This window comes from Frisingicoccus caecimuris (assembly GCF_004340975.1).
Taxonomy (GTDB): domain Bacteria; phylum Bacillota; class Clostridia; order Lachnospirales; family Lachnospiraceae; genus Frisingicoccus; species Frisingicoccus caecimuris.
Map to the genome: position 1 here is coordinate 228858 of NZ_SLXA01000002.1, position 57671 is coordinate 286528.

Below are 57671 nucleotides of genomic sequence, written 5' to 3' on the forward strand. Positions count from 1 at the left end.
CTTTATGTCTTTATATCTCCGATTTGGGAATCCCCTTTTATAGTGAGCATTCAACGCCTGAATCATATGGGTATCCATCGGAAATGCCTGCAGATGATGAAGGGCAAAAAGGCAGATACAGTCCGCAACCTTCTCGCCCACGCCAAACAATTTCAGCAGTTCTTCCCTGGCCTTTTTATAGGACATGCGCCGCACCGCCTCCAGATCAATCTCTCCGGAAACAACACTTCTGGCCGCCCGAACCACATACTTGCTGCGATAGCCCAGATTACAGGCTTTTAAAGCGTCTTCATCCAGCCCGGCCAGCGCTTCCGGTTTCGGAAAACCATAATAAAGTCTTCCCCGGCCGTCTGTCCGCTCTTCTCCATAAGCCTCACAGATGTTCTGGATACACCTGCGAATCCGAACGATATTATTCTGCTGAGAAATCAAAAACGTGACGATCATTTCCCACAAATCCTGACGAAGAATTCGTATTCCCGCGCCAAAGGACGCCGCATCCGCCAGATATGTATCCCTTGGATTAATCCGTCCAATACAGTCGGCGTAATCCCTTTCCAGATCAAAATAATCCTTCCAAAAATGTTCAAATGTCTCTTCATCACAATAAAATGTGTTCACATTTCCCTGCTGTTCAATTTCCAGATACCTGTCCCCGGCAATGAGACTGTATCTGTTTTCTTCTCCATCTTCCTGTTTCATACGGAAGCATTGACCCGACAGGCAAATCTGCTCAAGGCTAAAATTATCTATCTGTTTCCTAACCATCGAAGGTATCACCTATTCTCCTATTTTTTTCAGCCATCCGGCTACACAAACCTGAACCAGTGACGCCGCCGCCGCTATATAAAAGACATACTGCGGCCCCCAGGTCTGCCATAGGATGCCGAGTCCACCGGACAATACCACGGCAATGACATGGTCCACACTTAATCCAAAAGATAAATTTTCCATAACATCTGCCGGATCATCGGCTAACTGCTTCATTAAAAATGTATGTACTGTATTGAAATGGTCCGTCAGATTAATCAAAATGTATACAAGGTAGGCAACAAATAAAGGTGCCCCCACCGTTCCAAGGGTCTCACCTGCAATGTTTCCGGCCACCCATCCTGAAAATGCAAAAATCGAAGCGATGCCGCAGCCTTCCAGTACAAGGGCCTTTTTCACACCATACCGATCCAGAAATCGTCCGATCAACGGTGCAAAAAGGCTTCCGGCAAAATGGGCGGCGATACCGAGCAGCGCCAGGGTATCCGCTCCTTTCGCCAGCAGTTCAATAATGATCCACGGTCCAAACACGATCCGCACCCGCTTCTGGCAGCCATAGACGGCCGTGACCACATAGTAAGGCAGATATTTCTTTTTAAATGAATGTTTTTCTTTTTGTCCTGAAGCCTGCTTATGCCGCTGTGGCACATTCAGTTCCGGACATTCTTTCTTCAATTTCAGAATAAATCCGGCGCCCACAGCCGCAATGACCAGCGCCAGGCAAAATGAAGGAATCATCCCCTGACCAAACCAGAAGATGCCGACACGAAAGCCGATAAACACCGCTAAAGACGTCATCATAGAAGCAAAAAGCATCCGCCCTTTCAGTTTTCCTAAAAAGGTCCCCGTCTTTCCCTCTTTAGACAGATCAATCGCAATACTGTCCCTCAGCGGCATCATCATATGCTCTCCAAGGGAAGCAATGAACAAAAAAATCATCATTATTCCGTAAGAGGGCGAAAGTAGTCCAAGAACCAGCAGGCCAAGGCAGGATAAGCCATAGGCGATAAAGGCCATAGACACATTTCCCATACTGCCAAGCAGTGAAATGACAACTACACACAGGACTCCCGGCATTTCCCGTGGAATCTCCAAAAATCCCCGCTGGACTGAATCCACCTGATAGACTTCCTTAAAGTAATTTGAAAAAACCGAAGAACTCAATCCCTGAGCCACTGTCAATAAAATAATCGCTGCCAAAAATAGCCGCTTTGCTTTATCTCTCGTCATAACAACTCTCCCTCTAAATCAGATCGAAATATCGGCAGGCATTCCATATGCCATCTTTTGTAACCGAAGTCGTCACATAATCGGCTTCCGACTTGACATCCTCCGAACCATTTCCCATGGCCACACCAACCCCCGCAGCCCGAATCATTCCAATATCATTTGCACTGTCTCCAAAGGCAAAGGTATCCCCGATATCCATATCCAGCATTTCACACACTCTGGCAATTCCGGTCCCTTTGTGAAATCCCTTGGGAACGAATTCGGTCACCGGTATATCATGAATCATATAATCATAATAAGCATCTAACTCGGCGTAACATTTTTCCTGATCCGCATCCTCCGTTGCACAGGACAGCTTGGATATCTCCCAACGTCCCCATTCTCCACCGATTGTTAACAGACGGGAGCCGAGTTCTGCTTTCAATTTTTTTCCATAGTTATCTTTAGCAAATTCACTGTCATCCATGTAAAGATATTCTCTGCCTTCCAATATTGGACGCATGCCATACTTTCTTACTGTATGAATAGTATGCGCCACCAACTCCTCATCCAGCTTTTTATAAAAAACCGTTTTGTCTCCGTACTCAATCATCGTCCCGCATCCAGAGACCACGCCGTCAAAACCAATTTCAAACAGTCTTGGATTCTGAATATATGCCCGGCTCCGCCCACTGCACAAAAAAGTCAAATGTCCGTTCTTGCGCAGCCGATAAAGTGCCTGTACGGTACTTTCCGGGATTTTGCTATTCCAGTCCCACAATGTCCCGTCAATATCAAAAAATAAGGCTTTTCTTACGGCCATTCCTGCCACCTCCATGTATGATCATTCCCGTTCGCCTTCATTAGCTTCTTCCATCGTGAAGGGTTCCCCTTCCAGTTCTTTCTCAAAAGTCACCTGAAGCACCGCCTGAGGCCAGTTCAATGAAACTTTTGCATGCCGTTCCTTTTTTGCAGCTTCTTCTTCAATGATCTGAAGCAGTTCCGTCAACACTTCTTTTGTCAGATAACCGCCCCTCCAGTGGAAAATCAACATTTTTCCTTTCTTTACGGCCTGAGCCGAACGTTTTCGCACATCCTCCATCTTTGTAAAGGATATTTTCTTCTCTTTATAGTAAAAATGGTCTCCGTCTTCACATGAAGGGATCTTCCACACCAGCATTTCATGATCCCGGAAAATCTGTTTATCGCTGAGATTAAAATAATCATAACGAAGGCGTTCACCGCCGCCAAGTGTATTATCAAATGTGACATCCAAATGATAATACTTACCGCCGATGCGCACCACATTCCAGGTATGGCGATATTTAATCCCCTTTTCCGGGTTCGCTTCCGAAAGGGCGACAATACACCACATTCCCAATGCATCACAGAGTATTTTCACCGATTTTGCAATGCCCTCGCAGACGCCGACCCCCTGCCCCAACGGCCCGATGATTTCATGGGAATAGGGCTTTTTCAGCTTGTCATAACGAACATTCTGGCAGATAAAATCATGGATATACTGTTCTTTCTCCGCCTCGCTGAGCTTTAAAGCCGGCCGTGCCAGCTTCTCGACTCTGGACTTCATCGCCTTCTGATGGGCCCTGATTTTATTTTTATCAAACAAATACTCGGGAAAAATCTCTGCATTCCCCGAATCCGGATAATACCGGTATTTAAACTTCACCGTATAAAAAATCTCCGGACAATCCAGCCGCAGCATAAAATAAATATCCGACAGCTCCCTGCCTTCCAGAAGGGGAACCTGAAAACTGGGTGCCAGAGCCTGCAGCCCGTTTTTCATCGCATGGTAAACCGCCTGCTGCACTTTATTCAGTTGATTATAATAATAGGATTCACCTGCCATAACCATCACTTCCATATCTATTTTCCCGATTTTATTTTCAATCCCATAAACAGATTTAATAACAGCCATAACACAACGCTGAGATTTTCCAGTGTAATAATGGGCACATCCACCAATATGAACCCTAACGCATTACGGATAATCTCCAATGACTCATAAATTGCGGGAAGTCCAAAAATCAGCGCCAACATAAACCCTCCGACCGCAAGAAAAGCTTCAAAACGCTCAGCCTTTTCTTTCTCTTCCTCCTTTAAAATACTGTCAATTGCAGAACGCTTATCCCGGGTAATTTCAGCTTTCAGATAATGAGGCATCCGCGCTTCAAAAGCCGCCGTCTGTTCACTGACACTGCCATAACAGCCTTCCTGCAATTCACTGATAAATATGAGATTCCTGTTGTACTCCTTTTGGATTTCCGCCAACTCCTTTGGTTTGAAAACTTTTTTATAAAAGTTATTCAAATCATTCATCTTTTTCAGCATGATAATGAGCAGCGCAAATTCCGCATTGACATGCACATCTCTGGCCAGGCCGCTGCATATCCGATAATGATCATCCGCTTCGATGTCTTTCACTCCCGTCCGGATTTTATATTGTTCCGTCACCATATCTAACAATCCCTGATCAATGTATGACAAGCAGCCGCCCGTAGTCTTGGTCAGATAATTCATGCCATGTCCACCCCAACTGTTTTTTTGTATATATTCCCAGGCATCTCGATAATAAGATGTATCCTTTCTTTTCGGGACAGGCGCTGCAATAATGCGGTATAAATCCTCCTGAACATCCTTGGAAACATTATTGAGCTGTTTGGGTATTCCATCGAAGTCAATCAGAATGATATGACGGATACCACTGCCATATTTAATAAAATCAATATGGGTATCTTCATGTAGCGAATTCAAATAAGCTTCCGCAATATTTGAAAAGGATGTCTCCGAGGCATAATTTTTATTTTTCCATTTATTGATCACATTTGATATAAACAAATCAATGTTATTATTCTGCAGCGGTGCCGGAGAAGTGTTGATCAATGGAAGTTCCAGTTTCAGAAAACCCATATGATTTTCAAATATGTATAACAGAGCATGGAGCCACACGGTCTCTTTGCTGTTTAATTCTATTTTAAAAGGCAGCAGGATCAATCGGTCCTGAGCAGATGTGAAGCCTGATCCGTATATCTGGAAAGACGCTTCCTGCTCTTCACGCAAACGATCAAGTCTCTGCCCCAGGGCTTTCAACTCTGTACTCACAAGATGGATTTTAACGGATGTATCTGTCATCTCCAATTCCAGTTGAAGATCGTCCCCTTCCAGTTGAAAAGGCGGTGCGGTCATTTCGTTGTACCGGCTGAACGCTTTCGTATCCATCTTTATATCCGGCTCCTGAAGCAACTCACCCGGCATTTCCCTGACGGATCTGGAAAGAGAATATCCAAGAGAATCCATGATTTTATTCTGATATTCTTCTGAGAAAAAAACGGTGCTTTGTCGTACAGCTTCACACAGAGCCTCAAAATCCAAATCGGTTTCAAATTTAAGAGGATAATAGCAATGGATTTCTCCGTATTTTATCTTTTCAATTCCTGAGCCTGATTTTTGTGCCATACCTGTTTTCTCCGTTCTATCCTACAATAATGCAAAGATGACAGGCATCCCTCCTGAATGCCTGTCACATTTTCCTTTATACGCCTAACGCTTTACAAAATACTCTTCATACCAGACAAGGAAGGTATAGATGGTCCAGACCTTCCGCCAGTTATCCGAATTTCCGCCGACATAATCGTCAAAGATGGCATTGATCTCATCCAGATCAAAAAACTGAGCCGCCATCTCGCTGTGGAATTTTGCCTGCACATCCTGATTATACCGTTCATCAGCCATCCAGATACGAATCGGCACGATGAAGCCTAACTTCTTCCGGAAAGCGATTTCTTCCGGAAGGACCTTCGCTGCCGCCGTACGGAAAGCCACCTTATTCTGTTCATCATTGACTTTATATCTGGAAGGCATACGGGATGCAATATCAAAAATCCTCCGGTCCGTCAATGGCATACGAATCTCCAGCCCCGCCGCCGTACTCATTTTATCAACATTTAAATAAATGTCTCCCTCCAGCCAAATCTGGATATCCACGTCGGACATTTTTGCCAGCGGGTCAAGTCCTTCTGTCTCTTCATAAATCCGCTCCACCAATTCAATCGGCAGGACATCCGGATCATATTTTTTAAGAATACGTTTCTTTTCATCCTCTTTCATAATGTTGGTATTGCCAACATAAAAAGTCTTCAGATTTTCTCCGTAACGTTCCGCATTGCGATACATATTATAGCCGCCAAAGAATTCATCGGCGCCTTCACCGGAATAACAGAGCTTTGTATGCTCAGCCGTCGCTCTGCAGGCGATGGCAAAGGCAATGGCAGAAGCGTCGCCTAAAGGCTGCTCCATATGGTACATGACATACGGAACGATTTCAAAATATTCTTCTGGTGTGATCAGGCATCTGGAATTCTCCCGGCCGAGAATTTCCGCTGTCTGCCGGGCCAGTCCGGACTCGTCAAAACGCGCCTCCTCATAGCCGCAGGAATCGGTCATCTTCACATCCGACATAGCTAATACATAAGAAGAATCTACGCCGCCGGATAAAAAGGATTCGGCTGTCTCATCGTCCGATTTAACCTCCGGCATGATCTCCTGAAGAGTCGAATGAATCTCATCTGCCCAGTCCTCCAGGGATTTACTTTCATCCGGATGAAATTCCGGCATCCAATAACGTTCTATTTTAAGCTTTCCGTCCTGCCAGATAAGATAACGGCCCGGCATAAGCTTTTTAACCCCGCGGAAAAATGTATTTTCTCCGGCCACATAGGTCAGGCTCAAATATAACTGAAGCATTTCTTCATTCAGTTTTTTTACAAACCCCGGTTGTTCCATAATCTTACGAATCGTTGTTCCATAGAGAAGATGGCCTTCCTCTGTCTCATAATAGTAAAATGGCTTTGTTCCAAACAGGTCTCTCAGGCAAAAGAGTTTCTGATCTTCCTCATCCCACAATGCAAATGCAAACATCCCATGCATATGGCTGGCCATATCATATCCCCATGTTTCATAGGCTTTGACCAGAATCTGTTCTTCACGTTCCTCTCTTGACAGAGTTTTATCGATTCCAAGCTCTCCGCAGAGCGCTTCCCAGTTTCGAATATGTCCTCTGTATTCTCTGACATTTATCATTTGAATAACCTCTCTTATACGATATATTACCTGATTATTATAAACTAAAGTTTGCAGGATAACAATCCCTTCATCTACATTGGGCATTGATATCTTGGCTTTCCTTTACTCCTTTTGCCATATTCGATGGCCGCTTCCGGACATCCGCAGATACTTTCCGCAGCCGATACAGGCGTTTGTCGTGTAAAACTTCTTTGCATGAACAAATGCAGGATAGAAAATCCGATTGACTAATGATGTACTGAATTTTCCTACCGCACTGACTTTATTTTCCGGCATGACCACTTCGGCACATCCCATATAATGAAAACCTTTTTTCATACACAGATTTTTAATGTACTCCCCTGCATTTCCAATGCTTTCCCCACAGGTCATAACAAATTTAGAATTTCATCTCCGGTCTCCCCGGAAATCCGCTTTGCTACAAATTCACTGTTACCTGTTCCTGAAAAATAAAGAATCATAGGTTAACCTCCGATTTATACCTTATCGCGCGAAGCGCGCCCATGCGGATCATCTGACATACGGTATGCCCGAATGAGTATATAATATCCGATTCCCACTGCATCTGCCAAAAGCCAGCCAATCGGAATGGATGCCCATATTCCCGTCACACCGATGGATGGAACGGCCGACAGAGTGTATGCCAACAGTACCCGGGTTCCCAGTGAACATATGGTGAGTACCAGGGACATTCCCGGTTTTTCAATCGCCCGATAATAACCGTACAGCAAAAACAGTATACCGATTCCCAGATAAAATACTGCCTCAATCCGAAGATAGCTCACACCGACATCTATGACAGCTCCGGAATTTTTATCCACAAACAGCTTCATCAGGTCTCTGGCAAATACACATACAAAAGAACTAATCACCACACAAAAAGCGATAACGCCCTGAACCGATTTCTTAATTCCCTGCCAAATCCGTTCTCTCTTGCCAGCGCCATAATTTTGCGCCACAAAGGTAGAAAAGGCATTGCCAAAATCCTGCACCGGCATATAGGCAATGGTATCAATCTTTACAGCCACGGCAAAAGCAGCCATCACAGTCTCACCGAAACTGTTGACAAGTCCCTGTACCATCAAAATTCCAAAATTCATCACCGACTGCTGCAGACAAGTCAAAAAGGACAATTGAAATATGCTGTGCAGTATCTGACCATCCCACCGCATATGCGCTTTGGTCGGCCGCAGTTCCCGGCATTTTACAAAGCAATAGATGAAAAGACCTATACCGGATATATACTGGGAAATAACCGTAGCCACCGCTGCCCCCATGATGCCCCAATGAAAAACAACCACAAACAATGTGTCCAAAACCACATTCAGTACGACCGAAACGCCTAAAAACAAAAGGGGCACCAATGAATTCCCTATAGCTCGCAGGAGATTTGCAAAATAATTATATAGAAAGACAGCAAAAATCCCGCCAAAAACGTAGACCAGATACTCCCGCATGGACGGCCAGATTTTTTCCGGCACCTGGAGAACTTTAATAATCCAGTCAACCCCGGCAAAAACAAATATATTTAACAGAACTGCCGTCAGTCCAATAAGCAGGAATGAAAGAAAAATCCCCGTTTTCAGCCTGTCCGCATCGTCTCTGCCGAACTGAATGGCAAAATAGGCACTGCTGCCGATACAGAGTCCCAATAAAATCGACGTCAAAAACGTCATTAATGTATAAGAGGCTCCCACAGCTGCCAGTGCATCCGCTCCAAGGAATCGGCCAACGATCAAAGTGTCTACCAGATTGTAAAACTGCTGCAGCACATTTCCAAACATAAGGGGCAATGCAAATAATAAAATCTTTCTCGTTATATTTCCAATCGTCAAATCCTGTGTCATTCTGTTTCTTCCTTCACTCCTTCATTTTTCGGGGGCATCCTGTATTCCATAATCTCCGGGCAGGCGCGCACTGTCAGTCTTTGCGCGTTAAAGTTTTCATTCCCCAAATAAACAGTCCCAGAAATATCAGTGAATCGATCAGAAGTAATGTTGTCACATGCGTTGCAATATCGTGAACATACAGTACAGTAAACACTTCCACTGATAATATGACAAAGCAGAAAAAATTTGTCAAATAATCTGTGATCATTTCACCATAACACCATGTATATATCTGCAGTTTGTTCCGCAAATAAGGTCTGAATAATAAACGAATAACAATGCAGGCCAATGGATAGGCAAATATGAATATTTTACCAACTGCCGAACTGACCTCACCGCCGTTCCACTGAATAGGAATCTGATTCGGCAAAATGGGCCAGACAATCAACGCTGCCGCCAGACAGGCCGCCGTCAGAATTGCCCATACCAGAAAGCCGCCCCACATATAGAGAAAGCCCACCGTATCCAACCTGAAAATTTTCGGATTAGATTGCCAGTATGTTTCCAATTCCGGCACAAATGCTTCCACATCTAAATTTTCATAGCTTATTTTGCTATCGGCCAACATGCTCTGACAAATGATTTTCGCCTTCTCCAGATTCACCACCTGCTCGTCCAGCTTGTACATTTGTTCGCCAATGACGTCCCTCAAAGAAATCTCTTTCAAAATAATCCTGTGGATAGTTTCAATAGAAATGCCCAATGTTCGCAGATAGGCAATCTTCTTAATATCCTCCACATCCTTCTCCGTATACTCTCTATAGCCATTGCTTTCATTTCTAATAGGCTGAATCAACTTTTCCTTTTCATAAAACCGAATATTGGAACGGGCCAGTCCGGTTTTCTCTTCGACTTCTTTAATCGTCATTTCATCACCTTCTATCTTTTTACTTAGAATATAAGGCGTAAACAAGGTTTACAGTCAAGTTTATTTCAAACGTTATGTTTTTATCCCTGCCTATTTATTCTATCACACCTCTTAAAGATGTGCTACAATAGAAAAGCAACTTAAATTCTCGGGAAGTCAAAACGAATTACAGAATTTTTACAGGAGAGTTACATTATGCCAAATATCATAGAAATCACGGATTTTGAGGCGCCGGAACTGGATGTTTATGCCCGCCTTAATGAAAATCAATTACTGAACCGACACGAACCGGAAAAAGGACTCTTTATCGCCGAAAGCCCGAAAGTGATTGAACGGGCACTGGATGCGGGCTGTGTTCCGGTTTCCCTTTTATTGGAAAGAAAACATATTGAAGGACAGGCCCGTGACATTGTCGCCCGATGCGGTGACATTCCGGTCTATACTTCGGAATTCGAAGTTTTAACGAGGCTGACTGGTTTCAAGCTGACACGAGGCGTTCTGTGCGCTATGCGCCGCCCGCCCTTACCCTGTGTTGAAGACGTATGTAACGGCGCCCGCCGGATTGCCATCCTTGAAAATGTCATGAATCCCACCAATATCGGCGCTATTTTCCGCTCCGCGGCAGCTCTGAATATTGATGCCGTTCTGCTTACTCCGGCCAGCAGTAATCCACTGTACCGAAGGGCTATCCGGGTCAGCATGGGCACTGTCTTTCAAATACCATGGACCTATCTTGGCAGTGAAAACGAAGAATGGCCCCGGACAAGCGTCCGGTTTCTCCAAAAGCTCGGCTTTAAAACAGCCGCCATGGCCTTAAATGACAATTCCATCCCCATCGATGATCCCCGGCTCAAGGCTGAAGAAAAGCTGGCCATTATCCTCGGCACCGAGGGTGACGGTCTGGCATCATCCACCATTGCCGACTGCGATTATACCGTGCGTATCCCCATGTCCCATGGCGTGGATTCCCTAAACGTAGCCGCCGCCAGCGCAGTGGCCTTCTGGGAACTTGGCAGATAGGAAAAAATCTCAATTATTTCCGATTTAAAACGCTTTAATGGCCACTTTTATTACATTATCTCGTCGATTTTCAAACAAGTCATAAGCCTCCGCAATACGTTCAAGCGGATATGTATGGGTAATCAACGGTGTTGTATCAATCTGTCCCCCTTCGATCAACCGGAGTATTTCTTCACAGTCACAGCCATCGACTCCTCCTGTTTTAAAGGTCAGATTTTTTCCATACATATCCGGTAACGGCAGGCTTTGGGCTTCATCGTACAAAGCCACTACGGTTACAATGGCATTTGGTCTTGCACACTTCCAGGCCATCTGGAAAGTATCTTTTGCTCCGGCCACCTCCAATACCACATCTGCTCCACCGTGATCACTGTTGTCCTTCACGGACTGCATCAGATTTTCTGGTCCGACAACGCTCACATTCGGATAATGTTTTTCCACAAATTCTCTTCGAACAGGGTCCGTTTCGCATACAATAATCCGTTTTGGCTGTTTCAGCATGACGCACATTAACGTACAAATCCCTGTAGGTCCGGCGCCGATGATCAGTACCGTATCTTCCTGCCTGATCTCAGATATCCGGGCCGCCCAGAATCCCGTGGCAAGAATATCCCCCACAAACAATGCCTGCTCATCTGTCACAGCGTACGGAATCCGATTTAATCCCTGATCTGCATGGGGCACACGCACATATTCCGCCTGTCCGCCGTCTATTCGGCATCCCAGGGCCCAACCGCCATCCGGGTCCGTACAGTTATTCACATACCCGTTCTTGCAAAAGAAACATTCTCCACAAAAGGTTTCCACATTTACGGTGACACGATCTCCCGGCTTTACCCTTTTGACCCCATTCCCTACGCTCTCCACAACGCCAACCATCTCATGCCCCACTGTCACCCCGGGAACCGCCCTCGGCACCGAGCCGTGTTTGATATGCAGATCACTTGTACAGATGCTGGCCAGCGTCACCTTTACAATCGCATCCTTTGCATCCTGGAGCCTCGGCTTTGGCTTCTCCTGCAATTCAAATTTTCCATTTTCAACATATGTATAAGCCAACATGGTATCACATCCTTTTAATTTCTTCATTGACAAGTACAATTAATTATACGGTGGAATAATAGGAATAGCAATCTTTTTCAACGTTTCAGTCGTCTGCTGTCTCCGCCTGTCGGCAGGAATATTTTTTAATATGGGATTATTGAACCCCTTTATGGTATACGATATAATAAATTCCACACATCGATGAACGATTGCCCACAGAACATGAACTGAATGAAAAGGAGTGATTCTTCTAATGCGTTTAAGACAATATCAACCATCCGATTGCAAAATACTTGCAGAATTGTTTTATGACACCATCCACAAAATCAATATAAAAGACTATTCCGTTCAACAGGTCAATGCCTGGGCAGATGGAAATATTGACTTGAAGAAATGGAATGATTCGTTCTTATCCCACCATACAGTTATCGCCGAAATAAATACTGTCATTGTCGGTTTTGGCGATATTGATAAAACAGGCTATTTAGACCGCTTATATGTCCACCACAATTATCAACGCCTTGGAATTGCAGCTGCGCTGTGCGATGAATTAGAATGTTCTGTAAGCACTCCAAAAATTTTTACACACGCTTCCATTACTGCCCGGGGTTTTTTTGAAAAAAGGGGATATAAAGTCATCAACAAACAGCAGGTTCAACGACATAATGTCTTTCTCACAAATTATGTAATGGAATATCGGCGTCTGCCTTAAATTCTCCCGACACAGTCGAATCAAATCTACCAGTTGCCATAGATCTGCCGCTATTGTCCAAACCCATTCGTATCCAGATAAGATTGCTTCACAATAGTGATCGGCTCCCTTGACGGTTACCAGCCTAATGTGCAGCTCATTTCATGCCATTCTTCGCCGCCCCAGGTTGAATTGGCAATTCCACGGTCTGTAAATCCCATTTTTTGATACATCTTTACTTTTGACTTCAAACAGGTGAGGAAAATCTCTCGTCGGCCTTTTTCCCGCTCTCTTCTTAAATACTGATACACAAGTTCGCTTCCAAGCCCCTGTCTGCGATATTCAGGCAAGACATCCAGACCAAGCAGCATAATATTCCTGCCTCCCGGGTTATGCAGGCTGGCATCTGTAAAAAATTCATCCCTGAAATAATATTCGTCCGTAGCAATCCCATTTAAAAATCCGGCTATCTTTCCCGTTTCCTTATCAATCGCCACTAAAAACAATTCTGGCGCCGCTGCGATGCGCTCGATCATATTTCTCTCTGAACAAGCTTCATTTGGCGGAAAACAAATCTGCTCAATATCTGCTGCCTGTCCTTTTTCACTTTGTCTTATATTTCTAAATTCAAACCTCGATTTTTTATCCATATCCATGCAACCTTTCACTCTTGATTAGACAATATCCTTTTACATTCTTAATTATATTTATCTGGATAAAGCATTGTTATTTACATCTTTTTACACAAATAGCGGTATATAATCGCAGCGAATATATACTCTGCAACTGCAACACCGGCAAGAATACATACGATCAAAGTACCTGCACGTAATAGTGTGGCAATAAATGAAGCAATAAAACACGCCACCATAGTAATCGCCCATGATATGTATCCCGCACGATTACGAAGCTGTATCTTTCTTTCATCCTTTAAATTAATTTCCTGTTGGCGTATTTTTTTGCGATATACCTCTATATTTTCTGGTCTTGTATTGTGATAATACCTCACGAACTGCAAAATGGTACTAAAAATCAATGCAAACCCCATGGCAAAAATTATTGAGGAATAATAATCTTCTTGAATAGTAATTCCAATAATTGCTAAAGCTATACCAATAATGATATAAATTGCCAATATGATTTTATCACTCTTCTTCATGCTCCTTCTCCTCGTAAATAAATATTTCTTCGATACTCATGCCAAAATATCTGGCAAGTTTAAAAGCTAACAAAATGGACGGATTGTATCTTCCATTCTCCAAAGAACCAATGGTCTGTCTTGAAACCTCCATAGCAGACGCCAATTCTTCTTGCTTAATTCCCCTTTCCTTCCTTAATTCTTCTAATCTGTTTTTCATTGATACTTCTCCCATACCCTTTCTATGTACGGAAAGCTAGCTTTCCTTATCTTAAGTATACATGATTATAAGAAAATGTCAAGTTAACTTTCCATAAAAGGCAAAAAAATACCCTTACAGGTGCTTCCCAATCCGCCTTGTTGAGATGTTTATTAAACTTCCTCTGTGATTACATTATATAAAGGGAAGGGAATTTCTTCGTAGTTTACGAATAGATAGAGAAAAAGTCCTTTGAGAAGAAGATTATTCCTCTCTCAAAGGACTCGGCAAACCGCCGTTTTTGGGGGATTAAATATAAAATCCTCTACGTCAATCAAACTTTTCTGTCGGCACTTCGGACAATAAAGTAGAAAGTTTTTTAACTCCGCATCCGCCCGTAATTGTAATCTTGTTTTATTTCCGCAAACAGGGCAACGCAACCATTCTGAAATCACATTTTCCATATCCATTATCTCCCTGTCATTCTCAATTTTAATGCTGTTTTTTCGGGAGTGTCTTTGTGAGAATAAAAGAATAGACAATAGTAATTGCAAACAGTACAAACTGAAAAATAATACGCTTTTCTACCGTCAATCCTGCCTCGTTTGCGAAAATACTCGTGATGTTAATTGCGGAGTGGGTAATAATGCAGGGTAACAAACTACCGCCACGATCATAAAGAATGACAAACAGAAAACCAATCGCAATCGCTCCTGTAACTTGGAATAGGTTTTCTGCTATTCCTGCACCACTGCCATTAACCAAGTTTAGCAAATGTCCCAAACCAAATGTCACACTTGAAATGATAATCGCCGTTTTTATATTGTCTTTTGCAATCGCCTTGAACAGCAATCCTCTAAAAACCACTTCTTCCACAAAGCCAACGCAGAACATACAGATGATATAGCAGATTGTTTCAACCAACGTGAAGTTGACAGCCACTCCATTCCAAAAATTTCTCGTCATTAAAACAACCAAAGGAAGATAGTAAAGAAAATACCGAGCCGGAACGGGAGATTTGCATAGCCCGTACTGTTGCGACAAGCGATTTTTTGTAATAAAGCGCAGAAGAATAACGGCTTGCAAAACACAAAAAACGGCACTCGCAGAGTAATTAACACCAATAACCTGATTGAGTGGATTTGCCAAAGATTGCAACACACAATAGGTTCCTATACAGACCAGCGCAAAGGCCATCTCGCTTTTCTTATATAATTTTGTCATTCCATTTCCTCCTGTATGGCTAATATCGCACCTGCATATACTCGCCTCAAATGCGTCGCTATTAGTTTTTCATCATATTCTAATGAATTGTTGACAATGATACTGGCATATCCATGAACAAACAGGGCAAGCGTTATAAAAACCTCTTTTGTTTGCTCTATGCTCAAGTCCATAGTTTCCTGCATGGTAGAAATTATGGGTATGAGTTCCTCGGAGTTTACCATTTCAAGAAGGCTATTTTCAACGGCAAAACCAGATTGAAAAAGAAAGCGAAACAAATGCGGTTCTTCAACTGCAAAGCGGATATAGTTCAGTCCAATCCCTAACATGATGTCGTCCGAGTTTACATTCATCAGATATTCTGTGTGATACACGTCCGTCTTTGCATAGGCGGACTTTTTCAATTCTTCAATTGTTGCAAAATGGTACATAACAGGCTGTGTGGAACAGTTCAGTTTCTTCGCAACAGTCCTTGCATTGATATTTTCTACTCCTGTTTCACGGGCTACCTCAAAAGCAGCGTCAATAACCATATCTTTTGTGACTTTTACCTTTGGTGGCATGAGTACCTCCCTTTACAAAAAAATATTCATGTTATATAACATTAATTATATATGTACATTCAATGAATGTCAATAGGGCCAACTTGAAACGATCTCAAATAGAAATAAGAACAGGGCGAAGATACTTTTTTACGGTATCTTCGCCCTTTATCTTAGGTCTTGATATGTAACGCTTTTGGGTGTGTTTTCGCTGTTATATTGGGCGTTTTAAGCTCTGATTTCGGGTGGGTAATGTTTTTTTATATTACCTGCCCGATTTTTGCCCTTATAGGCGTTACATCTTATTTCGCCTGTCTTTTCTTGCTGAACAGAGCAATTCCAATAAACGCCATTGCAGAAGCAAGCATCAGAGTAATCCAAAGAACAAAGTTGCTGCTGTCGCCTGTTTGCGGTACATCTGTACCTGTTTCAGGATTTTTCTCGCCATCGTCCTTGCCATCAGGAGTTGTAGTCGTGTTGTCATCGCCATTATCCGGGTCGGGAGAAGTTACGGAAGCCGCCTTAATTTCAAATTCGGTACTTGCCTCTCCGTCAGCAGAAACGATAGTCAAAGTATGCTTACCTACTGTTAAGGTATTGATATAGTCGGCTTTCATAGTCACTTTCGTTGAACCGGAAACTGCTGTATAGTTTGCAGAATCAATTTCATTGCCGTCAACCTCAACTCTGAGGAATTTATCAAAATCAGCATTGGAGGTAAATGTTACATCGTTGCCTTTTGTAATCTGCTGACCTGTTCCCTGAATGATATTATAGGACGCATTTCCCGGTGCCGGAATTTCAACAGTATCCAATATATATCCGCAAACGGTACACTCTTTGTGCTTGCTGCCTTTTTCTGTTGCTGTTGCGGGCCTGTCAATTATCCAGTCACTTGCTGTATGAGCAGCCTCTGCTGTTCTCACATCTGCTTTCGTCTGTGTAGTGAAAGCAGTATTTGTAAATATTGCCGTATAGGTTGTCAGTTCAGGTAAGGTGCAGGTCTTATTCTGCGTTACTTGTGAAGAACTGTCAACGATTTCGGTTTCCTTATGGTTTGCATCATTACTGCATACTCGCTCGGCGGTGCAGGTAGTATTATCTGCCGACCATGTATATTGGGGAATACCCCAACTGTGACCTGCCGCTGAGCCGGAGATAAACGTAGCCGCTCCAGCTTTGCCGCAGACACAGGATTTGTAGTATGTTGCAGGACTGCTACAGTCTGCAGCACTCGCCAAGTATGCTTCAAAAGCAACTTCCTGATCATAGGTGTGTTCCGCATAACCGCTCTTTCCGCTATTTTCTGTAACCGGACAACCGTCCGTGCTGCACTCGTGCCAGTGATGAGTATTGTTATACGTATAGGTTGATTCCCAATAATGAGTATGTGTCGCTTCAATCTTCACACCGTCTGTGAAGCAGGTCTCATTTATAGAAACCACACCACTATTGACCGTTACATCCCCGCCGTTTTGATTTACAATCGTACCGCCGGTAACGGTAACGGTGCCACCATTTCCTGTCTGAATACCGCAAACAGGGCTATTCAAAGTAATATTACCGCCAGTAATGATAATAGGAGAATCGCTATTGCTACCAATTGCCGGTCCTTTAGCCGCAATAGCGGTTACCGTACCTCCGTTAATCGTGATACTTTTAAAGTTTTCACCAATAGCACCGTTATCACTCGCAGTATTTGTCGAAGTGGCGTTGACACTACCACCGTTTATGATTAGGCTACCGCCTTGCATTTGCAGTCCGGCTTCCCACTGCTCACCTGTGGCATTAAATGTTCCCGTACCGTTTTCCTGCCCCCAAATAATCAAGGTATCTTTAGCACTTGCTGTACCGGTCATTAGAGAGGTGAGTGTTGCACCGTCTGCCAAAATCAGGTTTACTGTACCGATAAATTTTCTATACTGTCCAATCGTGGCGGATTCCGTCACAATATACCAGGTTTCCTGTCCGCTAATACCGATATTTTCATCTATCATGCCGGATAGAACAGTTGCTTCAACCGGAGTCTGTGCAACGCCGCCGGCATCCACATAAGGGAATCTTTGGGATAAAGCCAAATGCAACGTACTACCTTTTTGTATGCTGTAATCCTGCAAAGTGTTACCATCTTCAAGTTGTTTTCCAGCAAAAATCAATCTCTGCTGATCTGGTGGTATTCCCTCTTTATCTTGAATTTTAGCCTTTATATCCTCTATTCTGTCTGTCGGCTCAACCTCAAGGGTAATATGTTTTCCAGTTAAAGTTTTTACAAATATCTGCATCGCAAGCACCGGCTCGCCTTGCGGTCCAGCCAGTGCTTCTCGCACAGCATTGTACCGGTCTAAATTCAGCCGATAGTGCTCCTCTGTGGGAATGGTACCAATGGCATTAGAAATCCCTTGCATGGTTTCATCCATAGCGTCCGCATTCTCAACAGATAGGGTTTCGGGGTCTGGTAAGCCATCAATCAGCGCATTAACTTCCTCAACTTTAGCAGTCAAAATTGCTGCACATTGAGTGCAAGTAGACTGAGGTTCATTGTGGATTTCGCACATTTCTACAGGCTCTGTTTCGCCATCCACTGCAAACGCTGTCGTCGGCATTAGTCCTATCATAAGGCAGACTGCCAATAATAAACTTAAAAATCTTTTTTTCATAATATCGCTTCTTCCCTCGTTTTCCGATAATTGTTTATTCTCATTCATTGATGAGCAAAAAGAAACAGGCGCATCTTGTCCTCATGCAAACCACGGGTGAAAAACGCCTAATATATTCTTTGTATAGCAGAAAAGGACAGCGCTATGCTCTGTCTGTCTGAATTGTACCGCTGATTCTCATATTGTCAAGTCCTTTTTAGAATATTTCTATGAATTATCTGCGTTATATTTACGCATAAATATATAAATATAAGTATCAATTTTCTTTCATATTACGAAAAAAAGATGTAAAAATCTTTTTACAATGCCCTAAAAATAGGAATTTACCAACTCTACAAACACCTATTTGTATTCCTGTTTGTTTAAGAACCAGATAATTATATATGGCATTTTAGGAAACCTTTCTCTGATGTCATCATCAGAAACTCCCCCAATCGCTCTTACTAACTCTTTACTCCACAATTAAATCTTCTAAAAATCAGCTTCCCTCTAATGGCACGATCATCTCATACATCACCGTGTGCTGTTCATCCACATCCATATTCAGATGATAATGCCCGCAGTACCATCGTGTGTACTGTAATTTTTCCTCCAACTTATCAAAATAATCTGTGAGTATATCTTCCTCATATAATTTGACAGAATTTCCTCCACCCAAATGTCTTTCCAATTTATCTTGCAACTTTGAAGACAGACAATGTGAGATCACATAGTCAACCTTGTAATGCACCTTTTCAAGATTTCTTATTCCTTCCTGCATCTCTTCCTCTGTCGGCAGTTCCTGCTCCCACCAGGAGATTCTTTTTACGCGGTAAGGTAGTCCTGCTTTATTCGCAGCAACACGTCTTTCTGTATAATCAGAATCATCAATATCCAGAATTCCACCTTGTACATCGTGGCTGGAAGCTCCGCCAAATGTAAAGAACTTCTTCCCTTCTATTTGGAAAACCTGGCCACGTTCCAGATAGATAATCTTATCGCGAAGGATATGTCTTACTTTGCCACCATGCCATTCTTCCAGATCGTATTCCTCTATCATGTCATAGTTCTCGTGATTCCCTGCCACCCAGAGAATCTGAAATGGTAACCTCGACATCCAATCAAGATTATATTTCAGCGTCTTGTCATTCTTACTCCAGAGCAAACCAAAATCACCACAGATAATTACCATATCGTTTTCTGTCAGTTCAAAGGGCAGTCGATTACGTTGCTTCTTAGTAAAACGTCTAAAATCTGCATGTGTATCGCCTGTAATATAAATCATATTTTACTTCACCTCTTTATCATTTTCCCATTATAAAAATGACTTCCCGCAATTGATATAATATTGGTTCTAAAACAAATGTTGGGGCGGAATTAAAAATTAATTCCGCCCCAACATTTGTTTTAGAACCAATAGCTATACCATACAAAAGGCCATTTTTATTTATCAAGGCTTTTCATCGTCGGGATTTCCAGTTCACCTGATTTATAAGTCTGCATTAGCCTGTATAACCTCACTTTATCGCCATATCCAATGCTTTCTGATTTCATAACCCTACTTAAGCCTTTGCCGACCTTGTTCCGATTGGCTTAACTTTTGGCTTATGTGGCTTAAAGCGCCGGGGACGTGATGTTTTGCTGTGGGCTTTTCTTAAAATACAAATCCAACCCCGCAAACTCGTCCTTTTTCAGTTCTTTCGTAACATCAGCATAGATATTCAGCGTGGTTGAAATATCGGCGTGTCCCAGCGCATCCTGAATGACCTTGATATTAACTCCGGCTTCACACATCCGGGTCGTGAATGTGTGCCGCAGGGAATGACAGCTAAAATGCGGCAGTAACACCGGCTCCGCTTCTTCCCTCAAAAGCACTTCATCATTGCAATCCCGAATAATGCGGCGGATTGCTTTATTCAAGGTACCCTGATGCTGTGTAGCGCCGAAACGGTTCACAAAGATAAAATCCGTGTAGCCGTCAATCGTCACCGCACAATGAATATCGTTCGCTTCCTGATACTCTCGTTCTTGGATAAATGCGTCCCGCACAAAGTCCAGCATCGTCACCTGCCGTGTACCGGCTTTTGTCTTGGGCGTATTCACATTGAAGTAGCAGCCCTTTTTCCCCTCGGTTTCCCGGTGGTCATAATAGACAAGCGTATGGTTTACATCAACCAGACCTTCTTCTAAATCAATATCGCACCAGCGCAGCCCGGTCACTTCCCCTACCCGCAGCCCGGTTCCTACCATCACGGCAATAATCGGATACCAATGATTATAGGTGTGATTCCTTTGAAGAAAATCCAGAAGAAGTTCCTGCTCCGGTTTCGTCAATCCTCTGCGCTTCTCCGTCTTGAAAATGTGGGATTGCTTCAATTCTTTCAGCACATTGTCAGAGGGATTGACACGAAGATACGCATCGTCCACCGCCATATCCAACACCTGATGCAGTACGGTATGCACACTGTCAATCGTGGATACCTGCAAACCTCGTTCATCAGCCAGCGTATTGTAGAACCGTTTCGCATCCGATTTTTTCAAGGAAGATACTCTTGTCTTTCCAAAATCAGGACGCACAAACATATTATACATATACTGGTAGTTCTGAAACGTATTGTCTTTCAGTCCACGCTTCAACTGCCGCCACATATCAAACACATCGTTGACCGTCACATAGCGGGCTTCTGCCTTAATGCCGTCGCATTTATCTTTCTGGATTTCTTCTTCTTTCTCACGAAGCAATTCCAGCGTTTTGGCATAAACCCTGCGCCGTGTTCCGCTCCTGTCAGTCCAGCGATATTCATAGGTTCCGTTGGGGCGCTGTCCTTCTCCTGTCCGAAGAACGATTCTGTCTTTGTCTTTTCTTTTAGTCTGTCCTTTTCCTGCCATATTCGGCTCCTTTCTGCACAAACAGGAAAAGGCAATACCCTGATTATATTGTATCAGAGTATCGCCCCTTTGTGAAGTACCGTTTTTACCCAAAAAGTACCGTTCCGTATTTCCTGTATTTGTGCTGTAATATCTATGTCAATTCAGTTCGCATTGTCAGATAGAGTACATCTTTTCTGTGTATTCGTCCAGCTTCTTTCTCTTAATCAGCCGCTTGGAACCAATCCACAAAACAAATTGGCATTGTTCATTATCTGACAACTTCCTGAGCTTATTGATACCAATGCCTGAATAAGCCGCAGCTTCTTCCAGCGTCAGATTGCTCTTTTCCCAAATAGGGATTTCTTTCATAGGCATTTACCTCCATCATTAAAATATGCCCGACAAGGGAATGTCAGGCGGGTGTGCGGCGCAGGCTGTCTCCATGTCAACCAAACCGTGTCAACCGGCAGAAAAGACTTTGAAAACAATCCGCAGGCGCTCTATGATTACTTTTTACTTTTTCTTTGATTTCTTGGTTGACATGGTTGTCAAAGGGGAGAAATGCCCCAAATATCAGGCTTTTCCCCGTCAACCGGCGGTATTTTCAGAATGGCAGTTCCATCTGCCGGGCTTCTTCCTCCGTGATCTCCCGAAAACCGCCCCCCGGCGGGGCTTGGTTGACACGCTCCCAGCCCTTTTGTGAACCGTATTTCTTATACCGCTTTGGGCTTTTGTAGGCTGTCCAGCCCTGTATGCTGCCGTTTGCAATGCCGGTATTCATAATCTCGCAGATTGCCCGTGTCTCCCAGTCTGCCGGGGCGTTTAGGTTCCCCAGCGCTTCCTCATAAAGCTGCTTGGAGCATACCCGCTCGCCGGTGTAGTCCTCCAGATAGGCGTAGATCATGCCCGCCTGCGTGTCCTCCTGCATAAAATCCTGCTGGTGGGCGTTCAGGTAGAGGTTCATTTCCGCACTAAATGACAGCTTGTAGTTCCCGCTGCGGTAAACCGTCATGGCTTCCGCCCACATCTGGTCGATATATGCCCTCGCCTCAGCTTCGTCGTCCAGTATGTGAACCTCCGCCCGTTCCGGGTACACCGTCACGGGGAGAAAGCGCCGGTTGCCGGTGCGGTCACGGGGCAGAAAGTCCTGCCGGTTGGTCGTCCCTCCGAACACGCATTGCCGCAGCCGGTCTGCCGGGTGTGTCTCATACGGCACTTTGTAGGTTTCTTTCTGTCGGCTTAAAAATGACTTGATTTCCTCAATGCTCTTGGCGTTGGCTGTGGCAATCATCTCCGACATCTCGATAATCCAATGACCTTGCAGCTTGCGATACACGTTTTCGTCGTCCAGCTTCTTCAAATCGTCTGAAAACCATTCGTCCCTGCCTGCCAGCAGCCGGAAAAAGGTGGATTTCCCGGCTCCCTGACCGCCGACCAGACAGAGCATGACCTCAAACTTGCTCCCCGGCCTGAATACCCGCTGGATGGCTCCCGTCAGGAACAGTTTCAGGGCTTCATAGGTGTATTCGTCCGTATCGGCTCCCAGAAAGTGATGCAGGGCGTAACGGATGCGCTCTGTGCCGTCCCATTGCAGGCTGTCCAGGTAATCCTTGATCGGGTGGTACCTGTTTTCGTTGGCAACGATCTTGATGGCGTTCTGCACCTTTTTCTCGCTGGTAAGCCCGTAGTTTTCTTCCAGATACAAAAGCAGGTAGTTCATATCCATGTCGGTCAGCGTTTCGCTGGTGCGCTCCCAGCCCAGCGGCTTCACAATATCGACCTGCTCCGTCAAAAGGTTCAGGCGCAGCGTCCCACGAAACAGCGGGTCACGCTGGAACACCGTCAGGCAGTTTCGGATGCTGTTTTTCACGCTGCCTTTCTGCGTCCCCTCCAATGTCTCCCGGATTTCCGCCGGGGTCTGCGCCGGTTCCATTGCGTCCATCGCCCTTTTGACCGCTTCCTGCGTTTCCGGCGGCAAGCTCTGAAATTCGCTGTTCAAGCCGCATCACCTCCCTTCCCTGTGCGGCGACCAGCGCCGTTTTTTCTTCCATTTCTCCGTATAGCAAAATATCCAAAAGGTACTCCGTGTAGCTTATCCTCTGCAACGCTTCCACGAAAAGGGGATGCCAGACGGCATCCTGCGGCTGTGGGGCGTATGCTGTTTTCCAATGTTCCAGCAGGCGCAGATAATCGCATAGCACCCGGAAACAATACCGTTCCGTTTCCTGAAATCTCTGCTCCGCTGACTTTTGCTGGGGCGGCGGCCTGCACCGTTTCCTGTCCGGCAGGGTTTTATCGTCATAAACGATTGAAAAGTCCTCCGCAAGCCTGACCGCCGCTTCCCGTTTCCCCAGTCCATGCAGCGAAGCGGCAAAGTCGATCACGTCCCCGGAAGCCCCGCAGCCGAAGCAGTAAAAACGGCTGTCCACTTTCATGCTGGGCGTGCGGTCATTGTGGAACGGACAGCAGGCCATGCCTTTTCTCCCCACCCGGATTCCATAGAATGAAGCAGCCTGCTGGGTGGTGACAGACTGTTTCACCGCTTCAAATACAATAAACTTCCCCGGTGCAAGCACTCAAACGCCACATGGGCGTTTGCCTCCTGCTCCGCAGGAGCGGGGTATTAGCCCCAACCTCGCTACGCTCGGTGCTAGTTTGTACGCCCCAAGGGGCGGGGAATGTACCCACTCTCATTCAAATGCTCCCTCCAATCAATTTTCTGTTTTATAGCTCCATATCCCGCTTTTTCTTTTGCGGCTCCTGCGCCGGTTCCCGCCGCTGCAATACCCGGTCAACGTGGTACTGTACCCGGCGGATTTTCATCAAATCCTCCCGCAGCGGCTTGTATTGTGGAGACAGTTCGGTGTATTCCCGTTGCAGCCGGTCATACTCCTGTTTCCATGCGTTTAAGGGAACCGGCTTCCCGCCTAAGTTCTCTTTCAAAATCCTGCGGGCGGTGTAGAACAGCCGCAGGTCTGCGTCATGGGCGGTTTCAAATTTCTCCCGCTGCTTTTTCCACTTAATACTGTTCAGTTCGTCATAGACCGGCTTTAGCCGCTTGTAGTTCTCGCCCTGCCGTATCAGTTCCTGCAATTCTTTCATCCTGGCGGATTTTGCTTTCATGCTACTGCTCAATGCGTCAAACTCTGCCCTGACCGCAGACAGGCAGCTTTCCAGCTCGTCCAGCGAAAGGATTTTGTTCTCTATCAGGTAATTGACGATTTCCGAAAATTCTTTCAGATTTCTACCTCTGGCTTTCTGGCTGTACGCCCCGGCGTTCCTGTCCTCATAGTAGGCAATCAGCAGGTCGACAAGACTCGGCGTCTTTGGCTTGGAAAGTTCTTCCCTAACCTCCGCAATCCAGCCGAACAAAGAGTTGATTTTCTTCTTAATGTCCAGCATGAACCGGTTGGTCGCCCGAATCCAGCGGTTCAGTTCTCCCTTGTCGGTGCGGATGCCCTTTGCTTCCATCTTTCGGACAGTCGGCCCCTCATGGACGGCGGGAATCAGGTCAAGCCCCTGCCGCACATAGGAGCGGTGGTCGATACGCACGTCCAACCCCTTTTCCTCAAATCTTTCATTCACCATCCGGCACCACGCTTCCCGCCATGCTTCCAGCGTTTCCGGCCTGCCCCAGTCGGTAGTGGGAACGGCGTTGAACAGGGGCTTGCCGTCCTGATCCAGCACCGGCTTTCCATCATCGTCAAGGAGATATTCCCGGCGCTGCTTCTGTCCCCATGTGCCGTCCGGCTCGATGGGGCGCATGATCGTCATTACATGGAAATGCGGGTTGGGGATGCCGCCGTCCTCCTTGTCCGGGTCATGGATGGCAAGGTCGGCTACCATGCCTTTGCTGACAAAGTTCCGCCGCACAAATTCCCTTGCCATCTCGATATTTTCTTCTAGCGAAAACTCATTCTGCAAGGCAATGTCAAAGCTGTACGCAAGCTGCGCTTTCGGGTGCTTCTCCACCATCTCCACCGTGTTCCACAAGGTCGCCCGGTCTTGGTACTCCAGCGGCGCATGAGGCGGCAGGAGAATTTCAGAACAGATCACGCCGCCCTTTCGGGTGTAGTCGTTATCTTCTCCGTAGTAATCGCTGTAAAGCCGTTCCCCGGCCCGGTAGGCTGCGGCGGCAACGGCGCTCTGCCCGGCGCTGCGTTTGATCTGATCGACAGAAAAATGATACAGCGCGATAGTCAGTCACCGTCCTTTTCGCTGGCGAGCGGCTGGCTTTGCCGCTCAACAAACAGACGCACCATGTTCTGAACCGGCTGCCACTCGGAAATGCGTTCCATCAGGGAATAAAATTCCTGCTCGGTCAGTATCTTCACTTCCGGCATGACGCTCTCAACCGCCGCCCCACGGGTAATGAGCCGGTGGTTCCGCTGCTTGCGGGAGCCGCTTTCCAGATAGGCTTTCCGGTTTTCCAGACGGCGCAGCTTCCGCTTCTCCTGTTCCAGCCTGGCGGTGCCATCCTCGTATTCTTTTTGCAATTCTTCTAAAGATTTGTCCATGTTCTCCGTTTCGCCCCTTCGGCGGGAACGCTTGGAGAGATACTTCGGACACTCGATCACAACTGCCCGGCAGCTCTGTTTGCAGGGGTGGCGGCACTTCCGGCACAATTCATTATAAGTGACACGGTTCCGCTCATTTAAGAAGAACGCCAGCTCCAACCGGCACTTCTTGCTCATTCTCGGCATTTTCTGGCTCCTTTCCCCGTTTCCATGCGGTGTACGCAATTAGACAGATTTGGTGTAGTATTTCGGTATCATTTTCAAGGATTTTCCCCTCTGTATGCCCCTTAAAACAGAGCTGCAGTAGTCCAGACAGGGGAAGATACCGTATGCTCATTTGTTGTCTTTCGGTAGCGTTTCAGTACCCTTTTCCATCCAGTCAAAAAACGCTTTCTTGCTTACCTTGATAAGCCTGCCGCTCCGAAACGCTGGAAATCCGGGCGTATGAACCAGCTCGTAGGCGCTCACTCTGGAAATTCCCATAATGCGCCGGATGTCCGCCACGTCCAGAACCAGCGGCAGATTGTCATAGTTGTTCAGTCTCTTGTTATCGCTCATTTTGTTCCTCCCATACTTAAAAATCAGTGTTTCTGCTTCCTGTTGCCGTTCTATCCAAAAGCCGTTATCCTTAAAAGCCACACTTCTGCGGCGCCCCATTCCTGCGGCGTATCCCTGCATTGGTGCGCTAGATGCGTCACTTCTCCTGCCGGTCATATCCCTTTTGGACGGTCATTCACTTGTCAAGGTACCGCTTGGCACTAAATTACCATGTGCAATTATCATAGCGACCTTCACTTGACAAATCAATACTTCTGCGATACCATATGTGTAACAGATTAACCTTGATTATAAAATTACCATAAGCAAAGGCAGGGAAACAGGATGGAGATAGGATTTGAGCGGCATGAGCCATGTTATGACCGGGTTGTGTTTGTCCTGACGCTGGACAGGAAGAAAATGAAAGAGCGTATTGTTGTAGGGAAAGAGCTGGAAGCCCGTTCCCGCCTGAATGGATATATGGATGCGGATGTGTTGATTGATGTGACACGCCCGCTGGGAACTTTCCTTGCGGAGTTTGAGCATGACCCGGACGGGGAATGGAACCGCTTTGGGCTGGCTCCGCTGCGGGAATCCCTGCACTCGAACCGCTGGAAGCAGCCAGAATTAGAGCAGGCCGCAGGCGATTTTCTGCGAAAAAAGTTTGACAGCGGCGACCCGCTGCGGATGTATGTCGCCTTTCGGATTTGGAACGGTTATCTGCTGGCAAGGGAGCCCCGAAACAGGGCGGAAGCCTGTGACCGCTTCATGGGAAAAATGAGCCATTTCACGATGGCGTTCCAGCAGAAAAGCCCGTTGCAATTTGACAGCGACACGGGCAGGCCGCAGCCCTTTTCCATTACCAGCCGGGTGTTCGGCTCGGTGCCGTCTAATGATACCCGGCTCGACCTATGGTTTCCGGACAATAAGCGCATGACGGAGAGCGTCAGCGCCTATTCCTCCCTCTATCCATTGATAACCTATTACCTGAACCGGCTAAACGATTGGGGGCTGTGCTTCCGAAAATGTAAAGTCTGCAGGCGTATCTTCCTTGCGAAAAGCCAGCGGTATGAGCTGTGCGGCGACAAGTGCCGGAAGAAGCAGGCGCTCCAAAATAAACGGGAGTTTGACGAGAGGGCAAGGGAAAATAATTACGATTTGCTTTATAAAAATGAGTGCCAGAACTGGCGCAACAAAATCAATAAGGCAAAGAAAACAGCGGGCTTCCCCGCTGACCGGCTGGAAGAAATGCCGACCGCTTTTGAAGCGTTCAAGAAAGAAGCGTTGCAACGGAAAAAGGCTGTGAAAGAAAGAACAGCCAACCCGAAAGAATTTACGGATTGGCTGTATCAGCAGAGCGATATTATTATCAAACTTTGTGAACTTTGATTACAAAATAATCCATTTTCCCTTTTGGCTGGAACCTTCTCTTTTAATTACACCGGATTTTTTCATAGACTCCATATAATACTTTACTGTACTATATTTCTCTCCAATAATATCGGCAATTTTTTTCTGAGACAACATAGGTTCCATCTCAATCACTTTCAAAATACGAGCCGCTACGGAATTATCATCAGCTTGGTTAGTTTGGGAAGCAGCTTGGTTAGTACCTTGGTCAGTGTAACTAACCAAGCTCTTGAACATAACCATAATATCCTCACGCTTAATCGTATATTCGGGCATAGGATTTCCGGCTTCCTTGCAGCTTTCTTTAATTTTTTCAATTCCACGTCCCCATGCCTCAATAAAACCAGCTCTGAAAAACGTATTTGCAATCAACGGATTATATGGTCTTGACCGATGCTTCCCCATCAGATCGTCGAGCGTCCAATCCTCTGGGAAAATGCAATCATTCGCAATATAAAGCCTATCTGCATACACGCTAATTTGTATAGGAATCAATGCTCCATAGAATTTATGCGCGATCGCGTTAAAAACAGCCTCCCTGATTGCATCCTTGGGGAAAGGATAGGTTTCTATCCTCGTTACTCCCCTATAGGAAATATCTGCTTTCAAATATTTTGTAAAAATAAGATCAACCACTCGGTTTGCCTGTGATATTAGAGAGCCATGAATTTCATCCTGATACCGCAACTCAGAATCCGATTCAAAATATCCAATCTTAACATAGGCTCCAGGTATCCACTTTTCCGGATTGTGATGAAAAAGTAAAATAGCAGCCCTTTTCAGTTGACCATTTTCAAGCAAATTAAGGCTGTCAAGCAGTTGCTTGTTTGTAGCGTCAACATCTTTGCGATCCATTCGTTTGCTGAGTATTGCTTGTTCCCGAAAAATATCAAAGCTATCATTTCTCAAATCCTGCATCGTTACACCCTGAACCGGCACACTGTCCCATGTAATTCCAGTCTTTTTCAACAAAAATTGATTAAGTGCCTGCCCTTTTAGCTGTTGTTTAGTGCTACCGCTCCGATAGTGATATTCTCCCTTATAATTAACAGGATAACTATTCGGATTCACGCAAATTTCAATATAGTCCTTCCCATCTTCTGCCAGCAAATTCACATCTACAATAATACCAAGAACATCTCGTACTTTGTTCGGAATATCCTCCATCAGCTTTTTGCTATCTTGTACGCCGATTACTGTACCATCATCATTTGTGCCAATATAAATTTTCCCACCTTGTGCGTTTGCAAAACCACATATCCATTTAAGATATTCGTCCCGCCAAGATTCTTTCCATTCAACATTTTGGCTCTCCGCCACCGACATACACCTCCTTAGATATTCCCTTCCGCAATGTCTCGTGTAATGCTATAATATGACAATACATCAAGAATTTCTTTATCTGTACATTCATAATCTCCTTCCTTAAACTTATTTAAAGAAATAATAGACTTAGCAATCTCTAATTTTTCAGCAGGAAGTGAACAGAATTTTGTCCACCACTCATTTGCCAAATCACAATCTTCACTCGAATGGTTTTGGTATCTATCTGCAAGCCGTTCTCTCAATTTTTTATCATATTTTCTCCTATATATAATAAAAGTTTCTGGCATCCACAAAATTTTATAAAATTCGTCCAAATCACGTCCAAAAGCTTCTTCAAAAAATTCAACGCCTTTTCCTATTTTCCCTTTTGTAGAGTTCAAAACTGCCTGCACCGCACGAATGAATTTTCTATTCCAATGTTCCCCTAAATAATCTCTGTTCTTAAAATATTCCGGATTGCTAATTGGATGATATTTCATTGGAAATGAATATATTGTAACGCCTAGCTCTTCGCAAAGGTCAACATTGATTCTCATTCGATAATACAGTTCTTTGGGTTCATCCTCAAAATTATAAAGAAGATAATTTGATAATTCCATTATGCCATACTTTGCCGCTCTTTTTACAGCCGCAATATAAACATCTCTCTGTTCATAATGGTCAAATGCTATACGTAACGGTCTAATATTTATTTCTGAAAGTTTTTTCATTCTTTTGTCTGTTGCCAGTCTTGCATCTAATCCTTGATTAAAATCAATATACCTTGCTCTCTTAGATTTATGAAAAAGCTTGTCATACAAAGGTCTAACTGTTTCATCGAACGTACATATCTCCTCACATGTTGCCGTTTCCACATATAGAAGCCCACGTTCTTCTCTCCATAAATAAAATTCACCAGATTCATCCTCTGGTAGTTTCTCCGCAATTTTATCATAAAGTTTTATTATCTTTTTAATATATGCCCTAAGATTATAGCCCGCCTTCAAATTTTTTATAGCAACGTCATATTCATTTGGCGGAATATATGTGGCTCCTTTTCCAAAACCACACTCTTTAATTTCGTCAATTATTTGCTCAAAACAATTAGACGCAAATACATTATTATCCATCAATAACAAATCTTTCTGTGCGCCAAAATGTTCATCAACATATTCAACCTGATGCTTTATCCCTATATAATTTTTATATTGCGGCTCCAGTGTTTTCACAGCGCAAAACGCGCAATTACGTGGACATCCTCTTGTCATATATCCAAAATAAGCATTATGTGCCGGATATTCGTAATCAACTTCTTCTAGAATTGAATAATCTAATGGCAACTCATCTATAATATCAGTATTACCTTCATCAAGATCACCTTCTTTATCAAGAAGACCTATATGTGGTTTGATTCCAGTTTCCTCATATATATAGTCTGGAAGTATAGTAGATGCAATACCGCCAACGAGCATTTTCCCTTCTGCTTTACAAAAGTTTTTGGCATAATTTATCGTGTCTACCGTTTGCTTCCAATAAAATGTAAAGAGCGTTGTTACTCCCACAACATCAAATTGCGGAAATTCTTTATTTTTGTATTTTTGGCGATATGTTTTAATTATCTCTTCATATTTGCTTCCTCGAAAATCAGGAATCGCATCAAGAGAGGAATATTTTCCAACTTTAATATATTCAATAAGTTTAGGAAAATATTTTCCAAGAGAAAGTTCTCCTATTTCTGAACAAAACTCTTCACAGAGCAACTGCGCTGCAAATTTTTTTAAGTCGCCTTTAAAAAAGCGCACATCATCGTTACATCGCCGATAATATGTCGCAATTTTCATCAATCCCATAGGCGGATACTTATTTTTATAATTAGGCTCGATTAATAACACCTTACGATTCATTGTAGCTCATCCTCTATTTTCCGGATTATCCTTTCAGCAGTCTTCTCGTCAGTGGCTGCCACAATAATTCCAAATATTTTAGAAATCAGCTTTCGTTCGCTTTTATTATATGCAGACAATTTATCTACACGCCGACTTGTCAAAGCAGACTGTTTAGACTCTTTAATCGGCTTTTTTATCTTCACTGTTTCTCGTTGTCCCCGCTCTTTTTCAATACGCGTAATAACTTGCCCAACTACGGAATTCGGTTCATTTTCTGTCTTTGTTTTCTTCTTTTCAATTTCATTGGCTGCCCTTTTTGCTGTTTCTTTTGCTTTTTCAACTTCCGCAAGTGCGCTCTGAAAATGATTTTCGTCTACAAAATCTCCTCGCTCTTTTTTCTCTTGTAATTCAGCCTCTTTCTTTTTATAGCTGTCAATTTTACTAAACGCACTGTTAATTGCAGAACCTTCATAATATATCTTAGAAAGTTCTCCATTAAAATATTGACGCATTTCTCTTTCAAATTCCATGCGAGTAACATTTTCATTGAAATAATCTCGTTGCGAATTAGGTATTAAGTCCTTTGAAACAGCAAAAACCTCGCCAACAAAATAGTGATGACCTCGGTCTTCCTTAAATAGTTTCTGAAGGGCATCTTCACTACCAATCTGGATGTTTTCTTTACGCAAACGCAGCCCTCTCATTTTACATTCTTTAGATATTACAGCTTTAAAATGAGATACCCCTATCCATAGCCACGCCAATAAATTGTTATGTGAATCATATATTTCTTTAAATGCAAGATTAAAAACCTCATCTTCACCTTTGCTGGTTTTAAATGTGGTTTTATATTTCTTAAATATCGGTTCTCCATTTAAAAAAATATTGTATTCATCAATATTACATCCAATTTCTTTTGCATGTTTATATACCTCGGTACGAAAAATAAAGGTGTTTTGATAAGGAACCGGCGCAACAAAAGAAAGGTACTCTTTTATTTGAGCAAAATCCAGTAAATCCGTATTTTCATCATTTATTCCTATCATTTCCACTTTAAACCAATGTGATTCCTTATCTCCCGTATTCTTTGAATCAAATTCATAGATACTACTAAGCACTTCACTAGCAGTATATTTTTTCCCATTTTCACTTGCAGTTATTAATTCACGCATCTTGATTGCATCACATCGCATAATGGAAATAGTATTTTCGCCTTCTGCCGTGGACGTGAAAACAAGTTCTTTACAATATGCAAGGCCACAAAGACGCCCTATACCACGAAATCCTTTATCCTCGCCAAGCTTCTTATCCGAATTTGCGATATCAGCAAGAGTCTTTTCAAAATCCGCCTCACAAATACCTGTAGCATTGTCCTCTATGCTGATGGTACGTTTATCTGCATCAAGCCATATATCAATGCGACCACTTCCCAAATCACTCAGACTGTTCGGATTGCCCGGATGTAAAAGTCCCATACCATAAGCCTTGTCAATCTGATCACAAGCATTCTGAATGTACTCACGATATATAACTTTGGAATCTTGATACATTCCTGTGGTTAAATTTTCCAGTATATTTGCGCCAAAAATATATTCTCTCATTGTCTTGGCCCTCATTTCTTAAATTGCTTATAGATTGGTTTTGGAAACCGTATTTTCAACAAAGATCGGAAAATTGGATTCTGAATGAGATAATCTCCCTGTTCCAATCGTGTAAGCATATTTTTGTATGTGCTTGGTAAACTACCATAATCTTTTGTTGATGTTTCTATAGAATTTGTTCTTCCATAAGCATGTGTAGAACAATTTCCTGTAACTCTCTGATGAATGTTAGAGCGAAATTGCTCTGCCCCAAATAAAACCACTCCCAGAGAACGACCTCTTTCTGTAACATCAAGTATCTCTCGCAAAATAGGCGAGGACTTCGGTGTATCTTTAGAAGCATATTTGTTCAACTCATCAATAAAAACAATAATACGAGAGGGAGGATTTATTCCGTTCTCGCCATCATATTCCCCAAGTTTAAGATTATAAATAGTACGCACAGCATCTCCAAATACAAATGCCTGCTTATCCTCTGGAAGTTTTGCAACATCAATAACGTAAACGTCATTATTGGAAATGTGCTTAATTGCATCAGCAAGCCGACATTCGTGTCTACTACTATCTGCACGATTCGCAAACATATCATCGTTTTTTGTTGCCTTATTAACAATACGTTTAAATTTGCGCCAACTTAATACAGATATTTCATTAGAAGTGCGCTGTGTTCCCCTTCCCTGCGTCTGTGACTTTTGTGATAATTCGTCAACTTTCTCTCTAAAGCCTTCCCATGTATTTACCTGACCACCTCCAAAATCAGGATCGGTAGTATCAATTATCTTGCTTATAATTGCCTCCATAGTCTGCTGAGAATCATCTACATCTGCAAACAACATTTCCAAACTTTCTTTATCATCCTCATACGAATACTTAAATTTCTGGAGTTGTCCTTCTCTAATATATTCTTCTATATCTTCTTTAGGCAAATATGTACTCTGCTTTGCAGAAGAATTACTGGAATAAGGAATAAAATATTTGACTTTCTTAAACGGTTCTGTACTTAAACCCAAATCTTTATATTCCTGGTAAACTCTCTCCTTTTCTCCCTCACTATCATCTTTAAAATCATTAGGACTATGAATAGCCATTAAATCTTTTCCCTTGACATTAAAAATCACAAAAGCAACACTTTCCTCGCTATCCACAGGCATTTTTAAATATTGTTCTTGAACAGCCTTCATCAAAAACATTGCATACGAAGTTTTCGATGCCAAACCAGAAATACCAGAAATATTGAGATGGGCGCCCTCTGGTCCAAGAATAAACTTAGAATTCAAATTCACTGGAAGTGTAATTTCTTCCGATGTACCTTCGTACATTTTTAGCGAACCACACACAAGCGGATTTTGAATTTTATCCAACCCAAGTGCCATAATTATTTCATCCGCAGACGCTAAATATACTGGTGCATTATTATGCACCGGCGTATAAAGATTTTTGCTGTTATATGAAACTGAGGCTTCCACATAATTCATACCAACTCTAAGTGTGGGTTCATCCACAGTAACATCCCCATAATCGCTTGATATAAAACTTGTCAGAAAACTTTGTGCATCAGTAATATGGGAAATGTTTTCTATTACACCGAAAGAATACGAATCATCAATATGCTTAATTTTTACAATATCAAACGCATGTAGTTTCAAGTCCGCATCTGTCCAGAATGTAAATTTGTCCATAGTTGTCGGCACTTTTTCAGTCGCTATGATTCTTCCTATAGGATTTTTCATGTTCCCCCTCCTCAAAATAAATGCAAAAAACTTTCTGCACTAAGATATCTTGATTTGACGTATGCTTCTGTAAGATAGATCGGATATAAATGATTCGCCCACCGCAAATCCGAACCATAACATACAGGATTTCTCTCATTAATAAGATAAGCGCTCAACTGATCGACAAGTGCACTATCAATTCCATCCTCAATTTCTTCTTGTGTAACCAGTATCTTCTCGACTTTAATAATCCCATCAAACGGTGTCCGTGTACGTTTCTTATCTCTAATCCTTATATACCATACTGCAAACTCTGTATCTCCAAACCAATCCGGATTTTTAAAACAGGCCACCGGAGTTCTATGATATAAAGGTAAATCTGCAATAAAACCTGGGTTTGGTTTTCCACTAATATCCACACAAACTTCTGGATTAAAATTTTTGGAAACACCAAGAACCCAATTATAATTGTTTTTAAAAATCTGGTACTTTCTTTTATCTGCCTTATCTTCTTTCGTGGGACGATATTCTAAAGATCCATCTTTTACAAGATAATTGTCCTGATTTAATTTCCCTTCTCTTACCAATTCAGCTACCAGTTCCTTTTCTCGTTGTGACATCCTATCTTGAATACATGCCGTACCAAGATCCTCAAACTTCTTTTCCGCATTCTTTGCAGTACGATACGGAATAATCGTTGCAAATTCAATTCCAAGTCGCTTTAATTCTGGTGATTCATTCAGTTTTCGGGCGGTTGCAGGAAAAAAGCCTGCTTTCCCGTCTGCATTTGCAATATCTGGAATCGAAAGAACAAATTCTCTCTTAAACTTCTCTGGAATCATACGTTTATTCTCTCTTTTGCAACACCCTACACCTATCTGCCCGGCAACAACAGGATATATTACGCTTCGTCCTCCAGATTTTGTATATGCTATATCATCAACTTTAAAAACTCTGCGAGAACCGTCCAAAAAGTATGTAAGTAACTGCTCTTCTCTTGCAGACAACTTCTTACTTAATGTTTCTAAAGGCACATACTTTCTGTTCGACTTATTGGTTTCTGCTGTTTTCTTCCATACAATAGAATCTTCTCCATAATCGATAAACGGTCTATCCGCATGATCAAGACCATACTTATGGGCTTTATAACTCTTACCTCCTGTTGCTTCTGCCAATATAGACATTATTTTATCGGGCATTTTCTTCATCCTCCGGTTGAATAAATTCCAGAATATCGTTTGGCGTAACATCAAGTGCTTCGCAGATGCTTTCCACTTTATCAAGCGCAATATACTTTCCCGTCTTGATTTTTTTGATTATATTTGCAGAAATATTCGCCTCTTTCATTAGTTTAGCATTTGTAATGTCCTTCTCTATCATAAGGTGCAACAATTTCTTATAACTAACAGCCATAGCATACCTCCACACAAATTTCCAAAACAATAGTATCACATAACTGTGAATTTATCAACAGTTGTATTGGAATAGTAAGCTATGCGAACAAAAAATCCATAAAATACAAGAACAGGACAGGCACTCCACAAATGCTGTGAAATGTCTGTCCTGTACTGTTTGCAATTTCAGAGTATCGCCTTTCCAGCGTGACTTAAATCTTTTTCTGCACAAATTCCCGCATTGATTGGCTTAAGGTTGGCTTAAAGGCTTAATTTCCGCTCGGCTTTTCAACAATATATGGTGTTTTTTCTTTGATTTTCTTCTATATATTGCGTTTACTTCTCAAGACTTTTCATTGTGGGGAAGAGCAGTACATCACGGATGGCCTGGGAATCAGTGAGAAGCATGACAAGACGGTCGATGCCATAGCCGATACCACCTGTTGGCGGCATACCAATCTCCAGTGCGTTAAGGAAATCCTCATCGGTATGGTTTGCCTCTTCATCACCTGCTGCAAAAGCTTCTTCCTGAGCCATAAAACGCTCTCTCTGGTCAATTGGGTCATTTAACTCAGAGTAGGCGTTGCACATTTCACGGCCATAGATAAACAGTTCGAAACGCTCTACCAGTTCCGGATTCTCTGGTTTTTTCTTTGTCAGTGGAGAAATCTCTACTGGATGATCCATAACAAAGGTTGGCTGAATCATCTTATCTTCACAGAATTCTTCAAAGAAGAGATTAATGATATCGCCTTTTTTGTGACGTGCCTCGTATTCAATATGATGCTCATCGGCTAACGCTTTGGCTTCTTCATCGTCAGCTACCTGCGAGAAATCAACACCGGAATATTTCTTCACCGCGTCAATCATTGTGATCCGTTCAAATGGCTTAGACATATCGATCACGGTTTCATTATACTTAATGACTGCACTGCCGCAGACTTTTTCTGCAAGATAACGGAACATGCTTTCTGTCAGTTCCATCATACCTTCATAGTCGGTATATGCCTGATATAATTCCATCAAAGTGAATTCCGGATTATGGCGGGTATCCACACCTTCATTACGGAATACTCGGCCGATTTCATAAACCCGCTCCAGGCCGCCGACAATCAGACGTTTTAAGTAAAGTTCAAGGGAAATACGAAGTTTTACATCCTCATCCAGCGCATTGTAATGGGTTGCAAATGGTCTGGCCGCCGCACCACCCGCATTGGAAACGAGCATTGGTGTCTCAACTTCCATGAACCCACGTCCATCGAGGAAGTTTCGGATTTCCTTTATGATATGAGAACGTTTAATAAATGTATCTTTAACTTCCGGATTCATGATCAAATCCACATAACGCTGGCGGTAACGGATATCTGTATTTGTCAGGCCATGGAATTTTTCCGGAAGAATCTGAAGACTCTTGGAAAGCAGAGTAACTTCAGATGCATGAATGGAGATTTCGCCGGTTTTGGTCTTGAAAACTTCACCCTTTAAACCAACGATATCACCGATATCCATTTTCTTGAAGGCTTTATATTCTTCCTCTCCGATACTGTCACGTGCTACATAGGACTGGATGGTTCCCTGTAAATCCTGAATATGACAAAAAGAGGCTTTTCCCATAACTCGTTTAGACATAACACGGCCGGCCAGAGACACGCTCTGTCCTTCCAATGTCTCAAAATTGTCTTTAACTTCCTGGCTGTGATGTGTTACATCATACTTTGTAATAACAAAAGGATCTTTTCCATTATCCTGAAGCTCCTTCAATTTATCTCTGCGCACTTTCAGAAGCTGGTTAATATCCTGTGCCTGAACATTCTTTTCTCCTGCCAATGTTTGTTCCCCCTTAAATGTTTGCTCTCTGGATTTCCAGAATACGGAACATCAGAAGGCCGCTCTGGGTTTCCACTTCAATAGTTTCTCCGACTTTACGTCCAAGAAGAGCGCTTCCTACCGGTGACTCATTGGAAATCTTGAAATTCAGACTGTCAGCCTCCGTGGAACCAACAATGCGGTATTCCACTTCTTCGTCCATGTCCACGTCATACAGACGAACGCGGCAGCCGATACTGATGGTATCCAGATCTACTTCATCTTCATCGACAACCTCCACATTTTTGAGAATTTTCTCGATCTCCTCAATTCTTGCTTCAATGTCGCGCTGCTCATCTTTCGCTGCATCATACTCCGCATTTTCAGATAAGTCGCCCTGTTCTCTGGCCTCTTTGATCTTCTGAGCAACTTCTTTTCGTTTAACAACCTTTAAATCAAATAATTCGTCTTCTAATGCTTTAAGTCCGGCAAAGGTTAAGATATTTTTCTTAGCTTCCACTTTAATTACGCCCTTCCTTATATTATATAGATATTTTACATTCCTAGTATTATAGCGTAAGAACCCGGGTGTGTCAATATCCGCACCCCCGCATTTCCCGCTGTTTTTCCCCATGTTTCTTATACGCCAATCCTGCGGCCCCGCTCAGCATACTGCCCGAGCAGTTCTTCCAGAGCAGCCATACTCTCCACCCGGTTCACCATTCCGCGAAGTTTGGATGACCCCGGATACCCGGTCGTATACCACGCCACATGCTTCCGCATCTGACGGATTCCCAGATATTCGCCGGAAAACTCGATCTGCATACGAGCATGACGAAGTATCATTGCAACAACCTCTTCCAGGGTTGGTTTTTGTTTCCCATAAAGAATCTGACTGATCAGCCATGGATTTCCCTGAAGCCCCCGTCCGATCATAATCCCGTCACAGCCCGTCTGCCTGAAAATAGCCTGTGCAGCTTCCGGTGAATCAATATCGCCATTTCCGATAACTGGAATTGAAACCGCTTCTTTCACCTGGCGGATGATATCCCAATCCGCTTTTCCATGATAATACTGCTCCCGGGTCCGTCCATGTACTGTTACCATGGCCGCTCCGCTCTCCTGGGCAATATGAGCCATCTCCACCGCATTGATACAAGTATCGTCAAAACCTTTGCGCATTTTCACTGTCACTGGTTTTTTCGTCGCCTTTGCCATCGCCTCAATCATACGGCCAGCCAGCAATGGCTGCTTCATCAATGCCGAACCCTCGCCGTTATTGACTACCTTCGGCACCGGGCATCCCATATTGATATCAATCATATCAAAGGGCCGGCCCTCAATCTTTTTTACCATATCGGCCATAAGCTCCGGTTCAGAGCCAAAAAGCTGCAGAGAAAAAGGCCGCTCCCGCTCATCGGTGAGCATGAGAGCTTCCGTATTTTTATTATTATAGTAAATTGCCTTGGCGCTGACCATCTCACTGCACACAAGGCCAGCCCCCTGCTCCTTTAAAAGCAAGCGAAATGGCAGGTCTGTCACGCCTGCCATCGGTGCCGCTACTACATTATTTTTAAGTGTTACATTTCCTATTTTCATTTTCCAGTACAACGTTTGTGAATAATCCGAAGTCCTTTCAATGTTAAAAGACTATCGTAAATATCAATTTCTTTACATTCCTCCGCAATAATTCCGCCAAGACCACCCGTAGCGATAACCTTGATATTCGGCAATCCTGCCTCTTCTTTCATTTTCTTTACAATATACTCAGCTTCGCCGATACTTCCATAGAAAAGCCCGGCCTGAATATTGGAAATAATCTCTTTTGCCAAGATAGTTTTTGGCTTCTTAATCTCTACATCCGGTAGTTTCGCCGTCCGATTACTCAACGCATCGGCGCTCATCTGGATACCTGGTGCAATAACTACCGCATCCAGACTGCCATCTTCGAGAATCAGCTCAAAGGTGGTTGCTGAACCATAATCGATGACAATGGCCGGTCCTCCATAGATTTCTTTTACAGCTGCAGCATCAACAATCAGGTCGGCTCCGGCTTCTTTTGGATTTTCTGCATTAATGCGCACACCCGTTTTCAGACCAGGACCGACAATGATCGGTTCAGCGCAGAAATATTTTTTGATACCACTGGTAAAAGAATACATAATGTCGGGAACAACGGATGCGATGATAACCTGCTCAATATCCTTCGGTTCAAATCCTGCATTACGAATCAATTCACGGATCAACACCCCATATTCATCTGATGTCCTGGGCATTTGAGTTGTCATTCGGAAATTCCCCATAAGAATCTCCCCGCGGAAAAGCCCCATCGTTATATTTGTATTTCCAATATCAATTGCCAATAACATATTTTTTACCTCCTCATTCTACTCCTGTCATATCTCCCAGTATAAAAACCCGGTAATACATTTCCAATGATTCAAACAGTTCAGCCCGTTCCCGCTGAAGCTGTTTGATTTTCAATCCACTTCCAATCTCATCATACAAGAGGTCTTCTTCTGCCACATCTACCCGAAGCTGCAGATTTCCTTCCGGTCCGAACTCCATAATGAGAACGCCGCCCACATCCGCTGTAAAAAGCACACAGATAATTTTCAGTTCTTCCTTAATGCCCTCCGGTAAATCAGCAAAATCCTCGTTTAAATAAAATTTTTGCTCATAGGCGCTGGCTGCGCACAGTACCACATTTTCCTGACACATAGCATTTCCTCTATTCTGTATATCCATAAACACCCCGGATGGAAACCTCTCCGGAACGGACTGTTGTTTCTTCTCCATCAACAGAAACGATCAACTCTCCGATATCGTTGATACCCCGGGAAACTCCCCGCCAAACCCGCCGTATTTCATGAATACTGATTTCCTTATTCAAATGAATCAGACTGGCATCATATTTCTTTTTCAGAAAAGCCAGATTGCCATCTTTTAAAAACTGCCGGTAATTTGTCTCAAAATACTGCATCACCCGGCGAATGATCTCCGCCCGATGATAGGTTTGTCCCGAAGCCATCGCCATAGATATGGCCGTTTCTCTCAATTCTTCCGGAAATTCTTTCATATTGACATTAATTCCGATACCAATGACAATATAATTCACCACATCCGGACCGGCGCTCATCTCCGTCAAAATACCGGTTGTTTTCCGGTGATCAATGACCAGATCATTCGGCCACTTAATACCGGATTCCAGCCCGAAGCTTTCCATCATCTCCTGAACAGCCATAGCTCCGAGCAGTGTGATCATTGACGCATCCATCGGAGGAATATCCGGTTTTAAGATAAGAGACATCCAGATTCCGCTGCCTTCCGGAGAAAAGAACACCCGACCCATCCGGCCCTTCCCCGTATTCTGAGTTTCCGCAACGACCAGCGAACCATCCGGCGCTCCCTGTTCAGCCAGCATCCGCGCCTGGTCATTCGTTGAGCCAAGACAATCATAATAATAGACATGACGTCCCATGACTTCCGTGGTCATACCGCTCAAAATCTCAGCTTCCGTAAGTATGTCCGGACTGGCGATAAGGCGATAACCTTTTCGGTTTATCGCCTCAATCTCATATCCCTCACTCTTAAGCTGTCCGATCACCTTCCAGACAGCGGTTCGGGAAACCTGAAAATATTCACATAATTCCTGGCCGGACACAAAATCCTTCCGGGACTTTAACATCTGCAAAATATCTTCTTTCACAAAAGCACACTCCTAAATCTCGTCACAAAGAGTTGCCGCCATCACTGCTTTAATCGTGTGCATACGGTTTTCTGCTTCATCAAACACTTTGGACTGAGACGATTCAAAGACTTCATCTGTCACTTCCATCTCAGTAATGCCAAAACGTTCGCCCATCTCTTTGCCAATCTTTGTCTTTAAGTCATGGAAAGCCGGCAGGCAGTGCAAAAAGATTGACTGAGAACCTGCATTTTCCATGATTGCCTTTGTCACCCGGTATGGCGTCAGATCACGAATGCGTTCTTCCCAAACTTCATCCGGCTCACCCATGGATACCCACACATCCGTACAGATGACATCCGCATCCTTTGTTGCTTCCATCGGATCCTCGATAAAGGCAATACTTCCGCCGGAAATGCTGGCAAACGCCTCGCATTCAGCTCTGAGCTCTGCATTCGGGAAATACTTCTCCGGTGCACAGGCTACGAAATGGAGCCCCAGTTTCGAGCAGGCAATCATATAGGAATTAGCCATATTATAACGGGCATCGCCCATATAAACCAGTTTTTTACCTTTCAGCTCTCCCAAATGTTCCCGAACCGTGAGAAAATCAGCCAGCATCTGGGTCGGATGATATTCGTTGGTCAGGCCATTCCATACAGGAACACCGGCATATTCGGCCAGTTCTTCTACGATTTCCTGACCATAGCCCCGGTATTCAATTCCTTCAAACATCCGTCCAAGGACCCGCGCCGTATCTTCAATACTTTCCTTTTTACCAATCTGTGAGCCTGACGGGTCCAGATAGGTTGTTCCCATCCCCAGATCATGGGCCGCAACTTCAAAAGAGCAACGGGTACGGGTACTCGTTTTTTCAAAAATCAGAGCAACATTTTTTCCTCTGAGAACATCTACCGGAATTCCTTTTTTCTTTCTGTCCTTTAAATCTGCTGCCAGATCCAGCAGGTAGAGAATCTCTTCTTCTGTAAAATCCTTTAATGTCAGGAAATTTCTTCCTTTTAAGTTCATCTTCTCCATCTCCAAAAGTAATTTATTCATCTTTTATCGTCTCAACAACAGATTTGGCAAGACCAGCCATCCCCTGAATTTCCGAAGGAATAATGATCTTTGTTGCCTTTCCGTCTGCGGCTCTTTCGAAAGCTTCCAGACTCTTGATTCGAAGAACAGCCTCATCTGCACCGGCATCCTTCAGGAATCGGATACCATCCGCATTCGCCTGCTGAATCTTAAGGATAGCCTGCGCCTCACCTTCAGCCTCGCGGATTTTTGCTTCCCGGGCAGCTTCAGCCCGGAGAATCATAGCTTCCTTATCGGCTTCTGCATCCAGAATGGCAGATTCTTTATGACCTTCTGCAATAAGAATTGCAGAACGTTTTTCACCTTCTGCGATCAAAATGGACTCTCTTCGTTCACGCTCAGCTTTCATCTGTTTCTCCATAGCATCCTGGATTGCTGCCGGAGGAATGATATTCTTTAACTCGACACGATTGACTTTAATGCCCCAAGGGTCTGTTGCCACATCCAGTGTGGAACGCATTTTCGCATTAATTATTTCTCTGGATGTCAGCGATTCATCCAGTTCCAGTTCACCAATAATATTACGAAGGGTCGTTGCTGTCAGATTTTCAATGGCCATAATCGGATTCTGAACACCATAGCAATATAATTTCGGGTCTGTGATCTGGTAGAATACAACCGTATCAATACGCATTGTAACGTTATCCTTTGTGATGACCGGCTGCGGTGCAAAGTCCACAACCTGCTCTTTTAATATAACTTTTTTAGCAACCTTGTCGATAACCGGTACTTTCACATGAAAACCAACAGACCAGGTTCCCTGATAAGCCCCCAAACGCTCAATAACATAGGCATGGGCCTGCGGAACGATCTTAATACTAGACACAACGATCAACAAAGCAATGATAATCAGAATTACTACAAGTATCCACATCATAAGTCAGTTTCCTCCTTATTCTCTTTCTCTACAATCAGTTTAACGCCGGATATACCGACGATGCGCACCATCTCATCTTTTTGGAAAGTCACTTCATCCTTCGTGGAACGTGCCGTCCATTCCATCCCGTTTACCATGACCTGCCCTTCTGACTTCAGGTTGTTTATAGGTATCAAAACCCGGGCTTTACGCCCGACAAGACTCTCTGCATTGGTTTTTGTCGTTTTCTTATTCAAGTGTTTTGTCATTATCGGCCGGGTAAATACAAGCATTACCACGGAAACAACGATAAATACAACAACCTGGATCATCAACGGCACCTGCACAAGGGCCAGAAGAAAAGCTGCCAATGCTCCGACGGCAAACCATATCGTTGTCAGACCAAGGGTCAGTATTTCAATCAGCAAAAGCACGCCAAAGGCCGCAAGCCAGAATATCTCACATCCTAAAGTCCCAAACCAGAATATCTCCGACATTTTGTCTCCTCCTCTCTCAGTTTACTGTCGTCCGCTGCCGTTTTGCCTCATACATAAGAAGAGCAGCCGCAACACCTGCATTCAGCGATTCCACCTGACCGGCCATCGGAATCCGAATATAGTCTGTTGCCATATCCGCCAACGCATCACTCAATCCGTTGGCTTCATTTCCTATCATAAAACAGGTATCTTGAAGATAGTCCTGTTCATAATAACTTTTTTCACCCTTTAAATGGGCCGCATATACGCGAGTCCCCGATGTTTTCAACTGCGAAACCACCACCGCCAGATCTTCTGCCACAGCTACCGGAACCCGATAAATAGACCCCATCGTCGAGCGGATCACCTTCGGCATATAAGGGTCTACAGACGTCCGGTTCAAAATAACGCCGTCAATCCCGGCGCCCTCCCCGGTCCGAAGTATGGTTCCCAGATTACCAGGGTCCTGGAGCGATTCCAGTATAAGAATCATTCTTTTGCTGCCGGATTTCTGTAGGATCAAATGCTGCCAGTCAAAAGAAACCATGGAAACAACTGCCATGACTCCCTGAGGAGTCATCGTATCCGACGCATCTTTAAACACCTTATCACTCAAGACTTCTAAAAAGCACCCTGAAGCTGCCGCCTTTTTTTCAACGGCTTTTTTCTGTTCTTCATCTCCTGAAAAATTTTCCGACATATAAATGGCCTTCAGTCTCTCCGACGGCGCCTCCAGCACCATCTTCAGACCTTCCACAACAAAACACTGCTGTTCTCTTCGGGCCTTCCCCTTTTTCTGAAGCTGCATCAGATTCTTTATCCGGGGATTTGATGTACTTGTTATCATCTATACCTCGACTCCAATTTTCGCCAGATCAACGTTCTTTCCAACAATGACCAGCGTCATCTCTTTTTCCATAGGATTTTCCGGGTCCAGATTGACTTTCAGGTCATCCCCCCGTTTAATACCGATAATGTTCAGACCGTAAGAGCCACGGACATCCAGTTCCCGAAGGCTTCTTCCAATCCATGCCTCCGGCACCGGCATCTCGACCATACTGAATTCTTTGGACAGCTCTACCAGATCAACGAATTCACCGCCCATCAGATTCCGTGCCAGTCGTGTGCCCATCTCTGCCTCCGGAAAAACAATTTTATCGGCTCCCACTTTCTCCAGGATATGCTTGTGGATTTCATTCTCCGCCTTGGCTACAACAAAACCGACACCTTTTTCTTTTGTCAGAATCGTGGCCATAATACTGGCCTGCATATTCGTTGATACACCGATAATGACACAATCCAGATTGCTAATACCAAGACTATCCAGCACATCCGGTTCGGTCACATCCGCCACCATCGCACAGGTCACTGTGTCGGCAGCCAAATCCACCCGGTCCGGGTCCATATCTACCGCAATGACTGAATTGCCGCTCTCAGCCAGTGCCACGGCAACTGCCATTCCAAACTTTCCCAGGCCAAATACACCATACTCTTTTTTTCTCATATCATTAACCTTTCATTTACATAATAGTATATCATGATTTCCAAATTCATGAAATACCTCCGGGAATATCTATACAAAAACTTTACCGTCGGGCAGCCGCCGGTGAACTTTTTTCTTATTTCCATTTACATTCAAAATAACCGCCATAGTGATCGGACCCAGACGTCCAAAATACATACTGGCAATCAATACTAGTTTCCCGGCCACGGACAATCCCTCCGTGATTCCCATCGTAAGTCCCACGGTGCCCAGTGCGGAAAAAGTCTCATACAGGACTTGAATAAATGGAATATCCGATTCCAGGCAGCAAAGGGCAAAGGTGCTTATGACCAGGAAAAATACCTGAAGTAATATGACACAGGTCCCCTTCATGACCGTGTCCATGCTGACTCTTCGATGTCCCAGTTCCACATCCTCCCGGCCCACGATCGTGGCGATAACAGCAAAGGCCAAAAGTGTGATCGTCACCGTTTTTATACCGCCGGCCGTACCGCCCGGCGAACCTCCGATAAACATCAACACACAGCCGAGCAGCAGGCTTCCCGTGTGCAGTTTTCCCTGGTCTATACTGGCAAAGCCGGCAGTACGTAATGTCACCGACTGAAAGATGCTGGCCCATATCTTTCCTCCGAAACTCAGATTTCCCATCGTTTCCGGATTATTAAACTCAAGCAGAAAAAAAATCAGGGCTCCGCCGAAGATCAGAATCGCCGTGACACAGAGCACCAGCTTACTGTGAAGACTCAGCTTCCGAACAGACTGGCGCAGACTCATTTTCTCTCTGCATACTCTGCGCAGAGCCGCCGCCAGATCCCACCATACGAAGAAGCCAAGCCCTCCGATAACGATCAGTCCCATCGTTACCAGATTCATCAGCGGATGGGTAACGTAGGGCATCATACTGTCCGCCCCCATTAAATCCATCCCCGCATTACAAAAGGCTGACACTGCCATAAAAACCGAAACCCATATGCCCTTTGCCAGACCATATCGTGGGATATACACAAACATATAAAGCAGAGCACCAATACCCTCCACTACCAGCGTCCCGCAGATCATTTTCCGGACCATACGCACCATGCCCGTCAATGTGTCAAAGCCATAGGCTTCCTGGATAAGCATTCTCTGTTTTAATTGAATCCGCTTTCCGGCAATCATCAGCAGGAAGGTGGTAAAGGACACTACTCCCAGACCTCCCATCTGAATCATTACCAAAATGACCACCTGTCCAAAAAGACTCCAGTGTTCCCCCGTCACCACGGTAACCAACCCTGTCACACAGGAAGACGTTGTGGCCGTAAACAACGCATTGATATAAGATGTCGCCGTCCCATCCACCGAAGCGATAGGAAGAGATAATAAAATGGAGCCTGCCAAAATCAGTATAGCAAAACCCAGTCCAATAATCTGGGTTGTTTTTAACTCAAAGCTCTTTTTCTTACTTTTCAAATCTAAACCTCTCAATTATTTAAGCATATAGCGCAGCCCCCAACCGGAAGCTACGCTATATGGGCTGCATATATTTTACCCATTCGGGCATATCACATATCTTCTTTATCTCGCCAGAATACGAGATACTGTTAATTGGAATGGATCCAGTTCTTTTTTCATTTCTAAAGCTTCGTCGATATCATAATCCACAAATTCGCCATGTTTATAGGCCACTACCCGGTTTGACTTTCCGGAAACAAGAGCATTGACCGCATAAGCTCCCATAATAGAAGCATATACACGGTCCTTGGCCGTCGGATTGCCACCCCGCTGTAAATGTCCGAGAATGGTGGCACGGGTCTCTATTCCTGTCGCTGCTTCAATACGACGGGCCATACTCGTGGAATGGCCGATACCTTCCGCATTTATGATAATATGATGGGTCTTACCGATCTTACGGCTTTTTATAATATGATCTACCAAAATCTGCTCGTCATAGTTATAGTTTTCCGGAAGCAGAATATCCTCCGCGCCATTGGCAATACCGCACCACAGCGCAATATAGCCGGCATTTCGTCCCATGACCTCAATAATACTGCAACGCTCATGGGATGTTGATGTGTCTCTTACCTTATCAATGGCTTCCATAGCCGTATTCACCGCCGTATCAAAGCCAATGGTATAATCCGTACAAGCGATATCCAGATCAATGGTCCCCGGAACTCCGATGGTATTAATTCCAAAGGATGCCAGTTTCTGCGCTCCCCTGAAAGAACCGTCGCCACCAATCACAACGATACCATCGATGCCATGCTTCCGGCAGATTTCTGCCCCTTTTTTCTGACCTGCTTCCGTATGGAATTCCTCACATCGTGCCGTATATAAAAATGTACCACCCCGGTTCAGAATATCTGAAACACTGCCGGCGCCCAAATCTATGATTTCTTCCTCCAAAAGGCCTGCATATCCTTTCTGGATTCCTTTCACTTTACATCCTGCTGTCACCGCAGTACGGACAACCGCACGCACAGCCGCGTTCATCCCCGGCGCATCGCCGCCGCTGGTTAGTACGCCGATTGTTTTTATCTCTTTACTCATGTCATGACCTCCATCCTTGCGAACTGACAACGATTTTATCTTGATATTTTAATACAGATTTCCTACCTTTTCAAGACGGATTGCTGAAGTTTTACATTTTCCTCACCAAAGGCTTTTCGGAGCATCCCGACGACCCGATCGTCTCCCTGCACCGCATAGCGGTTTTCCAGCCGTTTCACTGCTTTTTCTCTGGCACAGAAAATAACAACCCTGTCCTTTCCGCTTTCTAACTCCAGCATCCGGTACAATTCCTGTTCCCGCTGCATGTAGTTTTCTTTACTATCAAATTTTATCCATATTTCTTTTGGAATCTCGTCAAACGGAACGATTTTCTCACAAATCAGCTTCGCCTGCTGGTCTTCCGAAGCAGACACCCGCCCCCGGATATATACTTTCTGATCTTCCTCCAGATATTTCTGATGACGTTCATAATCATTCGGGAAGATAAGAACCTCTACGGTGCCGACCAGATCTTCCAGGGAAATAAAAGCCATCAGCTTATTATTTTTTGTCACTTTGACTGTCTTTGAGGTGATCATACCGCCGATAATAACGTTTTGATTGTCCCTCACCCGGCTTTCTCCCGTCTCATCATCCACATAAAAATCCGTAGTGACCGCCGTAACATTCTTCATCAGAAACTTTGCATATTCCTCCAGCGGATGACCGCTGATGTAAACGCCAAGCACTTCCTTTTCAAAAGCCAGCTTCAATTCTTTATCATATTCACCAACGTTTGGATAATGCACATCAAATTCCGCTTTTTCATCATCGGATACAAAGTCAAACAAAGTCATCTGGCCGGTCATCGACTTCTTCCGTTCCTGATTAACCTGATCCATCACCTGGACATAGACCATCATGAGCTGACGCCGGGTCGCATGAAGTCCATCCATGGCACCCGATTTGATGAAGCTTTCTACCGTCCGCTTATTTACCTCTTTACCGGACAGCCGCTCAATAAAATCTTTCAGGCTGACAAAAGGGCCATGTTCCTGTCGTTCATTAACAATATTATCAATAACGGAACGACCCACACTTTTAATGGCTGATAGTGCATAACGGATATTGCCTCCGGATACGGAAAAGTCTCTCTCACCCTCGTTAATATCCGGGGGCAGAATCTTAATATCCATCTTCCGGCATTCCATAATGTATTCAGCTACCTTTGTCGGGAAATCAATGACCGATGTCATCAGCGCCGCCATAAATTCCACAGGATAATAATATTTTAACCATGCTGTCTGATAAGATACGATGGTATAGGCCGCTGCATGAGACTTATTAAAGGCATATTTGGCAAAATCTGTCATATCATCAAAAATTTTATTGGCCACCCGTTCATCAATTCCCCGGGCGATACATCCCGGCACATTCAAATCTTTGTTTCCATAAACAAAGTATTCTCGCTCCTTTGCCATCACATCCGCTTTTTTCTTGGACATGGCACGGCGCACCAGGTCGCTTCGCCCCAGGTCATAGCCGGCCAGCTTCATAACAATCTGCATAACCTGTTCCTGGTAAACGATACAGCCATAGGTTGGCGCCAGAATTTCTTCCAGCTCCGGACAATCATAGACAATGGATGCCTGATTCTGTTTTCCTTTAATATATTTCGGAATAAAATCCATCGGCCCCGGACGATAAAGCGAAATCCCCGCGATAATATCTTCCAGACTGGACGGTTTTAACTCTTTCATGAAGCTCTTCATTCCGGCACTTTCAAGCTGGAACACACCTTCGGTTTTGCCGGAAGCAATCATTTCATAGACCTTTGCATCATCATAATCAACATCGTGCATATTTAAAGGTTTTTCCCGATGGCGATTGATCAGATTTACTGCATTCTGAATGACCGTCAGCGTCCGAAGCCCTAAAAAGTCCATTTTCAAAAGGCCAAGCTCTTCCAGTGTCGTCATCGTAAACTGGGTCGTCACACAATCATCCACACCTCTTGACAGCGGCACGAATTCATCCACCGCCTTCGGACTGATCACGACGCCTGCCGCATGGGTGGACGTATGTCTCGGAAGTCCTTCCAGACGTTTGGACATGTCAATCAGCTCATGGATCACCGGATCCGAATCATAAGTTTTTTTCAGCTCCGGATTTTTTTTCAGGGCAGACTCTATGGTAATATTCAACTCCGACGGAATCATTTTCGCCACCGTGTCCACCTGAGCATAAGGCAAGTCCAGCACCCGGCCCACATCACGAATAACCCCCCTGGCCGCCATTGTACCAAAAGTCACGATTTGAACCACCCGGTCTTTGCCATATTTTTCAACGACATAATCGATGACTTCCTGCCGCCGCTCAAAGCAAAAATCCACATCGATATCCGGCATGGTGACCCGGTTTGGATTTAAGAAACGTTCAAAGAGGAGATTATATTTGATCGGGTCCAGATCTGTAATCTCAAGACAGTAGGACACAAGACTTCCCGCCGCAGAGCCACGCCCTGGTCCCACAGCAATGCCCTGACTTTTGGCATAATGAATAAAATCCCAGACGATCAGAAAATAGTCCACAAATCCCATATTCTTAATGGTGGAAAGTTCATATTCCAACCGTTCTTTTAACATATCATCCGGATGGTCATAGCGTCTCGCCAGACCGTCCCATGTCAGTTTATTCAAATAACTCCAGGCATCGTAGCCATCCGGGACAGGAAATTCCGGCAGTTTATATTTTCCGAATTCAATATCCACATGACAGCGCTCAGCAATTTTATGGGTATTATCGCAGGCCTGCTTTGCATATGGAAAAAGCCTGCGCATTTCCTCTTCAGATTTGATATAATACTGACCGCCCTCATAGCGCATACGATCCTCGTCGGCAACCTTTTTGCCCGTCTGGATACAAAGCAGAATGTCGTGAGGTTTTTCATCCTCCGCATAGGTATAATGAATATCATTGGTCGCCACCAGTTCAATCCCCGTTTCCTGACTCATCCGCAAAAGACTCTGATTCACTGTTTTCTGCGCTGGAATGCCATGGTCCTGAAGTTCCAGGAAGAAATTTCCTTTGCCAAAGACCTCTTCCAGCTCCAACGCTCTGAGCCTGGCCTCCTCATAGAGCCCTTTCTGAATATATTCGGGCACGATACCTGCCAGACAGGCGCTGAGCGCAATGATACCCTCATGATACTCTCGAAGCACTTCCATATCCACCCTCGGCTTGTAATAAAAGCCTTCGGTAAACCCTCTGGAAACCAGCTTCATTAAATTGTGATAACCTGTATTATTCTCTGCCAGAAGCACCAGATGATTGTATTTATTATCCTGCTGTCCCGCCTTATCAAACCGGGACTTCGGCGCCACATAAACTTCACAGCCAATGATCGGCCGGATTCCCGCCGCCATAGCCGCTCTGTAAAATTCAATCACACCGTACATGACACCGTGGTCTGTGATCGCCACACTGTCCATTCCAAGTTCCTTCGTCCGGGCCACCAGCTCTTTCACCTTGTTGGAACCATCCAGCAAACTATATTCTGTATGCACATGTAAATGGGTAAATGCCATTCAAAATCACCTTTATCATTTATCTATTATTCGCCATTTTGCAACTGCTCCCAGTATAACATAAAACAGAGAAATTTGAAAACCCTGCAATATATCTTGTTATTTTCCTTTGGATTCTCTATAATACTTTTAAAACATTTGATAATCAACAATCGACCAGGGAGGGAATTTTATGGCTTTTCATTTAATTGATATGGATACATGGGAACGCCGCGAACATTACAAATACTATCAGACATTCGTCCATTCCAGCTATACTTTAAACGCGAACATTAAAATCACAAATCTTTTAAAGGAAATCAAACAGCGGGGACTGCGTTTTTATCCGGTATACCTTTACATAGTATCCACCGCTGTCAATCGAATCAAAGAAATGCGTATGGCGCACGATGGCGAACATCGTCTGGGCTATTGGGACGAATGTCACCCGTCTTACACCATATTTCACAAGGATGACCACACCTTTTCAGATATTTGGTCGGAATACAATAAAGACTTTTCTATTTTTTATAAGACCTGCGTCCAGGATATGGAAACCTGGAAAGATGTGAAAGGTGTAAAAACAAAACCGGATAAGCCGGATAACTTTACACCGATTTCCTGTGTGCCCTGGCTTTCTTATACCGCTCAGTGCTATGATACGCCAATGAAATCACCCCTTCTTTTCCCAATCATTTTATGCGGAAAATATTTTGAACAAAATGGAGAGATGCTTCTGCCATTCTCTGCCTATGTTCAGCATATAGTATCTGACGGCTATCATACGTCCCTGCTGATCAACACCGTGCAGGAAATCGCCGATCACTATCAGGATTGGTTAAACTAAAAGCAAAAATCTTCCTGAAAGAATCTTGAAGCCATTCTTTCAGGAAGATTTTCTATGATCACTTATCTATAATACTTCTATTTCTGCACACACCAACAGCCATCCCATACTGGGCCCGGTGCCGTTCCTCGACCAGTTGTTTAGGGTAATACACAACCCCATGGTCTTCATAAGGGTCATTAAAGTAATAACCGTCATCGTCATAGCCAACAAGAAGCATGCAATGTTCATTGGAAATCCAGGTAAAGATTTCCCCTGTATCCAGTAACTTCCATTCCGGCCCGACAATCGGTTCCCGCATATCGATACAGGCCCAGAAAATCACCGGCATTCCCTTATCTATATATCGTTCCAGGAGCTCGTGAATCGGTGCTCCGGTTTCATCCACCGCTTTGTAAGCCATATCTGAACCACCGTTTTCTCCCGAAAGCTTCGGGGCACATCTTCTGAAAACGTTTTCCAGAGCCTTGCAGATGACCGGTGCATAGCAGCCGAAATCATCTTCATTAAAGGGGCTGCCGCAAAAATGTTCATTCGGGTCCGGCCCATAAAGCTGGCCGTCCCGCATTTCAAACCCATGGCAATCCAGATAATTTTCAATAAATTCATCAACGGAAATCTCATAGCCTAACAATTGCAGGAGCATCACCGTCGACACACTTTCGCACCCGGTAGGATATCTGCCCTTCTGACTAATATAGGGCACATTGATTTTAATCATCAGAAACTGCCTTTCTGTCCTTTCCTTCCACATACTTCCGCATAAAGGTCAGTATGATCAATAAGATAGCCAGACTCAGTCCCAGTGTCACCCACCAGATTTTCACAAAACCGGCAATAACATAACCGACAATACAAACTACAGCAACAACTGTCGCATACTGCATCTGGGTTGATACATGGTTAATATGGTTACTCTGGGCTCCCGCTGAAGACATGACCGTCGTATCCGAAATCGGCGATACATGGTCGCCGCAGACTGCGCCGGCAAGGACAGCCGCAACAGCAATGATCATCATTTCCAAACGGTCTGCTCCCGGGAACATGGCAATGACGATCGGCACAAGAATAGCAAAGGTTCCCCAACTTGTCCCTGTCGAAAAAGCCAGGAATATGGCGATCATAAACATGATGGCCGGAATAAATACGCTGGCCGAAGTATTGCTTCCGACAACTCCTTCCACAAACTGGGCGATCCCAAGGGCATCACCCACGCCTTTTAAGGACCAGGCAAAAATCAGTATGGCCACCGCCGGAATCATCAGCTTAAAGCCTTCCACAAAGCTATCCATAAAGCCCTTAAAAGTAACCACCTTGCGCGGCAGATATAAAAACAGCATAAACAAAATCGTGAGCATCGTTGCAAAAATCAGGCTTGTCTCTGCATCGCAGCCGGCAAAGGCCGTAATAATATCCGTTGCACCGCCCAGAAAGCCCGTATAGATCATGGCACCGATGGCAGAAACGATCAGGACCGCTACAGGCAGGACCAGATCAAACACCCGTCCCTTCGCAGAGATTTCTTCCGCTTTAACCTGTTCAAATTCTTCCGCGCCGCTGGTAAACAAATCCCCTTTAGCTGCATTCTGCTCATGTTTTTTCATCAATCCAAAGTCAAATCCGGTAATGACAATATACAGTACCATCGCCAGCGTCAGCAGCGCATACAGATTGTACGGAATCGTCCGAAGGAACAACTGGAAACCGGTAATTCCTGCATCTGCCGGCACATAGGAATTTACCGCTGCGGCCCAACTGGAAACCGGAGCAATAATACATACCGGAGCCGCCGTTGCATCAATAATATAGGCCAGCTTTGCTCTGGATACTTTAAAGCGGTCTGTAACCGGACGCATGACTGAACCAACCGTCAGACAGTTAAAATAATCATCAACGAAGATCAGGACACCTAACCCTGTCGTTGCCAGCATGGCACTCTTTTTTGACTTGATCCTCGTTCCTGCCCACTTTCCATAGGCCGCTGAACCACCGGACTTGGCCATCAGGACGATGATCATTCCAAGCAGTACATCAAAAATCAAAATATTCAAATTCATACTGCTCTTCATAATATCAAAAAATGCCATAAAGGCGTTCCATGGCTGGAACCCTGCATACAAAAGCGCCCCAAAGGCCACACCGATAAACAGGGAACTGTAAACCTCTTTTGTTACCAACGCCAGAATAATCGCCAAAAGCGGAGGCACCAGAGACCACCATGTTCCGATAAACATCACACCATCCATAAAAACATTCTCCCCCTTTTTCTGATGTACATATTACCTTTCGGCCAAATCTTATTTGTCCGCAGACTCTGTTTCTTCCTGAGTTTCAGTCTCAGCCGCCGTATCTGTTACCGATTCAGTTTCGGTCTCAGCCACATGTAAATAATCAATATTGCCGCGTTCATCGATAACTTCCATATCGGCAGTCAGATTTGTGATATATTCCTGCATCTTATTTGTGCGCAACGTATTTTCAATATTCACATACCATGCTTCCGCATTATCTCCCACAAAATACATCACATGATAGCCATACTCCGTCTCGACAATCTCCGTATCTCCCGGTTTTCTCGCATCATCAAAAATCCAGTCGTTAAAGGAAGCGGCCATCTGACCTTTCGTCACAGCTTCATACAGACCGCCATTTGTGTTTGAACCGGTATCTTCGCTGTTTGCTTCTGCCAATGCTGCAAAGCTGTCCTCTGTTGCATCGCCATTCTTCCACTCTGCATAAATATCTTCGGCCTTCTGTTTTGCCTCAGCCTTTGCATTTTCTTCGGCTGTTGCCTTTTCCTCATCCGTCATTTCATCCGTCGTTTCCGCGCTGGAACGTATCAGAATATGACGTACGTCGACCGTCTTTGCATGGTCCAGATAACGGTCGATAAAGTAAACCACATAATAAGCATTGCCGGTGGTATCTTCAATCACGGTTGTATCTCCAGCCTGACGTGCGCTGTCAAACAGCCACTGTCCAACCCCGGTTGGTGAGATTGATGATTTTTTTGCATTTGTTTTCCGCAGTTCAACAGCCGTGTCCGTCGCATAGTCTGCATATAAATTTTCAAAAGACGACTCATCTGAAATCTGTTCCAGCATTTCATCGGCCTTTTCTTTAGCCGCTGTCATAGCTGCTTCTTCTGCAGCTTTCTTCTCAGCCTCCTGGGCAGCCTTTTCTTCCTCGCTCAGGGTTTCTGTCTCGCCCGTCTCTGTTTCAGGCGCTGTTGTTTCTTCTGCTGCGACAGTCTCTGTCTCCGGCATATCTGCTGCAATTTTGCATGCCAGATAATCCACCGAGTCGTAATTGTCTTTATTTTCATCATAATAATCCGACACTTCCTCGTCGGTTATTTCTGTCGCATCCTCAATGCTGTTATAATAAGCGGTAGCGATACTGCTCTTTTCCACATAGGCTTTCACCTTATCCATCGTCGCCAGTGTTCCGTAAGAAGATTTCAAATAGTCGGCGGCGCTCATATTGGCATTCGCCGCGCCAGTCTCTATGGATTCTGCAAAATCATCCACATCCGCCGATGCATCATACTCAAATCCGGCCGCTTCCGCCGCATCTGTCAGCGCATATACCTGTTTCAACTGGGAAACTGCCTGCTGATCAAAATAATCCTTCCATGTCATATTCTCCATGTAGGCCTGCTCATCCAACGGTTTTGATAAATCCAGTCCCATATAGCTCAGATAGTTCCCATAGTAGGCGTATAGATTATTGATGCCGCTGTAATAATAATATTCATATTCCGACCGCTGAACATCATGATCTCCGACCGTCACATAAGTGCCGTGTTTGTCCTGATATCCATCATAAAATTTCCATCCGAGCACGCCCACGATGAGAAGCAGGATGACTGCACCGATAATCGCCGAATATCTGGCTTTTCTCTGCTGTCTCAGTTCCTCTTCTTTCCGACGCTGCATCTTCAAATCATACTTCGTCATCCTCTTTTCAGGCTTCTGTGAATTTACTCCGTCCGCCTGTCCATTTTGTTTTTTCTCTTTATCAGACATACTTTTTCCCACAGAACAAAATCTTAAGTTCAGATTCTGACTGTGCCTCTCCTTCCTGAAATCTTATATGTAATATTACAATATTTCTGAAAAAAATAACAGTAATTTCACAAAAAATACAGAAAATTCTCCCCGGAAGAAACCATTTCAAGGTTTGACCGGAGAGAATTCTCTTATCCTTACAGTTTAAATGTTACCAACAGATCTTCGGAATTAACCTTTTCACCTTCAGTGACAAAAATCTCATCCACCACGCCGGCAGTTTTTGAAACAATGGTCGTTTCAATCTTCATGGCTTCCACAACAAGAAGCGGTGTATTGACATCGACCTTATCTCCTTTCTTAACAAAAATCTGACATACGGTTCCAGGAATGGAGGAACCAATCTGTTTCGGGTCGGATTTATCTGCCTTCGGTTTCTGATTTACATGAACGATTTCATTCTTATCTTCAACCACGATCTCACGGACAGCGCCATTTACTTCAAAGGTCAATGTACATTTTCCTTCATCATTCGCTGCAGTCTTACTGATGTATTTGATAATCAATGTCTTGCCCTGACCGATATTTACAACTGTCTCTTCTCTCGGTCTCAGACCATAGAAATAAACATGGCTCTGAAGCTGAGATACATCGTTGTAAGCTTCCAGATGATTGCAGTAATCTTCGTATACCTTCGGGTAGAGGGCATAGCTGACTGCTTTCTGGCGAATCTCCAATGGCGTAAATGATGACAAATCAAATTTTCCTTTTAAGTAAGCTTCAATTTGTTTAATATCCACACTCTCCAGCAAGGTGCCCGGACGCACGCTGATCGGTTCAACACCTTTCAGAACAATCTTCTGGAATTCTTCCGGGAAGCCGCCGTCCGGCTGACCAATCATACCCTTGAAATATTCTACAACCGATTCCGGATAAGAAAGATCTTTTCCGGCCGTAAGAATATTATCTTTATCCAGGTTATTCTTAAACATGAAAATTGCCAGATCACCAACGACTTTAGAGGTCGGCGTAACTTTTACAATATTTCCAAGCAGGTCATTGGCCTCTTTATACAGACGTTTGATATCATCAAAACGATCTTTTTCACCCATATCTTTGACCTGGGCCAAAAGGTTGGAATACTGACCGCCAGGAATCTCATATTTATAGATTTCAGCATTCGGTGTACACATGCCGCTCTCAAACGGTTTATATACCTCACGCACGCGGGCATAATATTCGCTCAATTCATGAAGTTCCGTCAGATCAAGGCCTGTATCCCGCTCTGTTCCCTTCAGAGTGGCAACGATCGTATTCATAGATGGCTGGCTTGTCAGAGAGCTCATCGATTCAATCGCCATATCCGCAATATCCACACCGGCTTCCGCAGCCATCAGTACGGTGCTGACACCGCTGCCCGTTGTGTCATGGGTATGTAAGTTCACCGGAATGTTCAATTCCTTTTTCAACTCTGTGATCAGGGTCTTTGCCGCATATGGTTTCAAAAGTCCCGCCATATCCTTAATTGTCAGGATATGACAGCCCATAGCCTCGATTTCTTTCGCCTTCTTCATATAGTAATCCAGCGTATATTTCGTTTCATTTGGATCAGAAATATCACCCGTATAACAGATAGCGCCTTCTACGATCTTTCCGGTCTTCAGGGCTTCTTCCACTGGCATCTTCATATTTTCCATCCAGTTCAAGCTGTCAAAAATACGGAACACATCAATACCGCGGCCAGCGGAAACCTGAATAAACTCCTTGACCACATTATCCGGATAATT

At 44.2% G+C, this 57671-nt stretch carries 51 protein-coding genes and 2 pseudogenes (2 of these 53 cut by a window edge); 4 read left to right on the forward strand and 49 right to left on the reverse strand.

What is annotated here, in order from left to right:
• The 9 genes and pseudogenes from EV212_RS03555 to EV212_RS03595 form a co-directional block, all read right to left on the reverse strand.
• On the reverse strand, positions 1 to 768 hold the 5' portion of the coding sequence (locus EV212_RS03555) for a DNA-3-methyladenine glycosylase family protein (protein WP_132088959.1). It extends 51 nt beyond the left edge of the window; only the first 768 of its 819 coding nucleotides appear in the window; its start codon is at positions 766 to 768; its stop codon lies beyond the left edge, outside the window.
• 12 nt (positions 769 to 780) lie between these two features.
• Positions 781 to 2001, reverse strand: a complete 1221-nt coding sequence (locus EV212_RS03560; RefSeq protein ID WP_132088962.1) for an MFS transporter — start codon at positions 1999 to 2001, stop codon at positions 781 to 783.
• A 13-nt stretch (positions 2002 to 2014) separates the two neighbouring features.
• Positions 2015 to 2803 carry a Cof-type HAD-IIB family hydrolase gene (locus tag EV212_RS03565; protein ID WP_165873285.1) on the reverse strand — a complete coding sequence of 263 codons (789 nt, stop codon included), beginning with the start codon at positions 2801 to 2803 and terminating at the stop codon, positions 2015 to 2017.
• A gap of 21 nt (positions 2804 to 2824) precedes the next feature.
• A complete protein-coding gene (locus EV212_RS03570; RefSeq protein ID WP_408609157.1) occupies positions 2825 to 3847 on the reverse strand; it encodes a transglutaminase domain-containing protein in 1023 nt (340 codons plus the stop codon).
• A gap of 17 nt (positions 3848 to 3864) precedes the next feature.
• Entirely contained in the window at positions 3865 to 5454 is a 1590-nt protein-coding gene (locus EV212_RS03575; RefSeq protein ID WP_132088968.1) for a hypothetical protein, read from the reverse strand.
• Between the two features lie 84 nt (positions 5455 to 5538).
• Positions 5539 to 7077, reverse strand: a complete 1539-nt coding sequence (gene asnB / locus EV212_RS03580; protein WP_132088971.1) for an asparagine synthase (glutamine-hydrolyzing) — start codon at positions 7075 to 7077, stop codon at positions 5539 to 5541.
• Positions 7078 to 7151: 74 nt separating this feature from the next.
• Positions 7152 to 7541, reverse strand: a pseudogene (locus tag EV212_RS13925) (hypothetical protein).
• A gap of 15 nt (positions 7542 to 7556) precedes the next feature.
• The gene (locus EV212_RS03590; protein ID WP_132088974.1) at positions 7557 to 8927 is read right to left on the reverse strand and encodes an MATE family efflux transporter; all 1371 of its coding nucleotides are present in this window, start codon (positions 8925 to 8927) and stop codon (positions 7557 to 7559) included.
• A gap of 73 nt (positions 8928 to 9000) precedes the next feature.
• Complete coding sequence (locus tag EV212_RS03595) at positions 9001 to 9837, reverse strand: MerR family transcriptional regulator (RefSeq protein WP_132088977.1); 837 nt, start codon at positions 9835 to 9837, stop codon at positions 9001 to 9003.
• 195 nt (positions 9838 to 10032) lie between these two features.
• On the opposite strand from EV212_RS03595, the gene EV212_RS03600 reads away from it, so the two are divergent.
• Positions 10033 to 10857 carry a TrmH family RNA methyltransferase gene (locus EV212_RS03600; RefSeq protein WP_132088980.1) on the forward strand — a complete coding sequence of 275 codons (825 nt, stop codon included), beginning with the start codon at positions 10033 to 10035 and terminating at the stop codon, positions 10855 to 10857.
• Between the two features lie 24 nt (positions 10858 to 10881).
• Here the strand turns inward: EV212_RS03600 and EV212_RS03605 are convergent, their stop codons facing one another.
• Complete coding sequence (locus tag EV212_RS03605; protein WP_132088983.1) at positions 10882 to 11919, reverse strand: alcohol dehydrogenase; 1038 nt, start codon at positions 11917 to 11919, stop codon at positions 10882 to 10884.
• Positions 11920 to 12154: 235 nt separating this feature from the next.
• On the opposite strand from EV212_RS03605, the gene EV212_RS03610 reads away from it, so the two are divergent.
• Positions 12155 to 12613: a GNAT family N-acetyltransferase gene (locus EV212_RS03610; protein WP_132088985.1), complete on the forward strand. Its 459-nt coding sequence runs from the start codon at positions 12155 to 12157 to the stop codon at positions 12611 to 12613.
• Between the two features lie 116 nt (positions 12614 to 12729).
• Here EV212_RS03610 and EV212_RS03615 read toward each other — a convergent pair whose 3' ends face one another.
• The 15 genes from EV212_RS03615 to EV212_RS03685 form a co-directional block, all read right to left on the reverse strand.
• A complete protein-coding gene (locus EV212_RS03615) occupies positions 12730 to 13242 on the reverse strand; it encodes a GNAT family N-acetyltransferase (RefSeq protein ID WP_132088988.1) in 513 nt (170 codons plus the stop codon).
• Between the two features lie 80 nt (positions 13243 to 13322).
• On the reverse strand, positions 13323 to 13751 hold the full coding sequence (locus tag EV212_RS03620; protein ID WP_132088990.1) for a hypothetical protein: 429 nt from the start codon (positions 13749 to 13751) through the stop codon (positions 13323 to 13325).
• On the reverse strand, positions 13738 to 13950 hold the full coding sequence (locus EV212_RS03625) for a helix-turn-helix transcriptional regulator (protein ID WP_132088993.1): 213 nt from the start codon (positions 13948 to 13950) through the stop codon (positions 13738 to 13740). Before EV212_RS03625 ends, EV212_RS03620 begins: the two co-directional genes overlap by 14 nt.
• A 254-nt stretch (positions 13951 to 14204) precedes the next feature.
• A complete protein-coding gene (locus EV212_RS03630) occupies positions 14205 to 14393 on the reverse strand; it encodes a cysteine-rich KTR domain-containing protein (RefSeq protein ID WP_132088996.1) in 189 nt (62 codons plus the stop codon).
• Positions 14394 to 14421: 28 nt separating this feature from the next.
• Positions 14422 to 15153, reverse strand: coding sequence for a CPBP family intramembrane glutamic endopeptidase (locus EV212_RS03635; RefSeq protein WP_132088998.1), 732 nt, complete (start codon positions 15151 to 15153; stop codon positions 14422 to 14424).
• Positions 15150 to 15716, reverse strand: coding sequence for a TetR/AcrR family transcriptional regulator (locus tag EV212_RS03640; protein WP_132089001.1), 567 nt, complete (start codon positions 15714 to 15716; stop codon positions 15150 to 15152). The genes EV212_RS03635 and EV212_RS03640 overlap by 4 nt, the downstream gene beginning before the upstream one ends.
• A 281-nt stretch (positions 15717 to 15997) precedes the next feature.
• A complete protein-coding gene (locus EV212_RS13645; protein WP_243115443.1) occupies positions 15998 to 18400 on the reverse strand; it encodes a ubiquitin-like protein in 2403 nt (800 codons plus the stop codon).
• 430 nt (positions 18401 to 18830) lie between these two features.
• On the reverse strand, positions 18831 to 19616 hold the full coding sequence (locus EV212_RS03650; protein ID WP_132089004.1) for a metallophosphoesterase family protein: 786 nt from the start codon (positions 19614 to 19616) through the stop codon (positions 18831 to 18833).
• A 329-nt stretch (positions 19617 to 19945) separates the two neighbouring features.
• A complete protein-coding gene (locus EV212_RS03655; RefSeq protein WP_132089008.1) occupies positions 19946 to 21220 on the reverse strand; it encodes a tyrosine-type recombinase/integrase in 1275 nt (424 codons plus the stop codon).
• 156 nt (positions 21221 to 21376) lie between these two features.
• The gene (locus tag EV212_RS03660) at positions 21377 to 21571 is read right to left on the reverse strand and encodes an excisionase (RefSeq protein ID WP_207669057.1); all 195 of its coding nucleotides are present in this window, start codon (positions 21569 to 21571) and stop codon (positions 21377 to 21379) included.
• Between the two features lie 235 nt (positions 21572 to 21806).
• The gene (locus EV212_RS03665; protein ID WP_132089014.1) at positions 21807 to 23144 is read right to left on the reverse strand and encodes a virulence-associated E family protein; all 1338 of its coding nucleotides are present in this window, start codon (positions 23142 to 23144) and stop codon (positions 21807 to 21809) included.
• Positions 23029 to 23778 carry a CHC2 zinc finger domain-containing protein gene (locus EV212_RS03670; RefSeq protein WP_257591915.1) on the reverse strand — a complete coding sequence of 250 codons (750 nt, stop codon included), beginning with the start codon at positions 23776 to 23778 and terminating at the stop codon, positions 23029 to 23031. Before EV212_RS03670 ends, EV212_RS03665 begins: the two co-directional genes overlap by 116 nt.
• A gap of 148 nt (positions 23779 to 23926) precedes the next feature.
• Positions 23927 to 25399 carry a MobQ family relaxase gene (gene mobQ / locus EV212_RS03675; protein WP_132089017.1) on the reverse strand — a complete coding sequence of 491 codons (1473 nt, stop codon included), beginning with the start codon at positions 25397 to 25399 and terminating at the stop codon, positions 23927 to 23929.
• A 2-nt stretch (positions 25400 to 25401) separates the two neighbouring features.
• Complete coding sequence (locus EV212_RS13855; protein WP_132089289.1) at positions 25402 to 25719, reverse strand: DUF3847 domain-containing protein; 318 nt, start codon at positions 25717 to 25719, stop codon at positions 25402 to 25404.
• 333 nt (positions 25720 to 26052) lie between these two features.
• On the reverse strand, positions 26053 to 26277 hold the full coding sequence (locus EV212_RS03685; RefSeq protein ID WP_132089292.1) for a helix-turn-helix domain-containing protein: 225 nt from the start codon (positions 26275 to 26277) through the stop codon (positions 26053 to 26055).
• 324 nt (positions 26278 to 26601) lie between these two features.
• Between EV212_RS03685 and EV212_RS03690 the strand changes: the two genes are divergently transcribed.
• Positions 26602 to 27645, forward strand: a complete 1044-nt coding sequence (locus EV212_RS03690; protein ID WP_132089020.1) for a hypothetical protein — start codon at positions 26602 to 26604, stop codon at positions 27643 to 27645.
• Here the strand turns inward: EV212_RS03690 and EV212_RS03695 are convergent, their stop codons facing one another.
• From EV212_RS03695 to EV212_RS03790, 20 genes and pseudogenes are all read right to left on the reverse strand, one after another.
• The gene (locus tag EV212_RS03695) at positions 27646 to 28992 is read right to left on the reverse strand and encodes an ATP-binding protein (RefSeq protein ID WP_306812169.1); all 1347 of its coding nucleotides are present in this window, start codon (positions 28990 to 28992) and stop codon (positions 27646 to 27648) included.
• Between the two features lie 8 nt (positions 28993 to 29000).
• On the reverse strand, positions 29001 to 30875 hold the full coding sequence (locus EV212_RS03700) for a hypothetical protein (RefSeq protein WP_132089025.1): 1875 nt from the start codon (positions 30873 to 30875) through the stop codon (positions 29001 to 29003).
• Positions 30872 to 32458 (reverse strand): ATP-binding protein, encoded by a 1587-nt coding sequence (locus tag EV212_RS03705; protein ID WP_132089028.1) that lies wholly within the window; start codon positions 32456 to 32458, stop codon positions 30872 to 30874. Before EV212_RS03705 ends, EV212_RS03700 begins: the two co-directional genes overlap by 4 nt.
• Before the next feature lie 11 nt (positions 32459 to 32469).
• Positions 32470 to 34188 carry an ATP-binding protein gene (locus EV212_RS03710; RefSeq protein ID WP_132089031.1) on the reverse strand — a complete coding sequence of 573 codons (1719 nt, stop codon included), beginning with the start codon at positions 34186 to 34188 and terminating at the stop codon, positions 32470 to 32472.
• An 11-nt stretch (positions 34189 to 34199) separates the two neighbouring features.
• The gene (locus tag EV212_RS03715; protein WP_243115445.1) at positions 34200 to 35369 is read right to left on the reverse strand and encodes a hypothetical protein; all 1170 of its coding nucleotides are present in this window, start codon (positions 35367 to 35369) and stop codon (positions 34200 to 34202) included.
• Positions 35359 to 35583, reverse strand: a complete 225-nt coding sequence (locus EV212_RS03720; RefSeq protein ID WP_132089037.1) for a helix-turn-helix domain-containing protein — start codon at positions 35581 to 35583, stop codon at positions 35359 to 35361. Before EV212_RS03720 ends, EV212_RS03715 begins: the two co-directional genes overlap by 11 nt.
• Positions 35584 to 35903: 320 nt before the next feature.
• Positions 35904 to 37391: pseudogene (lysS, locus tag EV212_RS03725) on the reverse strand (lysine--tRNA ligase); the annotation flags it as partial.
• Positions 37392 to 37404: 13 nt separating this feature from the next.
• Positions 37405 to 37890 (reverse strand): transcription elongation factor GreA, encoded by a 486-nt coding sequence (gene greA / locus EV212_RS03730; protein WP_132089043.1) that lies wholly within the window; start codon positions 37888 to 37890, stop codon positions 37405 to 37407.
• 119 nt (positions 37891 to 38009) lie between these two features.
• Positions 38010 to 38969 (reverse strand): tRNA dihydrouridine synthase DusB, encoded by a 960-nt coding sequence (gene dusB / locus EV212_RS03735; protein WP_132089045.1) that lies wholly within the window; start codon positions 38967 to 38969, stop codon positions 38010 to 38012.
• Positions 38966 to 39739 (reverse strand): type III pantothenate kinase, encoded by a 774-nt coding sequence (locus EV212_RS03740; RefSeq protein WP_132089048.1) that lies wholly within the window; start codon positions 39737 to 39739, stop codon positions 38966 to 38968. Before EV212_RS03740 ends, dusB begins: the two co-directional genes overlap by 4 nt.
• Positions 39740 to 39752: 13 nt before the next feature.
• Positions 39753 to 40118: a DUF6145 family protein gene (locus EV212_RS03745; RefSeq protein WP_330570443.1), complete on the reverse strand. Its 366-nt coding sequence runs from the start codon at positions 40116 to 40118 to the stop codon at positions 39753 to 39755.
• Positions 40102 to 41079: a biotin--[acetyl-CoA-carboxylase] ligase gene (locus EV212_RS03750; protein WP_132089051.1), complete on the reverse strand. Its 978-nt coding sequence runs from the start codon at positions 41077 to 41079 to the stop codon at positions 40102 to 40104. The genes EV212_RS03745 and EV212_RS03750 overlap by 17 nt, the downstream gene beginning before the upstream one ends.
• A gap of 12 nt (positions 41080 to 41091) precedes the next feature.
• A complete protein-coding gene (gene argF, locus EV212_RS03755; protein WP_132089299.1) occupies positions 41092 to 42087 on the reverse strand; it encodes an ornithine carbamoyltransferase in 996 nt (331 codons plus the stop codon).
• Between the two features lie 22 nt (positions 42088 to 42109).
• Complete coding sequence (locus EV212_RS03760; RefSeq protein WP_330570444.1) at positions 42110 to 43033, reverse strand: SPFH domain-containing protein; 924 nt, start codon at positions 43031 to 43033, stop codon at positions 42110 to 42112.
• Positions 43030 to 43509 carry an NfeD family protein gene (locus EV212_RS03765; protein WP_132089054.1) on the reverse strand — a complete coding sequence of 160 codons (480 nt, stop codon included), beginning with the start codon at positions 43507 to 43509 and terminating at the stop codon, positions 43030 to 43032. Before EV212_RS03765 ends, EV212_RS03760 begins: the two co-directional genes overlap by 4 nt.
• A 16-nt stretch (positions 43510 to 43525) precedes the next feature.
• Positions 43526 to 44335: a TrmH family RNA methyltransferase gene (locus EV212_RS03770; protein ID WP_132089057.1), complete on the reverse strand. Its 810-nt coding sequence runs from the start codon at positions 44333 to 44335 to the stop codon at positions 43526 to 43528.
• The gene (locus EV212_RS03775) at positions 44336 to 44992 is read right to left on the reverse strand and encodes a potassium channel family protein (protein ID WP_132089060.1); all 657 of its coding nucleotides are present in this window, start codon (positions 44990 to 44992) and stop codon (positions 44336 to 44338) included.
• A gap of 69 nt (positions 44993 to 45061) precedes the next feature.
• Positions 45062 to 46441: a TrkH family potassium uptake protein gene (locus tag EV212_RS03780; protein WP_132089063.1), complete on the reverse strand. Its 1380-nt coding sequence runs from the start codon at positions 46439 to 46441 to the stop codon at positions 45062 to 45064.
• A gap of 105 nt (positions 46442 to 46546) precedes the next feature.
• The gene (gene pfkA / locus EV212_RS03785) at positions 46547 to 47521 is read right to left on the reverse strand and encodes a 6-phosphofructokinase (protein ID WP_132089066.1); all 975 of its coding nucleotides are present in this window, start codon (positions 47519 to 47521) and stop codon (positions 46547 to 46549) included.
• Positions 47522 to 47583: 62 nt separating this feature from the next.
• The gene (locus tag EV212_RS03790) at positions 47584 to 51048 is read right to left on the reverse strand and encodes a DNA polymerase III subunit alpha (RefSeq protein WP_132089069.1); all 3465 of its coding nucleotides are present in this window, start codon (positions 51046 to 51048) and stop codon (positions 47584 to 47586) included.
• A gap of 172 nt (positions 51049 to 51220) precedes the next feature.
• On the opposite strand from EV212_RS03790, the gene EV212_RS03795 reads away from it, so the two are divergent.
• The gene (locus EV212_RS03795; RefSeq protein ID WP_132089072.1) at positions 51221 to 51874 is read left to right on the forward strand and encodes a chloramphenicol acetyltransferase; all 654 of its coding nucleotides are present in this window, start codon (positions 51221 to 51223) and stop codon (positions 51872 to 51874) included.
• Between the two features lie 58 nt (positions 51875 to 51932).
• Here EV212_RS03795 and EV212_RS03800 read toward each other — a convergent pair whose 3' ends face one another.
• The 4 genes from EV212_RS03800 to EV212_RS03815 form a co-directional block, all read right to left on the reverse strand.
• Positions 51933 to 52595 carry a C39 family peptidase gene (locus tag EV212_RS03800; protein WP_132089076.1) on the reverse strand — a complete coding sequence of 221 codons (663 nt, stop codon included), beginning with the start codon at positions 52593 to 52595 and terminating at the stop codon, positions 51933 to 51935.
• A complete protein-coding gene (locus tag EV212_RS03805) occupies positions 52588 to 54120 on the reverse strand; it encodes a Na+/H+ antiporter NhaC family protein (protein ID WP_132089079.1) in 1533 nt (510 codons plus the stop codon). The genes EV212_RS03800 and EV212_RS03805 overlap by 8 nt, the downstream gene beginning before the upstream one ends.
• Positions 54121 to 54171: 51 nt before the next feature.
• Positions 54172 to 55914, reverse strand: a complete 1743-nt coding sequence (locus EV212_RS03810) for a peptidylprolyl isomerase (RefSeq protein ID WP_207669058.1) — start codon at positions 55912 to 55914, stop codon at positions 54172 to 54174.
• Positions 55915 to 56081: 167 nt separating this feature from the next.
• Positions 56082 to 57671 carry the final stretch of a pyruvate carboxylase gene (locus EV212_RS03815; RefSeq protein WP_132089085.1) on the reverse strand. Its footprint extends 1866 nt past the window's final position, so 1590 of the gene's 3456 nt are visible here — the last part of the coding sequence; its start codon lies off the right edge, out of view; its stop codon occupies positions 56082 to 56084.

What these genes read in the sequence shown, in the direction of transcription:
- EV212_RS03560 (WP_132088962.1), bottom strand. Translation starts at nt 2,001, where the DNA reads ATGACGAGAGATAAAGCAAAGCGGCTATTTTTGGCAGCGATTATTTTA.
- EV212_RS03565 (WP_165873285.1), bottom strand. Translation starts at nt 2,803, where the DNA reads ATGGCCGTAAGAAAAGCCTTATTTTTTGATATTGACGGGACATTGTGG.
- EV212_RS03570 (WP_408609157.1), bottom strand. Translation starts at nt 3,847, where the DNA reads ATGGCAGGTGAATCCTATTATTATAATCAACTGAATAAAGTGCAGCAG.
- EV212_RS03575 (WP_132088968.1), bottom strand. Translation starts at nt 5,454, where the DNA reads ATGGCACAAAAATCAGGCTCAGGAATTGAAAAGATAAAATACGGAGAA.
- asnB (WP_132088971.1), bottom strand. Translation starts at nt 7,077, where the DNA reads ATGATAAATGTCAGAGAATACAGAGGACATATTCGAAACTGGGAAGCG.
- EV212_RS03590 (WP_132088974.1), bottom strand. Translation starts at nt 8,927, where the DNA reads ATGACACAGGATTTGACGATTGGAAATATAACGAGAAAGATTTTATTA.
- EV212_RS03595 (WP_132088977.1), bottom strand. Translation starts at nt 9,837, where the DNA reads ATGACGATTAAAGAAGTCGAAGAGAAAACCGGACTGGCCCGTTCCAAT.
- EV212_RS03600 (WP_132088980.1), top strand. Translation starts at nt 10,033, where the DNA reads ATGCCAAATATCATAGAAATCACGGATTTTGAGGCGCCGGAACTGGAT.
- EV212_RS03605 (WP_132088983.1), bottom strand. Translation starts at nt 11,919, where the DNA reads ATGTTGGCTTATACATATGTTGAAAATGGAAAATTTGAATTGCAGGAG.
- EV212_RS03610 (WP_132088985.1), top strand. Translation starts at nt 12,155, where the DNA reads ATGCGTTTAAGACAATATCAACCATCCGATTGCAAAATACTTGCAGAA.
- EV212_RS03615 (WP_132088988.1), bottom strand. Translation starts at nt 13,242, where the DNA reads ATGGATAAAAAATCGAGGTTTGAATTTAGAAATATAAGACAAAGTGAA.
- EV212_RS03620 (WP_132088990.1), bottom strand. Translation starts at nt 13,751, where the DNA reads ATGAAGAAGAGTGATAAAATCATATTGGCAATTTATATCATTATTGGT.
- EV212_RS03625 (WP_132088993.1), bottom strand. Translation starts at nt 13,950, where the DNA reads ATGAAAAACAGATTAGAAGAATTAAGGAAGGAAAGGGGAATTAAGCAA.
- EV212_RS03630 (WP_132088996.1), bottom strand. Translation starts at nt 14,393, where the DNA reads ATGGAAAATGTGATTTCAGAATGGTTGCGTTGCCCTGTTTGCGGAAAT.
- EV212_RS03635 (WP_132088998.1), bottom strand. Translation starts at nt 15,153, where the DNA reads ATGACAAAATTATATAAGAAAAGCGAGATGGCCTTTGCGCTGGTCTGT.
- EV212_RS03640 (WP_132089001.1), bottom strand. Translation starts at nt 15,716, where the DNA reads ATGCCACCAAAGGTAAAAGTCACAAAAGATATGGTTATTGACGCTGCT.
- EV212_RS13645 (WP_243115443.1), bottom strand. Translation starts at nt 18,400, where the DNA reads ATGAATGAGAATAAACAATTATCGGAAAACGAGGGAAGAAGCGATATT.
- EV212_RS03650 (WP_132089004.1), bottom strand. Translation starts at nt 19,616, where the DNA reads ATGATTTATATTACAGGCGATACACATGCAGATTTTAGACGTTTTACT.
- EV212_RS03655 (WP_132089008.1), bottom strand. Translation starts at nt 21,220, where the DNA reads ATGGCAGGAAAAGGACAGACTAAAAGAAAAGACAAAGACAGAATCGTT.
- EV212_RS03660 (WP_207669057.1), bottom strand. Translation starts at nt 21,571, where the DNA reads ATGAAAGAAATCCCTATTTGGGAAAAGAGCAATCTGACGCTGGAAGAA.
- EV212_RS03665 (WP_132089014.1), bottom strand. Translation starts at nt 23,144, where the DNA reads ATGGACGCAATGGAACCGGCGCAGACCCCGGCGGAAATCCGGGAGACA.
- EV212_RS13855 (WP_132089289.1), bottom strand. Translation starts at nt 25,719, where the DNA reads ATGGACAAATCTTTAGAAGAATTGCAAAAAGAATACGAGGATGGCACC.
- EV212_RS03685 (WP_132089292.1), bottom strand. Translation starts at nt 26,277, where the DNA reads ATGAGCGATAACAAGAGACTGAACAACTATGACAATCTGCCGCTGGTT.
- EV212_RS03690 (WP_132089020.1), top strand. Translation starts at nt 26,602, where the DNA reads ATGGAGATAGGATTTGAGCGGCATGAGCCATGTTATGACCGGGTTGTG.
- EV212_RS03695 (WP_306812169.1), bottom strand. Translation starts at nt 28,992, where the DNA reads ATGTCGGTGGCGGAGAGCCAAAATGTTGAATGGAAAGAATCTTGGCGG.
- EV212_RS03700 (WP_132089025.1), bottom strand. Translation starts at nt 30,875, where the DNA reads ATGAATCGTAAGGTGTTATTAATCGAGCCTAATTATAAAAATAAGTAT.
- EV212_RS03705 (WP_132089028.1), bottom strand. Translation starts at nt 32,458, where the DNA reads ATGAGAGAATATATTTTTGGCGCAAATATACTGGAAAATTTAACCACA.
- EV212_RS03710 (WP_132089031.1), bottom strand. Translation starts at nt 34,188, where the DNA reads ATGAAAAATCCTATAGGAAGAATCATAGCGACTGAAAAAGTGCCGACA.
- EV212_RS03715 (WP_243115445.1), bottom strand. Translation starts at nt 35,369, where the DNA reads ATGCCCGATAAAATAATGTCTATATTGGCAGAAGCAACAGGAGGTAAG.
- EV212_RS03720 (WP_132089037.1), bottom strand. Translation starts at nt 35,583, where the DNA reads ATGGCTGTTAGTTATAAGAAATTGTTGCACCTTATGATAGAGAAGGAC.
- dusB (WP_132089045.1), bottom strand. Translation starts at nt 38,969, where the DNA reads ATGAAAATAGGAAATGTAACACTTAAAAATAATGTAGTAGCGGCACCG.
- EV212_RS03740 (WP_132089048.1), bottom strand. Translation starts at nt 39,739, where the DNA reads ATGTTATTGGCAATTGATATTGGAAATACAAATATAACGATGGGGCTT.
- EV212_RS03745 (WP_330570443.1), bottom strand. Translation starts at nt 40,118, where the DNA reads ATGGATATACAGAATAGAGGAAATGCTATGTGTCAGGAAAATGTGGTA.
- argF (WP_132089299.1), bottom strand. Translation starts at nt 42,087, where the DNA reads ATGAACTTAAAAGGAAGAAATTTCCTGACATTAAAGGATTTTACAGAA.
- EV212_RS03760 (WP_330570444.1), bottom strand. Translation starts at nt 43,033, where the DNA reads ATGATGTGGATACTTGTAGTAATTCTGATTATCATTGCTTTGTTGATC.
- EV212_RS03765 (WP_132089054.1), bottom strand. Translation starts at nt 43,509, where the DNA reads ATGTCGGAGATATTCTGGTTTGGGACTTTAGGATGTGAGATATTCTGG.
- EV212_RS03770 (WP_132089057.1), bottom strand. Translation starts at nt 44,335, where the DNA reads ATGATAACAAGTACATCAAATCCCCGGATAAAGAATCTGATGCAGCTT.
- EV212_RS03775 (WP_132089060.1), bottom strand. Translation starts at nt 44,992, where the DNA reads ATGAGAAAAAAAGAGTATGGTGTATTTGGCCTGGGAAAGTTTGGAATG.
- pfkA (WP_132089066.1), bottom strand. Translation starts at nt 47,521, where the DNA reads ATGAGTAAAGAGATAAAAACAATCGGCGTACTAACCAGCGGCGGCGAT.
- EV212_RS03790 (WP_132089069.1), bottom strand. Translation starts at nt 51,048, where the DNA reads ATGGCATTTACCCATTTACATGTGCATACAGAATATAGTTTGCTGGAT.
- EV212_RS03795 (WP_132089072.1), top strand. Translation starts at nt 51,221, where the DNA reads ATGGCTTTTCATTTAATTGATATGGATACATGGGAACGCCGCGAACAT.
- EV212_RS03800 (WP_132089076.1), bottom strand. Translation starts at nt 52,595, where the DNA reads ATGATTAAAATCAATGTGCCCTATATTAGTCAGAAGGGCAGATATCCT.
- EV212_RS03805 (WP_132089079.1), bottom strand. Translation starts at nt 54,120, where the DNA reads ATGGATGGTGTGATGTTTATCGGAACATGGTGGTCTCTGGTGCCTCCG.